Source organism: Pseudomonas sp. (assembly GCF_048265905.1).
Taxonomy (GTDB): domain Bacteria; phylum Pseudomonadota; class Gammaproteobacteria; order Pseudomonadales; family Pseudomonadaceae; genus Aquipseudomonas.
On sequence record NZ_JBLXAP010000005.1, the window covers coordinates 115,344 to 173,014 of the forward strand.

The following is a 57,671-nucleotide window of genomic DNA, read 5'->3' on the forward strand; positions in this document are numbered from 1 at the left end:
GCTGACCATCACGGCAATGACCGGCAAAATCGCAAGCATCACCAGCGTGAGGTGCCAATTCATCCATAACAAATAGGTGAACAGGAAAACCACTGTCAGGCCTTCGCGAATAACAACCTTGATTGCATCCGTAGCAGCCCCCGTCACCATGGTTACGTTAAAGGTGATGCGAGAAATCAGATGGCCTGAGTTATGACTGTCGAAATAGCGATTAGGCAAACCCAATAGGCTGTTAAACAGTGCGGTACGCAAATCATGGACCAAACTCAACGAGACTTTGGCCAGATAGAAATTACCCAGAAACGAGCCCAGGCCCTGCCAGGCTGCAATCAGCACAATCAGTAGTGGAACAGCCTGCAATAGCTGCAGGTCTTGCAGATAAGGCACGTCGGGAAACAGCACTGCTTGCGGATTCGACAAACCATCCACGAAATACTTGAGAATTCCAGCAAGCATCGGTTGGGTTGAAGCAAAAATCACGTAGCCAAGGATGCTCAAGCTAAAGTAGCCAATGTAAGGTTTTACATAGCTCAGTAGGCGAAAATATATTTTCAGGCTGGTTGGGGCAGGAGTTTTAACGCTCATAGGGCTCGACGCACCGGTAGGATAAAAAAGTATATCACAGGCCCTCTACGACTCGAGATGCGCCTGTACTGCAGGCATAAAACTGATCACAAATCAGCGCTTAAAAACCGACAAAATCTCCATATTTTGGGCAGATGAATTATGCTACGCGCCTTTCTAACAACCCCGTCCTGACAATGCAATCTACCTCGACAGCAAAAATGGGTGCAGGTACAAGGCTACACGCGCTAATTGAACAGTACTGGTTACCACTAGGCTACGTTGTGCTACTGACTGGGCTCATTTGGGTCCGCGACACAAGCCTTTATACCAAGCTGTACTATGGTCTTTTTGCGTTCCCAGCACTGCTGGGGCTGATATTAAAGCCCCACTATATAAAGCAGTTGCTAAGCGAGCCTATAGTTGTATGTTTTCTCTTGTTTTCGATCTGGTTACTTATCAGCCTGACCTGGAGTCTCTCGGACTCAAGCCCATCAAGCGTAGCAAAACGCCCCGTGTATGTACTGATGCTGTTTGTTGGGTGCGCAATGATGGCGTGCAAAAGTGAACAGCTACTATTCAAGGCATTATGGTTCAGTGCGGTCGTCATGGCGATCGGAGCTGTGGTTAACCTTATTCAATTCTTGCCAAATGCTAGCAGCAGCGCACGCCTGATTGGCACCGGCGCCATGCGCAACCCATTGCTGTCCTCCCATGTATTTGGCTTTTTCTGCACCTATTGGCTAGCTTACTGGACAACGCAACAAGGCCGACTCAACAGCTTTAGTATTCTCCTGGCGCTCCCATTGCTAGTTGTTCTGATTGAAACTGGGTCTAGAACGCCATTGATGGCGCTTTTTGCAGTGACCATCTGGCTGATGCTGATATCAGGTAAGAAAGGGGTCTATCTGTTTGCCGCTGCCTGCCTCGCTGGCACCGCACTCTATTTCTTCCTGCCCAGTGCGCTGATGGCCCGAGGCTTCTCCTATCGCCCGGAGATCTGGCAGCAAGCCCTCGCTATTGCGCAAGAAAAGCTCTGGCTGGGTCATGGTTATCAGAGTGAGTTTATTTTCAACGCAGCCGGACGCAAGCTCGAAGACCCGCACAATGTCGAACTGGCGGTGTTGCTGGATACAGGCCTGATTGGGCTGGCGCTTTGGTTTTCGATGTACGCAGCCCTATTACGCAAAACCGTGGAGTTGCGGCACAACAAGACCATTCAACTGACGTCTGCCCTGGCCTGTTACGGGGTGTTCGCCGGGCTCACCGAGGGCAGCGCCTTTCTTTCAAGACCGAATGAGAACTGGTTTCTAACCTGGATCCCGGTCGCGCTTTTTGCCGCACTGTCTCTCCGCCAACGCATGCAGGCCTCAGCATGACCACACTGACGCAAGCACAACTCAAAGCAAAACTGCTGGGCTCGAAGACCATTGAGGAAGATGGCCACGGCCTGAAGGTCGCAGAACTCGCCGACGGTAGCTTCCTCAAACTATTTCGGCGCAAGCGCTTATTCTCCTCGGCATTGTGGTCTCCGCCGTCAGTACGCTTCGCACGCAATGCCGAACGCTTGATCGAACTTGGCATTCCAGCCCCCGTAACCATAGAGCTCATTGTAGTGCCGGAACTGGGCCTGAACGGCCTGCAATACGAACCCGTTGCCGGTGACACCCTGCGCAATTATTGGCGTGAGTTAAACCAAGACCAGTTAGCTGAGCAACTGTTTAAGTTTGGTGTTTTCCTCGGATGCGTACATAAATCCGGTGTTTACTTTCGCTCGTTACATCTAGGTAACGTCTTGAGTATGCCCGACGGGCAATATGCACTGATCGACGTGTCAGATATGAAGATATTCTCGCGACCGCTCTCGGCATGGCAACGCGCTCGAAATGTTCAACATCTGATGCGTTACCAGGAAGATGCCACCTGGCTCGCCAATGAGCATCTAGTTACGCTGCTGCGCGGCTATGCTCAAGCCACTGGAGAGTCGGCGGCCAAGCAATTGGCTCAAGCCTTTGCCAAACATAAACAGCGTGCCGAGTGACCCACGCTGTTGATGCATCATTCAGGCAGGGATTAGATAACGACCAAATGCACGCAGCGTCTTGGTGTTCCAGGCGCTGACTGGCAAACGCTTGAAAAGCTCGCGGGCGAGTTTTTTATCTGTACGGGCGCACCTGACTAGCATCGAGTTAATGAAGCGATTACACACATCAGGATAACGTGGGTGATCGCTAAAGCATGCGTAAGTGGCGAGTACATTATCGATCATGAACCGCAGGTTTTTATAGGTATTGGTGTCATGCATCCGGTATTGGGCCAAGACCTCTTGCAACACATCGATGTAGTAGCCCGCCTGGGTTATTCTCAGTTCGATATAAAGGTCTTCGAGGCGAATTTTCGGGTCGAAGCCGCCGACCTTTTCCAGTGCTTCACGGCGAAATAGCAAGGTGGGTGCTGGCGCAATAGGTTCGGTCTTGAGAAATACAGCGTCGAAATCCATGCGCCTTGCAGCACGAATGCGTTGCCTTTCCCTCACCCGCCCCTGGCTGTCAATTCTTTCAATATTGCCTGCACAAATGCCCGCTTCGGGCGCCGTTGCCATGTGTGCAACTTGAAGCGCTATGCGCTCAGGGAACATGATGTCATCAGAGCCGAAAGGCGCGATAAGGCTGCCCTTGGCTAAGGCAATAGCCTGATTCAAGGTACTTGAGAGCCCTTGGTTCTGCTGCGCCTTGAAATAGAAACCATGCTGTTTTTGCAATGCAGTTATGCGCTCAACGCTGTCATCGCTTGAACCGTCATCAATGACCATCAACTCAATATTGGGGTAAGTCTGAGCCAATACGCTGTTTATACTCTCTTCAATGTACTGCGCATGGTTATACGAGGCGATAATCACCGTAACCAAAGGAGATTCAAGCGACTTATCCATGGGGTAATGCCTCAGCAATGCTTATCTGTTCGATCAAGTCCCGGTAGTTTTGCTGGAAGTCAGCGATCGAGTGAGACCGACACACGTAGGCATAGGCGCTACTTCCTTTGGCCTGTAACTCTTCTGCAGACAGGGACAACACCTTCTGCATCTGTTCAGCCAACGCAGGGACATCCTTGACCGGGAACACATAGCCTTGGCTATCCTCAAGAATAGACTTGAGGCTGTCGATATCAGAGCCGATCACCGCCAGATGCCCAGCCATCGCCTCAAGCATCGCCAGAGGCAAGCCTTCGGACAGCGATGGCATCATAAATACATCAAAAGCCTTTACGTACTGCTGTGCATCATTGCGATCGCCCAATAGATGCACACGCCCTTGCAACTCCAGCCGCACGATGTCTTGTTCCAGCTCAGCCCGAGAACGGCCTTCACCAATAATCGCCAGTTGCACATTAGGATGGCGATCCTTGATCAAGGCAAAGGCTTCAAGCAGGTAGATATGCCCCTTCACCGGAACCAAGCGACCGATAGCACCAAAGATAAAAGGCTCTGGCGCAAGCGCTAACGCTTCACGCGCCTGCTGACGCGACAACTGCAAGCTTTCAGCACGTTGAATATCAATCGCATTATCAATTCTCAGGGTATTGGCAGGTGTAAAGCCCCCACCGCAATTGAGCAGGTACTCATAAACGGCGCGAGACACCCCGACGATCCGCCAATTACCGGTCAATAGCCTGCGCGTTTCCCAGCGACGGTATGCACGATCAAAATCGCCGACACCATGCTGAACACCTATACACAGCGGAATATTCAACCAACGGTTGAGTAGCATCAAAAGACTGATTGGTTTAAACCGATGAGCAATAACCACATCGAATGATTCGGCACGGCAGAACGCATACAAACGGAACAAGGCCTTAAGACGCAACCCTTTAAGCTGCGACTGACTTAAGCCAAAGTAGACTGAGCGAGATGCAACGCTTTGCGGTTCCCCCTCGCTTGGCGCACTCGACAAGAAAGCGTTGACCACTTCCACCCGCTCTGCGGGAAGACCTTGAATGATCTGCTCGGCCAAGCCAGAGATACCTATGTTGTAGCTGCCCTGCAATTGTAAAACCTTGAGTCTGCGCGACATTAACGCCCTCTCAGCAAGAGCTTCAGCGCCTTGCGGGTATAAGACCAATTTGTTATTAGACGCCAATCTGCCTGTAGCGCTTTACGATAAAAGCCGAGGCTGGCTTGCCGCTCACCCGCACTGTAGAAAGTACGGAACAACGAGGCGCAGCGCTGGGCGGTGAAACTACGCTTCAAGTCCTGTAACTCAGCTGGCATACGAATCGGGTCAAATACTTCGTCAACCAGAGCCAGCCCGGTTTCATAAGCAAACTTCAAGTTATGCCTCAAGCTGGTCGGATGTTTATAAATCAGCGCCAGAGGCTGATCTAATGCCGTGCAAGGAAAGCGCGCCAGCACCTGAGCAAATACCGGGATATCCTCAGCACTACGAAATGACTCAGGATAGTTACCAGGCGCAAAGACCTCACGGTGCATTGCACAAGCACCATTACTGACTGCAATGGTTTTCTTTATCAGGTAGCCAGACACGCGTTCACGTGCAGTACGCGGAATCACTGGGGCCTGACGCAGTCGATGCTTGCCATCAACAGTCACAGACCAGAATCCACCAATAACCATGCGCGTCGCAGGATTGCTTTGAATATGCTCGGTTAAGGCAGCCAATGCGCCAGACGCCATTTCATCATCAGCGTCCAGAAAAACCAGGTATCGGCCTTTGGCTTCCTTGATCCCAAGGTTACGCACCGTAGCCAAGCCACCATTGGCCTTGCTAATAATCCGGAAGCATCCTTGGTGTTGAGCCTGTAACCGTTCGAGCACCTGCAAGGTCTGATCAGTAGAACCATCATCTATCACCAACAAGTCGGCGGCAGCTTCGCCAAGCTGAGCCACCACTGACTCAACTGCCCGCGATATCTTTTCCGCGTAGTTATAGGCGGGGATGATCACACTGATCAGGGGTTCAGACATCGTCGAACCAATCCACGCCATCTTTGACCACCAAGATATCCTCCATGATCAGGTACTGCAGATCTGAGCCATAGAACATATTGAGCGCATCCGTTGGCGAGCAAATCATCGCTTCACCGCGGCGGTTTAACGAGGTGTTCAACGAAACGCCATTGCCGGTGAGGTTTTCAAGCTCTTTCATCATGTCGTAATAACGCGGGTTGTACTCACGTTTAAGCACTTGCGCACGCGAAGTGCCGTCTTCGTGAACCACTTCGGAAACCCGGGTTTTCCACTCTTCATTGACTTCAAAGGTGAAGGTCATGAATGGTGACGGATGATCGACCTTGAGCATTTGCGAGCCCACGGTATCAAGCATTGACGGGCAGAATGGGCGCCAGCGCTCACGAAACTTGATCTGCTCGTTAATCCGGTTAGCCACGCCCGGAATACTTGGGCAACCAACAATGGAACGACCGCCCAAGGCGCGCGGACCGAACTCCATACGGCCTTGGAACCAGGCAACCGGATTGCCATCGACCATGATTTTGGCGATGCGCTGAGGCATGTTGTCGATTTGCTTGAACACCGGTTTGCTCGGGTGACGCGCACATGCCGCAATCACATCTTCGTTAGAGAATGATGGGCCGAGGTAAACGTGCTCCATCTTCTCGACCGGCACACCGCGCTGGGTCGACACATATGCCGCAGCTCCCACCGCAGTGCCTGCGTCTCCGGCTGCTGGTTGAACGAACAGCTCTTTGACTTCTGGACGGGCGATGATTTTCTGGTTGAGCTTTACATTCAAGGCGCTGCCGCCCGCATAGGCGATCTTGCCAGTTTCCTTGATGATATCGCCCAGATAGTAATCCATCATTTGCAGCGCCAGCTTCTCAAACAGTGCTTGAATGCTGGCGGCGTAGTGGATGTACGGATCATCGGCGATATCGCCTTCACGCTTTGGACCGAGCCAGTCGATCAGCTTTTGCGAAAAGTAGAAGCCTTTGCCGTTTTCTTTATAGCGACGCAAACCGATAACGTTGGCGTACTCAGTATTGATCACCAACTCGCCGTTCTCGAATGAGGCCAGGCGCGACAGATCATACTTGGACGCATCGCCATAAGGTGCCATGCCCATGACCTTGAACTCGCCGTCGAGCATTTCAAACCCGAGAAACTCGGTCATCGCCCCGTAAAGGCCGCCAAGCGAGTCTGGATCATAGAACTCTTTGATCTTGTGGATCTTGCCGTTCTCACCGTAGCCAAAGAAGGTTGTGGCGTATTCGCCTTTACCATCGATGCCGAGAATCGCGGTTTTTTCCTTGAAACCAGAGCAATGATAGGCGCTGGAGGCATGGGCCAAATGGTGCTCAACGGCTTCAATCTTGACCTTCTTCAAGTCAAACCCAAGCTGCTCCAGACACCATTTGATTTTGGTGCGGTAGCGCTTGTAGCGACGGTTACCGGTCAGGATTGCATCCAAGGCACGATCAGGCGCATACCAGTAACGCTTGGCATAGTGCCAACGGGCCTTGTCAAAAATGCTGATCGGCGCAAATGGAATCGCCACAACATCGACATCAGACGGCTTGATCCCTGCCTGTTCAAGGCAGAATTTTGCCGATTCATAGGGCATGCGATTTTTTGCATGCTTGTCTCGCACAAAGCGCTCTTCCTCAGCCGCTGCGATCAACTTACCGTCGATATACAGTGCAGCAGATGGGTCATGGCTCAGTGCGCCAGATAATCCAAGAATCGTCAGTGCCACAGGGTAAACCTCTTGAAATCTGCCGCACGATTAAACGTGCAGCACTTATTTATTTACATAGCCTAACTGGCTACTTACACCCAGCGGGCCTCAGCTTTTAGCCTTCGGCAGACTCACCGGCTTTAGGTAAACGTTGATCAAGTAGCTGGTACAAACCACTACTTGCGGGCCAATTACGCAAAAAACGCGCCCGGTCTCGTGCAAATGCCGGTGCAAAACTACGCTCAGAGGCATGCTGCTGCATGGCATCAAGATCAATCAATGCCCAGCGATTACCTTGCCACAGCAGGTTATTACCCTTGAGATCACCATGACTGATGCGCTCACGCTTGAGCGCAGCAAACAACTCATCCAACGCTTCCAGTTCAGCGTCTGCAGGCATGCCAGCAGACTCAACATAGGGCTTAAAGCGGCAGATTATATCCTCACCGGCAACATGTTCGGTAATCAGATATGCCCGGCGTCGTAACCAAAAGCTGCGCACTTCCAGCATGGCAAGTGGTTTGGGGGTTGCGATGCCTAAAAAGTCCAGGCGATTGCCCTCATACCAACTGTGCCAAGCGCGACTCGGCCGCCAAAACCGCTTTAGCCAATGCATAAAGCTTTTGATGTTATAGCGTTTAACCACCAATTTGCGCTCGCCGAGTTGCACTTCGGCTACCGTTGATGAGCCGCCAAGCTTTAGCGCTTTGCCAGCCTCAATAGCCACATCCGCGCTGGCCAACAGCGGCTCAAGCTGAGTCTGCTCATCACGCCTGAAGATACGTAAGGCTGACGCGCTACGCTGCACACTGAACAGGCTGCAGTCGCGGCCTACCTTTTTCAAATAATCACTCAAGCGCCAGCGACGAACCTTGTTGATCTGCTTTTGCAGCGCCTCAAGTGGCAAAGCATGCTCGGCATTAACCAGCAGATAGTTCACCAACAGCTCTTCAAGATAAGCATCGACACTCGCCGGTAACTGGGCAAAGAACACACCAAGATTAGCCAGCACCTGCTCACGACTGAGCGGTTTCCCTGACGACTCAACACAGACGCCGCCCCCATCAACCAAATACAACTGGCCCGTATGGCGCATCAGGTTATCGAGGTGTAAGTCTTCTTGCCACAGGCCTTGGCTGTGCATCTGAGCAATCACAGCCAGCGCTTCGCCAAGCAGGCTCCGCTGAGCATCATTGAGCGAGGCTTGTGACTCACTTTCGCGCCATGCATCACTGAGACTTTGCGAGCCCTCAAGGTATTCAAACAGCAACCAACCGCCTTGCCCTGGGCGACTGTCATGCTGCAAAAGTTTAGGCGTCAACAAACCATGAGTTGCCAGTAACTGAGCGCCCTCGACTTCGCGTTTAAAGTGTCGTTCTGCGTTGTTACCGACCAATATTTTTGCAAGAACAGCGCGACCATTCCACAGTGCCTTGCCAACATAACGTTGACCCGGCAGCACCCGCAGTAAAGTTTGTAACTGCAGCGGCGCCTGGCCGATATCCTCAAGCACTATGGGCAGATCCGGAGTGCGCCCTGCCCGCTGAAGCTGAGCCAGCATCATGCGCTCACCGCCTTGGTTTTGCGGCGCTTGGTTAGCCGTTCCAACCAGTGTTGCAAGTTTGCACTGGAACCCAAATAAGCGCTCAGAAACCGTTGGATCTCGGCGTCATGCCAAACGTGAGCACGGCGCAAGAGTGGCTCGAGGTCTTTGACCCGGTCACGCTCGCCCAGCAGTGCGGGACGGGTTTTCTCCAGATCAATCAGTTTCGCCACAAATGCTTCACCGCGCGCCTGCAAAAAAACATGCTTCGGGTAAAAGCAACCATGCACCTGACCGCTTGCGTGTACTTGTCGGGCCAGCAGGGCACAAGCATCGATAATCGCATTGCGTTGCTGCGCCAGCATCACATGCCAGCCTTGCAGCACCTGTTCGAGGTCTTGCCAATCATCCAGTGCCCGCGTCAACAACAGCGCACGCTGCTCACCGCCTACTTTGCGTTGAGCATAGAAAACTGCCTGCAATGCAGGAATGCCCAAATTGGCGTAACGCTGAATATTGCGAAACTCACGAGAAAAGGTCGGCTCGCCCAACGGGCAGGTTAAGGTATGAGTCAGGTAGTTGCTTTGGCGCTTGAGATAAAAGCCTTTACCGTCAAGATCCAGTCGAAACACCGTGCTCCAACCACCTCGCTCGGTATTGGGCTCATCCACAGCCTCAAGCTTGAGCGCCCACAGCGCATCAAAGCTATCCAGGCCATGCCTTGCGAGGAGTTGCCGCTCCTCGCTGGCGATAAAATCTTTCACTCTCGCCCCTCGAAGAATTTAAGGATTTGACGAATATTTTTCTTGTCGCGCTTATCCAACTGCTGATGCCCGGCATACTGCATATAAAAGCGTAACCGCTGGGTGCGCGACAGTGTGTATTTGGCGACTTTATCAAGACACGCCAAATCTTTAATAATCCGGTATTGAAGAAACACGCCAAACCAGAAACTACCGGTTGGACAGTCGATGAAATACACCTGCCCCTCGACGTCGACCAGCAGGTTTCGCCACTTTAAATCGTTGTGGGTGAAATTATTGTCGTGCAAACGGCGGGTGGCCTGCGCAATTTGCGCACTCACATTACGCACCCAGTCGGGCTGAGAAAGACGCGCATCAGACTGATTAGCCAGTGCCGCCAAGTCCTGCGTACGAGGCAATTCCTCGGTTATCAAGGCACCACGAACAAATGCACCGTTCTTACGCTCAAGGCCAGCGGCGACAATATTCGATGTCGGCACGCCCCACTTAACGAAGCGTTTCAGGTTACGGTACTCGGTGCGCAGCCGAGTCCGGCCGATGTAGCGGCGAAACCCCTTACCGGCACTGCGATAACGCTTGATGTAATAACCGGTTCCTGCACGCTCGACACGAATCACCTCAGATATCGGATCTTTAGTGATTGTTTCGCCCTGCAGACTAAACACAGCATCCAGACTGCCAAAGTCATCAATCCTTGCGGTGTAAGGGTCTTCGAGTTTCCAGTCGAGCATTACAGAGCGCCCCCGTAACGCACTTTCCGCGAATAGAGTTTTGCCACCTGACGCTCTAGCTGCGCCAATAACGGCTGTTCTTCAGCAAGAATCTGCCGCAATGGCCTTGGCTGGCCCGCTGCCTCGAAGTAGGCACACAGAAAACGGTATTTATCGCGCTGGGTAAGGCCGATTTCCAGTGCGGAATAGTACAGCGCACTGAGGTCTTTATCGCGCCAGCGCCGGGGCACCGCCGGGCGAATTTGCGCACGGTGCAGGTCAATCACTGAGAGCTTGAAGTCATCAGCTGTAACCGGTTTATCGGTATGCAGCAAAAAGTGGCAAATATAGCAATCGCGGTGGTTAACTCCGGCGTGATGCATCTGCCCAACCATTCGCGCAACACGCTCGACCAAGGCGCGCTTGAGTAGTGGCTCTGGCGGCTGCGTTGGCCAATCGACAGCGTAATCTTCAAGACTGATGGTCGGCGCCAGCTCATCGGTGATGATGAACGAATGCTGCTGCGCCGGGTTGCTGCCGCGCTCGCCAAAGGCCACGCAGGTCATTGTGTCAATTCCCACCGCTTGCAAACGCTCGATAGCATCATGTTCCTGCCGGGCGCCAAGCACAGGCAGCTTGGCTACCAGTAGATTTTTAATGATTTCACCCCAGCCAATGCCACGATGAATTTTCACAAAATATCCACGCCCCGCCACGACTGTGCGCAAGGTGCGGCGGCCATCTAATTCGCGATAGACCTCCCCTTGCAGCTGCTCGACCTCAACAAAGGGGTCTTTGCCAGCCCACAGGGTTTTAAACGGTTCGCTCAACATTACTCGCATGGGCGCTCCGCCAATATCACATCGGCCGCATGTTGCGGCATGCTGTATAAATCTGCCTGATCGGCATATGCCAACCCGTTTCGTTGCCAGTCAGCACGTTGCTGATCATCGGCCAACATCTCAGCCAGCATTGCATTCAATCGTTCTTGCTCAAACGGGCTAGGCACAACCTTTCCCGCATCTGCATCACTAATGTAGTGAGCGTAACCACAAACATCGGTCACCAGCACTGGCAACCCGGCCACGAGCGCCTCGAGCAATACCGTGCCGGTGTTTTCGTTATAGGCCGGATGAATCAATAAATCAGCGCCCAGTAAAAAGCGCGGAATATCGCTGCGCCCTTTAAGAATTTGTACCTGATCAGACAAGCCCAAGCTCTTGACCTGCGACAGGAAAGTTGACGGATCATCCTGGCCAATGGCGATCAAACGCGTGCGCTTCTTCAACTCACGCGGCAGGGCGGCCAGTGCTTTCAAGCTGCGATCCAAGCCTTTGGTCTTGAAGCCTGAACCGATTTGCACCAGTAACAAATCATCATCGGCCAGCTTGAACTCGCGGCGAAACTCGGCACGCACCTCAGCGGCATTAGCCGGTGCCCGGCGATCCAGAGAGATACCCGGCGGCAACAAGTGAAAACGCTCAAGCGGTGTCTGGTAATGCTTGATGAACAGCGGTTGCTGAACTTCAGAAATCATCAGCACTTGAGTTTTTGATTCCGGCGCAAACACCGCGCGCTCGTAATCAGCGAAATGCTTGTAGCGCCCCCATTTGCGGTAGATCGAGTTGCGCAGATTTTGCGCCTTGTCTTCAAAGCAACCGTCAGCGGCGTAGTAAACATCGAGCCCCGGCATTTTGTTGAAGCCAACAACGCGGTCAACCGGGCGTTTTTTCAGATCCGCCTTGATCCAGGCCGTAAGCTTCTCGTTGCGCCGATGATTGAACAACGCCTTGACCGGCACCACGATTACATCAAAGCCTTCAGGCACATCACCTTCCCAGATCGGGGTGTATACGCGAATGCTGTGCCCGCGTTGCTGGCATTCGAGGGCGATGCGCATAAAGTCACGCTGCAGGCCGCCAAATGGGAAGTATTTGTAGAGGATAAAAGCCAAACGCATTACACCGCCTCCTGAGTCGAAAGTAAGGTGTTGAGCTCAGCAGCAACCTGACTTGCTGGTAAGCTCTCAAAGCATGACTTGTGTCGATCGCCCAGCCCCGCATTCGGGCCTGCCGCGCACAGATGCACTTGCGAGCGACCGTAAGCGCCCACCCGCCCCGGTAACGTCGGTCCATATAAAGAAATGCTCGGTACATCCAAAGCTGCAGCCAAATGGCCAAGGCCGGTATCAACTGCAACACAGGCTTGAGCACCTGCGATAACTTTAGCTACCGCCACCAGATTTAACTTTGGTAAAACCTGCGCGTTGGGCAAACCGCTGACGATTCGTTCGGCACGGGCTTTCTCATCCGCATTGCCCCACGGCAAACGCACTGCCCAACCTTGCTCGCTCATCAACTGCGCCAGCTCGCGCCAATTGGCTTCCGGCCAGTGCTTGCTTGGCCAAGTAGTGCCATGCAAAAACAACAAGTAGGGCGTGCCCTGCTCGCCAGCCATAGCGACACGATCAAGTCCGTAATCAGCAATCTCACCCGGCAACGGATAACCCAAGGCTTGAGCGAACAGTTGCCGCACGCGCTCCAAGGCGTGTTGATCACGCGGTACGCTATAGCGTCGGTCATAAAAACGGCTGGCAATAGGCTCGCGCGCCGAATCACGGTCAAGGCCGGCAACTGGCGCATCGACATAACGCGTCAGCAAGGCACTTTTGAGCAGGCCTTGCGCATCAATAACCAGGTCATAAGTGGTTTCTCGCAGGCGCGCCTTGAAACGGCTCCACTCGCCATTTTTCAAGGTTTGCAGCAGGTTTTTCCTCCAGCGCCGAATCGCCACTGGAATCACTCGGGCCACAGCGGGATGCCATGTCGGAATCTCGGCAAAACCTTCCTCAACCACCCAGTCGAACTGGATGCCGGGAATCGCCCGTGCAGCATCAGTCAGCGCAGGCAATGTATGAATTACATCGCCCAGCGATGAGGTTTTGATTAGCAGAACCCGCACTATTCGACCTCGACCGGATCAGCCACCAAGCGATCCAACGCTTCAATGACAGGGCGTGGCTTGAGTTGGCGCAGGCAATTGTAGTGACCAAACCTACAGGTGCGATCAAAACACGGGCTGCATTCAATCCCCAGGCGAACAATTTCAACCTGTTCAGCCAGCGGTGGAGTGAATTGCGGCGAGGTTGAGCCATACACCGACACCAGCGGGCGATCCAGCGCCGCGGCGACGTGCATCAAGCCAGAATCGTTGGAAACCACGGCACTGGCACAGGAAAGTAGATCAATCGCCTGAGCTAGGCTGGTATCGCCCGACAGGTTACTGACTTCTTCACGCAAGCCGGGAATCAAGCGGTCGCGAATATCTTCACCCACCGCGTGATCGTTCTTCGAGCCAAACAACCAGACTTGCCAGCCCGCACGAATCTTCAGCTCCGCGACTTTGGCGTAATGCTCGCTCGGCCAACGCTTGGCTTCGCCAAATTCAGCACCTGGACACAACGCCAGCACCGGACGATCCAGACTCAGGCCGAACGCTGCCAACGCCGCATCACGACTGACCGGATCAATCTCCAGCAAGGGTTTCGGATAAGGTTTTGGCAGCTCGACACCAGGCTCGAATGCCAGCGCCATAAAGCGCTCAATCATCAACGGATAGCGCTCTTTGTCCAGCGTGCGCACATCATTTAGCAGACCGTAACGCATCTCGCCTTTCCAGCCCGTGCGCTTAGGGATACCTGCAAAAAACGGCACCAACGCTGACTTAAGCGAGTTGGGCAATAATATCGCCTGATCGTATTGGCCTTTGAGCGACTTGCCGATTTTACGCCGCGTAGCCAGCTGCAACACACCGTGCCCCAACGGGAAACTTAGCGCGTTACGCACTTCAGGCATGCGTTCAAGAATCGGCCGGCTCCAATCGGGCGCCAGCACGTCAATTTCGCAGTCGGGATGAAGCACTTTCAGACACTGAAACAGCGTCTGCGCCATCACCATGTCACCCACCCAACTAGGGCCTACGATCAGTATTTTCATGCTCATTCCAGAAACGACCAAGGAGGCAAACCGGCCGGAAAGCGTTGCGAACAACGCTCAACCGGCCTGAGTGCCTCCTTGTTTCAGGTTATACCCAGGCCTTACTTAACCAGTGTGCGCCACTGCGCGTGTGCACTCGTTTGGCCGGTAACCAAGTCAAAATAAGCCTTCTGCAACACTTCGGTTACAGGGCCGCGACGGCCTTCACCAATTTGACGGCCGTCGACCTCACGAATTGGTGTGACTTCAGCAGCCGTGCCGGTGAAGAACGCTTCGTCAGCGATATACACTTCATCGCGGGTGATGCGCTTCTCGACTACCTTGATACCGTGCTCTTCAGCCAAGGTCAGGATGGTGTCGCGAGTAATGCCGTTGAGGCAAGAGGTGACTTCCGGCGTATAAACCACGCCATTTTTGACCAAGAAGATGTTCTCGCCCGAACCTTCAGCAACATAACCTTCCGGATCAAGCAGCATCGCCTCATCAGCGCCGCCAGAGATCGCTTCTTGCAGCGCCAGCATCGAGTTGATGTAGTTACCGTTGGCTTTAGCGCGAGTCATCGAGATATTAACGTGATGACGGGTAAAGGAGCTGGTACGCACCTTGATACCGACTTGCAGGGCTTCATCACCCATGTAGGCACCCCAGTTCCAGGCTGCAACTATCACTTGGGTTTTCAGGCCGTGAGCACGCAGGCCCATGGCTTCTGATCCGTAAAACACCATCGGCCGGATGTACGCGCTTTCAAGGTTGTTTTCACGCACCGCAGCACGCGTGGCTTCGTTGATCTGTTCTTTGCTGAACGGAATCGTCATGCCCATGATGTGAGCCGAATCAAACAGGCGGTCGGTGTGCGCTTCCAAACGGAAGATCGCCGTGCCTTCGGGGGTGTTGTAAGCACGAACACCCTCAAAAACACCCATACCGTAATGCAGCGTGTGGGTCAGCACATGCGTGGTCGCATTGCGCCACGGAACCAGTTCGCCGTCATACCAAATCACGCCATCACGGTCGGCCATCGACATAATTACCAGTCCTCAAGTTCGATTCAAACACACCAGCCAGAGCGCTTCGCGCCACACAGCCGAGCTAAATTCAGGTTAAACCCAGTACTTGCCAGATTCGCAAGACACTACGTCTTTGTTCATGAAACTGATCACCACTGACTACGCCCGGCTGCTTCTGTAGCGCCTGGCGATGAGCGGCTGAACGGTAAGCTTTGTAGACATCCTGCAAGAGCAGAACATCATCTCCAGCCAGGACACCAACCTGTTCCAGTCCCTCTAATATGCGGATATTGTCGGTAAATTCAAGGAGTTCAGGGTGCTCATGCGACCAAGCAAGAGCCGCGTATTGCACCATAAATTCAATATCGACGATACCTCCAGCATCTTGCTTGAGGTCAAACACTGAATCCGCACTGAAGGCATTTTCAGCCGTTCCAGCTGCAGTTTTACGAGTTCCAAGGTTATCGCGCATCTTCGCTCGCATCTCGCTGACTTCCGCACGCAGCTTGTCGAGATCACGCTTACGCCCCAAAACAGACGCCCTAACCCGCTCAAACTCAGAGGTCACCAACTTGCAACCAACCAGCGTGCGGGCTCGCACCAAGGCTTGATGCTCCCAGGTCCAGGCTTCATTCTCTTGATAGCGCTCAAAGGCGCCAAGTGAGCTGACCAACAAGCCAGATGCGCCAGATGGACGCAGGCGCATATCCACCTCGTAAAGCTGGCCGGAGTTAGTCTGCGTGGTCAACAGATGAATGATGCGCTGACCCAGACGCGTGAAAAATTGCGCGGTATCGATTGGTTTTGGCCCATCAGTTTCCGCCTGCGGATCACCGTCGTGGATGAACACCAGATCCAAATCCGATGCATGCCCCATCTCAATCCCGCCGACCTTGCCATAACCAACAATAATGAAACCTGGGTCGCAGTCACCACCACCCACACGCTTCGGCGTGCCGTATTTGGCACAGGTGTGGCGCCAAGCCAAGGCCAACACCTGATCAAGAATCGCCTCAGCCAACCAGGTCAGATAGTCGCTGACCTTCATCAGCGGCAAGGTTCCGGTAATTTCGGAGGCAGCAACCCGTAAGCGATGCGCCAACTTGAAGTGACGCAAGGCTTCCATTTGCTGTTCAAGGTCTTCTTCTGGAATCCGCGCCAGTCGTTCACGCAACTCAGCCGCGAGCTCCGGCGCCAATGGAGGGTTAAACAAACGTCCCTCATTTAGCAACTCATCGAGCAGCAGCGGGAAGCGCGTAATTTGCTCGGCAATCCAAGGGCTGCCCGCGCACAAGTTCAACAACCGCTCAAGCGCACCCGGGTTTTCAGTGAGCAGCACTAAATAGGCAGAGCGGCGCGCGACGGCTTCAATCAGCGGCAATACCCGTTCCATGACCAAGTCAGGGTTTTCGTGCTCGACTGCTTGCGCCAATAACCGTGGAATAAACGCATCCAGCCGTTCACGGCCCAGGCGCTGCATGGCACGAACTCTATTACCGGTGCGCAAATCAACTAAACGGCGCCACGCGGCTTGCGCATCACTGAAGCCCGCTTCAGCCAATTGCCGACACGCCGATTCTTCGTCCTGCACGTCATCCCACAGTGGCATCCACTCACAACCGACCACTTCATCAGAGTCCGCTGTGCTTTCATCTTCATCAGGATCAGCAATTACCTGACGGAAATGCCAGTCGACCCGACCACGCCAATACATCAACTGCTGGTGAAATGCCTCCCAGTCGTCAAAACCGAGCATCAGCGCCACCCGCTGCTTGTCCAGCGGGTTATCCGGCAGCATTTGCGTTTGCCGGTCATCAATCGCCTGCAACGCATGCTCGGTGTAGCGCAAAAACTCGTAACCTTGGCGCAGCTCATCCGTTACCGTCGCAGGCAGATAACCTTGCCCTTCGAGCGTAGAAAGCACTTTCAACAGCGACCGCTGCTGCAGGCTCAAATCCCGTCCGCCGTGAATAAGCTGAAACGCCTGGGCGATAAACTCGACTTCGCGGATACCGCCAGAGCCCAACTTGATGTTCGCCGCCATGCTCTTGCGGCGCACTTCCTGCTGGATTAACTGCTTCATATTGCGCAGCGCTTCGATTGCCGAGAAATCCAGGTAACGCCGATAGACAAACGGACGCAGCATTTCCAACAACTCAGCGCCCTTGGCCTGATCGCCGCCAACCACCCGCGCCTTGATCATTGCGTAGCGTTCCCAGTCGCGACCCTGATCCTGGTAATACTGCTCCAGCGCATTGAAGCTGAACACCAGCGAACCCGAAGAACCATACGGACGCAGACGCATATCAGTGCGAAACACAAAACCATCGACCGTGATCACATCCAGCGCCTTGATCAAGCGCTGACCCAAGCGGATGAAGAACTCCTGATTATCCAGCGGCCGCTTTACACCTTCGGTCTCGCCGCCTTCGGGATAACCAAAGATCAGATCAATGTCTGAAGACAGGTTGAGCTCATGGGCACCGAGCTTGCCCATTCCCAGAATGACCATATGCTGCGCTTCACCCGTGCGCCGGCCGATGGGCGTACCGAACTGTTCGCAGTGACGCGGATACAACCAGTGATAGGCCAGATCGATACTCGAATCCGCCAATTCGGAAAGGTCGGCGCAGGTTTCACGCAAATCCGCCAAACGGTTGATATCGCGCCAAATGATGCGTACCTGCTGGCGATTACGAAACCGTCGCAGAGCGCTCGCCATGCCATCTTCGTCATCGCACTGAGCCAGCTCAGCAGCTAACTGCCCGCGCATTTCCCCAGCCGCCAGCGCTCGTTCCAACTCACCACTTGCGGCCAGATCAAGCAACATTTGCGGATCACGCAAGGCTTGCTGCGTCACAAAGTCACTGCACGCACAGACACGAAGCAAGGCTTCATGGCGCTCGCTTGACCATCCATCGAACTGGCTACGAGCAGCTACAGACTGATCGCTCATGGCAACACACAGTGATTGCTTTGCACTGCCAGCCAAGGCTTGCAAGTTGGCGGGTAAAGCGACGAGCATGGGCAGGCTCATGGTCTATCCTTTTGGAGGGCTGCAATTGTGTAAAAACGACCAACCCCTTGATTTAGAGGGGTTTACACAGGCTGCAACTAAATAAAGTGTAGTTTTGCTACTAAAGATTGTATCCAAAGTGCTGAAATCGACGTCCAAATGTAGTAAAACTACACGGCGCCGGTCCTACCTCCGGTACATCCAAGAATTTTAAATGGCCAGTTTACAAAACCGGCTGTGAATCCTGGCCTCCGATTCTGGAAGCCTTTCCGCCCTGGAGCAAGCCATGCAAGACCTCGATCCCGTCGAAACCCAGGAATGGCTGGACGCACTTGAGTCTGTACTCGACAAAGAAGGCGAAGACCGCGCTCACTACCTGATGACTCGCTTAGGCGAACTGGCCACCCGCAGTGGTGCCCAACTGCCGTACGCCATCACCACACCATACCGCAATACCATCCCAGTAACCCACGAAGCACGCATGCCTGGCGACCTGTTCATGGAACGCCGCATTCGCTCGTTGGTGCGCTGGAACGCAATGGCGATGGTGATGCGCACCAACCTGACCGACCCTGACTTGGGCGGCCACATTTCCAGCTTCGCTTCCAGCGCGACGCTGTATGACATCGGCTTCAACTACTTCTTCCAAGCCCCGACCGAAGAACACGGCGGCGACCTGATTTACTTCCAAGGCCATGTTGCTCCCGGCATTTATGCCCGCGCATTCATGGAAGGTCGAATCAGCGAAGAGCAAATGATCAATTTCCGTCAGGAAGTTGATGGCAAAGGCCTGTCGTCTTACCCGCACCCTTGGTTGATGCCCGACTTCTGGCAGTTCCCGACTGTATCGATGGGCCTCGGTCCGATCCAGGCGATCTACCAAGCACGCTTCATGAAATACCTCGAAGATCGTGGCTTTATCCCAGCAGGTAAGCAAAAAGTTTGGTGTTTCCTGGGTGACGGCGAATGTGACGAGCCAGAATCGCTCGGCGCCATTTCCCTGGCTGGCCGCGAAAAACTCGACAACCTGATCTTTGTCATCAACTGCAACCTGCAGCGCCTCGATGGCCCGGTTCGCGGCAATGGCAAAATCATTCAGGAACTCGAAGGCGTTTTCCGTGGCGCCCAATGGAATGTGAACAAAGTCGTTTGGGGCCGTTTCTGGGACCCACTGCTGGCCAAGGATACCGACGGTATCCTGCAACGCCGCATGGATGAAGTGATCGACGGTGAATACCAGAACTACAAGGCCAAAGATGGCGCCTTCGTTCGCGAGCACTTCTTCAACTCTCCTGAACTCAAGGCGATGGTCGCAGACCTCTCCGACGACGAGATCTGGAAACTCAACCGTGGCGGCCACGACCCATACAAGGTGTATGCGGCGTACCACGATGCAGTCAACCACAAAGGTCAACCGACCGTGGTTCTGGCCAAGACCATCAAAGGTTACGGCACCGGTGCAGGCGAAGCGAAAAACACAGCGCACAACACCAAGAAAGTTGATGTTGATAGCCTGAAGAAATTCCGCGATCGCTTTGACATCCCAGTCAATGACGACCAGCTTGAGAACCTGCCGTTCTTCAAGCCAGAAGATGGCAGCGCAGAAGCCAAGTACCTGCACAAGCGCCGTGAAGCGCTGGGCGGTTTTGTGCCGCAGCGTCGCGCCAACAGCTTCAATATCCCAACGCCACCGCTGGATACGCTCAAAGCGATCCTTGATGGCTCGGGCGACCGTGAAATCTCGACCACCATGGCTTTCGTGCGGATTCTCGCGCAACTGGTCAAGGACAAGGAACTCGGCCAGCGCATCGTTCCGATCATCCCGGACGAAGCCCGTACCTTCGGTATGGAAGGCATGTTCCGTCAGCTTGGTATCTACTCATCTGTAGGCCAGCTGTACGAGCCGGTCGATAAAGACCAGGTGATGTTCTATCGCGAAGACAAGAAAGGCCAGATTCTCGAGGAAGGCATCAACGAAGCGGGCGCGATGTCCTCGTTCATCGCCGCGGGCACCAGCTACAGCTGCCACAACCAGCCAATGCTGCCGTTCTATATCTTCTACTCGATGTTTGGCTTCCAGCGTATTGGCGACCTGGCCTGGGCCGCGGGCGACAGCCGCACCCGTGGCTTCCTGATCGGCGGTACAGCGGGACGTACCACACTGAACGGCGAAGGCCTGCAGCACGAAGACGGTCACAGCCACATCATGGCGGCGACCATCCCGAACTGCCGCACCTTCGACCCAACCTACGGCTACGAGCTGGCGGTGATCATTCGCGAAGGCACGCGCCTGATGATGGAAGAGCAGCAGAACATCTTCTATTACATCACCGTGATGAACGAAGCCTACCAGCAGCCAGCCATGCCAGAAGGTGCTGAAGAAGGCATCATCAAAGGCATGTACCTGCTCGAGGAAGACACCAAGGAAGCAGCCCACCACGTGCAGCTTCTCGGTTCCGGCACCATCTTGCGTGAAGTGCGTGAGGCAGCGAAGATCCTGCGTGAAGAGTTCAACGTCGCCTCTGACGTGTGGAGCGTTACCAGCTTCAACGAACTGCGCCGCGACGGCCTGGCTGTTGAGCGCCGTAATCGCCTGCACCCAGAACAGAAACCAGAGCAGACTTACGTCGAGCAGTGCCTGACTGGCCGTAAAGGTCCGGTTATTGCCAGCACCGACTACATGAAGTTGTTTGCTGACCAGATTCGTCAGTGGGTTCCAAGCAAAGAGTACAAAGTCCTGGGCACTGACGGTTTTGGCCGCAGTGACAGCCGCAAGAAGCTGCGTCACTTCTTCGAAGTTGACCGCCACTTCGTAGTGCTGGCCGCACTTGAAGCTCTGGCTGATCGCGGTGATATCGAACCTAAAGTGGTGGCTGAAGCCATCGCCAAGTTCGGCATCAACCCAGAAAAACTCAACCCACTGGACTGCTAAGGAGCGAAACGATGAGTGAATTGATTCGCGTACCCGACATCGGCAGTGGTGAGGGTGAAGTAATTGAGTTGTTCGTTAAGGTCGGCGACACCATTGAAGCCGAACAAAGCCTGCTGACCCTTGAGTCTGACAAAGCCAGCATGGAGATCCCGGCGCCTAAAGCCGGGGTCGTCAAAAGCATCAAGGTCAAGCTGGGCGACACCTTGAAAGAAGGTGACGAGCTGTTAGAACTCGAAGTTGAAGGCGAAAGCGCAGCCGCCGAGCCTGAGAAAAAGACTGAGCCAGCTGCAGCCAAAACAGAGGCACCGAAGGCTGAAGCTGCTGCAGCTCCTGCCGAGAAAGGCGCTTCAAGCATCGAAGAAGTACGCGTCCCGGACACGGGCTCGGATACTAAAGGCAAGATCATTGAGATCTTCGTCAAGGTCGGCGACACCGTTGAAGTTGATCAATCCTTGATCACCCTCGAATCGGATAAAGCCAGCTTTGAAGTGCCTTCGTCAGCGGCAGGTGTGGTTGAAAGCCTTGAGGTCAAACTCGACGATGAAGCTGGCACCGGCGACCTGATCCTCAAGCTAAAAGTTGAGGGAGCTGCTCCTGCGGCTAAACAGGAATCTGCTTCCGCCCCAGCCAAAGAAGCACCTGCCGCGGCCGCAGCACCTGCTCCGGCCAAGGGTTCTTCGATTGAAGAAGTGCGCATTCCGGACACCGGCTCTGACGCCAAGGGCAAAGTTATTGAGCTGTTCGTCAAGGCAGGCGACACCATCGAAGTTGATCAGTCCCTGCTCACGCTTGAGTCAGACAAAGCCAGCTTTGAAGTGCCTTCGCCATCTGCTGGCGTGGTTGAAAGCGTTGAAATCAAACTGGATGACGAAGCCGGTACCGGCGACCTGATTCTCAAGCTCAAAGTTGCTGGCAACGCACCTGCAGAAGCGGCGCCTTCCGCGGCCCCTGCCCCGGCGAAAGCAGAAGCTGCCAAAGCACCTGAAAAAGCTGCAGCTCCGGCCGCCGCGACCAGCCCAGCCCCTGCCACCAGCGGCAAGGTTCACGCAGGCCCGGCTGTTCGTCAGCTAGCACGCGAGTTTGGTGTTGATCTGGCTGATGTGCCTGGCAGCGGTCCGAAAGGCCGAATCCTCAAGGAAGACGTGCAGGTTTACGTCAAATCCATAATGAACAAAGCCAAGCAAGCACCGGCAGCAGCTGGCGCGACGGGCGGCGCAGGTATTCCTCCGGTTCCGGCAATCGATTTCAGCAAGTTTGGTGAAATCGAAGAAGTGGCGATGACTCGCCTGATGCAGATTGGCGCCGCCAACTTGCACCGCAGCTGGTTGAACGTGCCGCACGTGACCCAGTTCGACTCGGCCGACATCACCGAACTTGAAGCCTTCCGCGTTGCGCAAAAAGCTGTAGCCGAGAAAGCTGGAGTTAAATTGACCGTGCTGCCACTGCTGCTTAAAGCGTGCGCATTCATGCTCAAGGAAATGCCCGATTTCTGCAGCTCGCTCGCACCAAGCGGCAAAGCCTTCATCCGCAAGAAATACGTGCACATTGGCTTCGCCGTGGACACCCCGGACGGCTTGCTCGTTCCGGTTATCCGCGACGTCGACAAGAAGAGCTTGCTGCAATTAGCGGCGGAAGCGGCTGAACTGGCGGATAAAGCGCGCAACAAAAAGCTTTCTCCGGACGCCATGCAAGGCGCCTGCTTCACCATCTCCAGCCTTGGCCACATTGGCGGCACCGGCTTCACGCCGATCGTCAACGCGCCTGAAGTTGCGATCCTTGGTGTCAGCAAGGCGACCATCCAGCCGGTTTGGGATGGCAAGGCCTTCCAGCCAAAACTGATGCTACCGCTGTCGCTGTCCTACGATCACCGTGTGATCAACGGCGCTGCAGCTGCTCGCTTCACCAAGCGTTTAGGCGATGTACTGGGCGATATCCGCACCATGCTCCTGTAACGACTTAGCAATACGTTTCGAGCACGCCACGCTCGCATCCTCAACCCCGCCATTGGCGGGGTTTTTTTATCTTGCGGTCTAACCTTTCTGCACGTTACGGATCAAGTAACTCATGGCCTTGGCCAACTCAGCAGCACCCTTGTTATCTCGCACAATGGTGATCATTTTGTTGCTCGTTACAGGATTATTCAGGCTGCAGCTTATCCCGCTCGTCGGACAGTCATAGCGAATAAAAGGGTCAACACCGAAGACGTCGATACGTTGGTTGCGTACGGCGATATCGCTACTGTTCTCGCCACGAGTCTCTTCACGCAACAACAACTCGCCCTGCGCGCCTAGAGCCACGCTGTATATAAGGTCATTACGGTCTGCTTGACCGACCTGATACCCCGCGCGCAAGGCATAGGTCAGGAGCAGTTTATTGACATGCGCAAGCAGCGCTTTGCGCTCATCTTGAGTGTTGTATAGACGTTTAAGCTCATGCAGGTAATTTGCTTGCTCGGCACTGCTCAAGCCTGCGGCAGGTTCGGCCGATACAGTGGTTACAGGAACCAAGCCGCTGCCAATCAAAAAGGCAAAAATTAGTTTTCTTGTCAGTCGCATTTGCATAATGCACCCTTACTTGACGCTATAGTGAATTGGGCGGATTACCTCGCCCAACGCAGCATACTGGAAGCAAAGCACTTAATGAGAAGCCATCCCACCGTCGCCAGCCAACTGGCGGCCGAGGTTGTGACGCAGTTGCCAGTACCATCACGGTTGGGCATGCTGCGTTTCGAGCGGATGAATGAGGCCAGTTGGGCCTTACTGTTTCTTGACCCTTCTTGCGAGCGTCAACTAGGTATTGCTGCGAGCGATTTATGCGCACTGGTTGAGTCCCCCTACGCCAGTCTGATGGAGCCAGAAGCGCGCCATTCACTGCATGATCAAATCCAGCAGCAACTGAGCCTGCAATCACATTACCTAGTGCATTACACCCTGCACACGCCTTTAGGCGCGCTCAACCTGATGGAAATGGGTGAGCCGTTCAAGCAGCGTGGACATCATCTATTACGCGGCTATTTGTTGGTCACCGACACGCCTCAATCGGAGCTGGCGCCGGGTGCGCAACACAACCCGCAAGAACAACTGCTGCCGCTGATTGAAGATCCGCTACAGCAGAAAAAACGTACTCTTGCCCAGCAAAAGTTAATCCTGCGGTTGGCCAGCCATGTCTATCAAGGTGACGCATTACAGGATGCAGCCAAACTGATTACTCAAACGGCATGCGAAACCTATTTGGCTGGGCGGGCGAGCATCTGGCTGACCAATGGCGAATTGCTTGAATCGGTGACGGTGTACCAGGCTGACAATCAACAACACCATAAAGAAGAGCAAAGCCTCAAGCTCAACTCAAACTACATGAACATCATGCGCGCTGGGCGCTCGCTGCATATCGAAGATGCCTTGAACGATCCACGCGCGATTGAATTGCAGCACTATTTAAAGTCACTGAATATTGGCGCCATGCTCGATGCCGGGATTCGCGTGGACGGTGAGGTCATCGGCATCCTGTGTATTGAGCATGTTGGCGGGCCACGTCAGTGGAAGACCGACGAAATAGCTTTTTGCGGCGAACTGGCTGATCAATATGCGCAAGTGCTGTCAAACCAAGAACGGCGCACCGCAACACAAGCGTTGTACCTGTTTAAACGCGCGGTGGAGCAAAGTGCCAGTGCATTCATATTGCTCAACCGTGATGGCTTGGTTGAGTACGTAAACCCCAGCTTCACCGCGATAACCTTGTACAGCTCTGAAGAGGTGCAAGGGCGACGCATTTCTGAACTGCCCGCGCTGGAGAACCTCAGCGATCTGCTATTTAACAGTCAGTCGGGCCTATCGGGTCACAATAGCTGGCAAGGCGAATTCAAAAGCAGACGCAAGAACCTTGAGCCGTACTGGAGCCAGTTGTCGATTTCCAAGGTACATGCCGATGACGGGACGCTGACCCATTACATCGGCATCTACGAAGACATCACCGAAAGCAAAAGCGCATTACAACGCATTGAGCGCCTCGCCTTTCGCGATAACCTGACCGGTCTTGGCAATCGCTATTCGTTTATCCGGGCGCTGGAAAAACGCTTTGCGGTGCCTGACAACACCGGCATCAGCCTGCTACTGGTAGACATCGATAACTTCAAGCGGATCAATGACAGCCTCGGCCACCAAACCGGTGACAAGCTGCTTTCCAGCTTGGCTAAACGCCTGCGCAATACCTTGGCGCCGACAGCAATTATGGCGCGCTTTGCCAGCAATGAATTTGCCATCATGCTCGATCATCACGATCTTGATGCTGGCCAAGTGATTGCTGCGCAAGTCCTGAAAACCTTGGACAAACCGCTGTTCGTCGATAATCAACTGATCAGTATTACGGGCTCGATTGGCCTGGCCTGCGCACCTGCTCATGGCACCGATCCACAAATACTCACTAAGCACGCCGGTCTTGCGCTGCATAAGGCCAAAGCCAACGGTAAGCATCAGGTCTGTGTATTCACCGAGGCGCTGAATGCCGAGGCCGACCACAAACTATTTGTCGAAAATAACTTACGCCGCGCCCTGACCCAGAATGAGCTTGAGGTGTTCTATCAACCCAAGCTGTGCCTGAAAACCGGCGCATTGGTCGGCATTGAGGCGCTATTGCGCTGGCATCATCCGCAAAAAGGCATGATCAGCCCCGACCAATTCATTGGTGTTGCCGAAGAGACTGGACTGATCATCCCGATTGGAAAATGGGTGTTTCGCCAAGCCTGTCGCATGAGTGTGCAACTTGCCGCCGTGGGCATGGGCGCCATACAAGTGGCGATCAATGTCTCGCCCAAACAGTTCACTGACCCGGACCTGGTCGGCGCGATTCGCGCAATCATCGAAGAAGAACAGCTACCGCCCGAACGGGTAGAGCTTGAACTAACCGAAAGCCTGCTGCTGGAGGCGACCGACGACACCCGCAGCCAACTTATAAGCTTAAAAAAACTCGGCCTGAGTTTGGCTATGGACGACTTCGGCACGGGTTACTCGTCGCTTAGTTATTTGAAGAAATTCCCGATTGATGTGATCAAAATTGATCGCAGTTTCATCAAAGACATCCCCCAGAATCAAGATGATATGGAGATCACCTCGGCGGTGATCGCCATGGCGCATAATCTTAAGATTAAAGTTGTTGCAGAAGGCATTGAAACCAGCGCTCAGTTGAAGTTCTTAAGGCGCCAGCGATGCGATATCGGCCAGGGTTTTCTGTTCGACAAAGCGATAGCCGGGCGCAACCTGATTGACAGCTTGAAGCGGTATATTCGCAACTAGAGCTTAGGTCTTAGCTGCTTTGCCTAAGTTCAGGCTGGCCGATTTTGTAACGTCGTCGCACAATGACGGTCTATCAAGCACATGAAAACGATGTTGAGGAAATGGCTCATGGCTCTGCGTTCGCAAATTCTTGTAAACAAACTAGAACTCCCAACAGCCGAGCAGGCATTGCCGGGCCGGGACGTAGCAATGACTGTACCCGACGCTCACTTCGTCAATGGCAACGCTCTCCAGGGGCCGTTCCCGCATGGACTGGAAACCGCAGTGTTTGGCCTTGGCTGCTTTTGGGGTGCTGAGCGGCGCTTCTGGCAACAGCCCGGCGTGTGGAGCACGGCGGTGGGCTACGCTGGCGGGATCACCCCCAACCCAACCTACGAAGAAACCTGTTCAGGCTTGACCGGGCATGCTGAAGTCGTACTGGTGGTGTTTGACCCTAAAATCACCAGCTTTGAGGCGCTGTTAAAAGTCTTCTGGGAGGCTCACAACCCAACGCAAGGCATGCGTCAGGGTAACGATCAGGGCAGCCAATATCGTTCAGCGATCTATTGCAACAGCGAAGATCAGTTGGCTAAAGCGCTGCAAAGCCAGGCAATGTTCCAGGCAGAGTTGGATAAAGCAGGCTTAGGCAGCATCACCACTGAAATCGCGGAAGCTGGCGAGTTCTATTACGCCGAGGCCTATCACCAGCAATACCTGGCAAAAAACCCAAGCGGTTACTGTGGCTTGGGCGGCACCGGTGTTTGCCTGCCCGCATAATTAAACGCATACAAACAGGCGACCTCGCTTCTGCCAGGTCGCCTTTTTTATGGGTGCGCTTAACTCGAGGTTTTTTCTTCGATCAACCAGTCCATACGCCAGCCACCCTGAGTCAACCCAAGACGCTCGGCCAACCAAGGCAGCAACTGCTTGAGTTCGTCTTCCAGGCCCCACGGCGGATTGCTGATGACCAGCCCGGAACCATTCAAGCGCAGCGACTCATCGGCAGGATGAACATACAACTCGACACGCAGCAGTTTAGGCGCCGAACTCTTTTCAAGATCGCGGTAAAACTTGCGTAGCTGCCGCAGATCCTTGATTGGATACCAGATCGCAACTATTGCTTGGCGCATACGACCAATCGCATCGTTTAATGACTCGACGCAGCGGTCCAGCTCATCATCTTGCTCAAACGGTGGATCAATTAGCATCAACACGCGTTTTTCCTGAGTCGGCAACAACGCACGCGGCACATGCCAGCCTTCACCAAGATGCACAGCCACGCGCCGATCACCCTTCATGTTTTCTTTGAGTAAACGTCCATCTTCCGGGTGTTTCTCATTGAGCTGCAAACGATCCTGTTCACGAGTAAGCATTCGCGCCAGCTCTGGCGAGCCTGGGTAATGACGCAGCTCACCACCCGGATTCATTGTACGGATCACCTGCAGATAGTCGGCAAATTGCTCAGGCACGTCATCGGCCAGCCAAAGCTTGGCAATCCCTTCAAGCCACTCACCTGTGCGCGTAGCCTGGTCGCCGCGCAAGTCATACAAGCCCACACCCGCATGGCTGTCGAGGTAGGCAAATGGCGCTTCCTTACGTGACAACAGGGCAATCATCCGGCATAAGATCAGGTGTTTTAAGACATCGGCGTGATTGCCGGCGTGATAGGCGTGGCGGTAGTTCATGGTATTGGGCTCCTCGAAGCCCTACAGTTTAACCGCTTCGCTCGACTTCGCAGCTTGAATTCACGCAGCATTTAACCGGCAGGCGCTATGATTGCCGTTGATGGCAATCTTCTGCTGGCAGTACCCGCTAGTTTTTTGTTCTCACTTTATTAAGTCCTCGAATGAATACTCTCCCCCAGCGTCACGTGATCCTTGCCTTGCTCGCCGGAGCAAGCGCGTTGGTTGTGGTTCATGGGCTAGGCCGCTTCGCCTATACGCCGCTACTGCCTTATTTGATCAGTGATGGTTTCCTAACGCTCGAACAAGGCGCAAGAGTCGCGACCTGGAACTACATCGGCTATCTGATCGGTGCATTGCTCGCATTGGCCCTGCATGCCCCAGCACGCATGCGCATCGCTCTGCCCTTGGCGCTCTTGTTCAATGCTCTGCTGACATTGGCGCAAGTCTATGCAACCTCGGTTGAAAGCCTGACATGGCTGCGCCTGGCTAATGGCATCACCAATGGCGTGGTGTTTGTTCAAGCTCCGGCGTTGGTCCTTGAGTGGCTGGCCCAACACCAGCGCACGCGCCTGAGCGGCTTGATTTACCTAGGGCTGGGCGGTGGCTTGTTGCTTTCAAGCGCAACCGCTACTTGGCCAGCAAATTGGTTAGACGGCGCAGACCGTTGGTGGCCAATGGCGATATTGGGCCTGCCGCTGGCTTTGCTCAGTATTGGATTGCTCAGCCGACTTAAACTGCATGCGCCTGCGGCTCAGGTACAGCGCTCACACTCTCGCTTGTTTGACCGCGCCAGCACGCCGCTATTTCTTGCCTACACCGGCGCCGGGCTGGGTTACATCTTGCCGATGACATTTTTACCCTCACTGGCAAAAGCGCAACTCGACCCGAGCGACCCGCTCGTCAGTGGCGCCTGGTTATGGACGGCCACTGCCAGCCTGATCTCAATTGCACTGTGGAACAGCCTCGGCGCGCGAATTGGCGATCGTCGGGCATTGCTGTGCAATTACGCCGCGCAAGGGCTTGGCGCTGCGGCACCCATGTTGTGGCCCGGTTCGGTGGGCATTTTGCTCTGCGCAATCTTGGTCGGCGGCAGTTTTATCGGCACAGTGTTTTTGACCCAACGCCTTGCCCGGCAACTCCACCCGCATCAAGGTCCACGCCTGTCTGCTGCACTTATCGCCTTGTATGGCGCCAGCCAGTTACTCGGCCCGTGGCTTGCAGAACAAGCCCTGCAAATGGGCGCCACGCTAACCCAATGCTTTGCGATTGGCGCGGGAGCGCTGTTCTGGGGGCTTTGCTGGACATTTGTGATTCCACGCAACACGGTCCAGCCCCGTTAAGCAGGTGTATACAGCTGGCGGCATGCGGTCTGATGTAGAGCTTTATCACGCCGATGGATAATACTGGGCAGTGCCGCGGCGCCTGCCTAGACTCGGCGCGACTAACAGGAGGCCAATCATGTCCGAGACTTTGCTTAACGCCCGTAATCTTGCGTTCGAACTTTACGAAGTGCTCGACGCCCAGGCATTGACCCAGCGCGAACGCTTTGCTGAGCACAGCCGCGAGACGTTCGATGCGGCAATCGATACCGCGCGGAGCATCGCTGAAAACCTGTTCGCACCGCACAACCGCAAGAATGATGAAAACGAGCCCGAATACGTTGATGGTGCTGCCAAACTGATTCCGGAAATCAAACCAGCAGTCGACGCCTTCCTTGAAGCTGGATTTCTCAACGCCACACGCGAATTCGACGTTGGCGGCATGCAGTTGCCTAATTTGTTATCACAAGCCTGCTTCGCCCACTTTCAGTCGGCAAACATAGCCACATCTTCCTACGCAATGCTGACAATGGGTGCTGCCAACCTGATTGAAGCATTCGGCGATGAAACGCAAAAAAAACGGTTTCTAGAGCCGATGATTGACGGGCGCTTCTTCGGCACCATGGCCCTTACCGAGCCGCATGCGGGCTCCTCGCTTTCGGACATTCGTACCCGTGCCGAACCCGCGGCGGATGGCACTTACCGGCTCAAGGGCAACAAGATCTTTATTTCTGGCGGCGACCATCCATTGTCAGAAAATATCGTGCACATGGTTCTGGCCAAACTGCCCGATGCGCCACCCGGCGTTAAGGGTATTTCGCTGTTTATCGTGCCCAAGTTTCTGGTTAACGACGACGGCTCGCTGGGCAAGCGTAATGATGTATTGCTGGCTGGCTTGTTTCACAAGATGGGCTGGCGCGGCACCACCTCAACAGCGCTTAACTTCGGCGATAACGGTGAATGTGTCGGCTATCTGGTAGGCAAGCCACATCACGGGCTGGCGTATATGTTCCAGATGATGAACGAAGCGCGGATTGGTGTCGGCATGGGCGCCGTAATGCTCGGTTACGCAGGTTATCTGTATTCATTGGACTATGCCCGGCAACGCCCGCAAGGTCGGTTGCCCGATGGTAAAGACCCAAGCGCATCACAGGTGGCAATTATTGAGCATGCGGATGTGCGCCGGATGCTGCTGACACAAAAAGCCTATGTCGAAGGTGCGTTTGATCTGGGTTTGTACGCCGCACGCCTGTTCGATGACACCCAGACGCTGGAAACCGAAGAGCAACGCCGCACCGCGCTGGAGTTGCTCGACTTGCTGACGCCGATTGTTAAATCATGGCCCTCGGAGTATTGCCTCAAGGCCAATGAACTGGCTATCCAGATTCTTGGCGGCCACGGCTACACCCGTGAATACCCGGTTGAACAGTATTACCGCGACAATCGCCTGAATCCGATTCACGAAGGCACACATGGTATTCAGTCTCTCGACCTGCTGGGCCGTAAAGTGTCGATGAATAATGGCGCTGCGCTCAAACAGTTGGTCAAGCTGATCCAGCAATGCTGCGAGCGAGCCAGCGCTTTCGAATCACTGAACAATCTGCGCGCGCCCCTTGAGCAACTGCTGGCGAGACTTTCCAGCGTTACCCTGACATTGCTCGGTGACTTGATGAGCGGCAAAGTTAATCAGAGCCTGGCCAACTCAGCTTTATACCTGAAAGTGTTTGGCCATGCGGTGATTGGCTGGCGCTGGCTTGAGCAGGCAATCCATGCGGAACAAGGGTTGGCAAAGGGTAATTCGGCTGATCAGGATTTCTATCAAGGCAAACTGCAAGCGGCGCGCTATTTTCTGACATGGGAAGTGCCGAGCTGTCATCACGAACTGACAATCCTCGAAAGCCGCGACGACACCTGCCTGAATATGCAGGACAACTGGTTCTAGGCATAAAAATGCCACCTTGTGCATGCAACGTGCACAAGGTGAACGCCAACACACACCGCCTCCCAGCGCCCAGCCTTCCTTACAATATTGCGGCTTGCAACCCAGTCATACCGCGCCTCAAGCTTTTGCACATATAACGCTATGTGTTTTTTTAACCACGCGACAACCTCACAGGTTATTATATGTGGCACGTGCCATGCATAGGCGCATTGCCAGTCGATAAAGGAGTATGCCGCTTTGGATGCCAGTACCATCAACAGTCTCTTCTTGATCGGTGCATTGCTGGTAGCCATGAGCATTCTGGTCAGCGCATTTGGCTCGCGTTTCGGCATCCCGATTTTGGTCATATTCCTCGGCGTGGGCATGCTTGCAGGCGTCGACGGCCCTGGCGGCATAAGCTTTTCTAATTACCCGCTGGCCTATTTGGTCGGCAACCTTGCGCTTGCCATCATTTTGCTTGATGGCGGCATGCGTACCCGCGTCTCAAGTTTCCGTGTAGCCCTTTGGCCATCCCTTTCGATGGCCACGGTTGGGGTCATGATTACCGCCGGGTTAACCGGCGTTGCAGCCGCTTGGCTGTTTAACCTGAGCTGGATGGAAGGCCTGCTGATTGGCGCGATTGTCGGCTCAACCGATGCTGCGGCCGTATTTAGCTTACTCGGAGGGCGCGGTCTTAACGAGCGGGTGAGTTCAACGCTGGAAATCGAGTCCGGCAGTAACGACCCGATGGCCGTGTTCCTGACCGTGACGCTAATTGCCATGCTGCAAGCAGGGCAAACCGGTTTCAGCTGGAGTTTACTGGGCAGCCTTGGATTACAGTTTGGCTTGGGCGCATTTCTCGGTTTAGTCGGCGGCTGGTTGCTGCTAAACCTGATAAATCGCATTACCTTGGCCAATGGCTTGTATCCCTTACTGGTAGTCAGTGGCGGCCTGATAATTTTTGCAATCACCAATGCCTTGGGCGGCAGTGGCATACTCGCGGTTTACCTGTGTGGCCTATTGCTTGGTAATAAAGCCATTCGCTCGCGCCACGGCATTCTGCATATGCTTGACGGCCTGACATGGCTCGCGCAGATCGGCATGTTCTTGGTCCTCGGCTTGCTGGTAACACCGCACGAATTACTGAAAGTCGCTCTGCCTGCACTTGGCTTGGCATTGTGGATGATTTTAATCGCGCGGCCACTCGCGGTGTACCTCGGGTTATTACCCTTCCATGCCTTCCATGACCGTGAGCGTGTATTTATTGCCTGGGTTGGCCTGCGCGGCGCAGTGCCGATTATTCTCGCAGTATTCCCGCTGATGGCAGGCCTGGAGAATGCTCAGCTATTCTTCAACGTGGCGTTCTTTATTGTCATCGTCTCGTTACTACTCCAAGGCACCAGCTTGCCACTCGCGGCCAAGTTTTTACGGGTAACGGTTCCACCCGAGCCGGCGCCATTTTCACGCTCAGGCCTAGAAATTCACCCGACCAGCCAGTGGGAGCTATTCGTTTACCGTCTAGGTGTCGAAAAATGGTGTATTGGCTCACCGCTGCGTGACCTGAAAATGCCAGAAGGTACGCGGATTGCAGCACTGTTCCGTGGCAATGAATTGCTCCACCCGTCGGGCAGCACCAAGCTCGACGCTGGCGATTTGCTCTGCGTAATAGGCCATGCGCACGACTTGGAAGCACTCGGCAAACTGTTCAGCCAGGCGCCAAAACGCGGCCAGGACCTACGCTTCTTCGGCGACTTTGTACTTGAAGGCGATGCGGAGGTGGGCGCCGTTGCCGCGCTCTACGGCCTAAAACTGAACGAAAGCGAAGGCAATATGCTTCTCGGTCGTTTCATTGCCCATAAAATCGGCGGTGAACCAGTTATTGGTGATCAGGTCGAATGGCAAGGTTTGACCTGGACGGTCGCCGCGATGGAAGGCAACAAGATCCGCAAGGTGGGTGTTAAATTTCCAGAGGGCAGTCGCCCCGGGCCCGGCCTATTCCTCTAAACTCTGTTAACTTCGAGCCGCCCGAACGCAACCATGCCCTCTATCCGTGAATACATTGCTTTCGTTCTCATCAGTCTGCTGCTACTGAGCAGCCCTCTGGCATTTGCAGATGAGCCGCCATCATCCAGTGATGTACAAAACCAGCTAGCGGCACTGGCTGACAGCAAGCTGCCTGAAGCCGAGCTTGCAAAGCTGACGCAGACACTTGAGAAGACTCTCAGTCTGCTGCGCCTCAAAGAACAGAGTGAGAAAGACCTCGAAGATCTCAATCAGCAGCTAAGCGCAGCCCCACGTTTAATTGGTGAGGCGCAGCGTGAGCTAACGCGCCTCAAAGCCAGCCAGCCGACACCGGTTGCCGAGCGCTATGGCAGCAGCAAAGTCTCCGATCTCGAGCAAATGCTCAGTGATCGCAACAATCAGCTTAGCGAATGGCAAAAACAGATCATTGATGCCAACAGCCTGATCATTACCTCGCAAACTCGCCCTGAGCGGGCGCAAGCGGAGATCAGTAGCAACCAAGCGCGCGCCCGCGAAATAGGCGAGGCACTGAAGGACGGCAAACTCGCTGGAACGCCACTGACCAACGAAACCCGTGATCAGCTGAATGCTGAGCTGGCCCAGTTAAATGCGCAAACCCAACTGCGCCGCCAAGAACTGAGTGGCAACAGCCTGCTACAAGACTTGGGTGCGAGCCAACGAGCCTTATTAGACGAACGTATCAAACGCCTCGAGCAGGAGCTGACCAACCTTCAGGAGCTGGTCAACAAGAAACGTCGCGAAATGTCCGAGATGACCTTTGCAGAGCAATCGCAAAGCGCAGAAAAACTGGGCGGCGACGGTTTGCTGAGCCGCGAAAGCGCACTCAATGTCAAATACTCTGACTATCTGCTCAAAGCCACCAATCGCCTCAACCAAATTACCCAGAAAAACCTGCAGACCAAGCAACAGCTCGACACACTCAATCAGAGCGACCAGGCACTGGATCAACAAATCAGCGTGCTGCAGGGCAGTATTTTACTGTCGAAGATCCTCTACCAGCAAAAGCAAGCCTTGCCGACGCTGGATATCGATAAGAACCTGTCGAATGACATCGCCGACATCCGTCTCTATCAATTTGAGATTAATCAGCAGCGTGAGCTCATTAGCAACCCAGCCACCTATATCGATACCTTGATACAAAAACAGCCAGATGAAGACATTAGCCCAGCGCTACGAAACTCTCTGCAGAGCATCATCGAGAAGCGTCGGGAACTGCTCGATCTGGTAAGCAATGAGCTGGGTGCACTCCTCAATGAGTCCATCACCCTGCAACTCACGCAAAAGCAGCTCCAAACCACCGCTACCGCACTGAGCGAAACGCTTGAAGAGCAGATGTTCTGGATCCCGAGCAACAAACCGCTCAATCTCGATTGGTTTATGAGCTCACCGGCCAAGCTCAAGCGCCAGCTCGCTGAGTTGCCGTGGTTCTCAACGAGCCGGGAGTTCGGAGCGGGCTTGGTCGGCAAACCCCTTCTGTTCCTGCCTTTGTTACTGGTTATTGGCCTGCTGTTGTGGCGACGCCACGCAATTACCAACAAGCTTATCGACATCCACAAGGATATCGGACACTACAAAAACGATAACCAGCTGCATACGCCAATGGCGATTTTGCTGAATATCCTGCTGGCTCTGCCGGGGGGGCTGTTCCTGACGCTATGCGGCTTTGCCCTGCAAATAGATGCGCGCGGACAAAACGCCAGTCTCGCTTCAGCCTTTTTCAGCATGGCGCAAGCCTGGATGGTGCTGTACACCGTCTACCGTATTCTGTCGCCAAGCGGAGTCGCTGAACTGCACTTCCGTTGGACTCGACCGCACGTTACCTTCTTGCGGCGCTATGTTCGCTATCTAGGCTTGATTGTTCTGGCCCTTGTAGCGGTGGTGACCATTGCCGGGCATCGACCAGCAGAACTGGCAGATGACGTGCTCGGCATCGCAATCTGCATCACCTGTTACGCGCTGATGACCTGGCTACTCAGCCGGGTTCTGTTAACCGGGCCCGCCCGCGAAAACAGCTCGATGTTCCGCACCCTCATTGCTGGGATTGTCTGCCTATTGCCCTTGGCCCTGATCGTTGTAGTCGGCATGGGCTATTTCTACACCGCAATCAGACTCACCGACCGCTTGCTCGATACTCTTGGCCTGATGATGCTTGGCCTGATCGTCGAAGCAACCTTTGTCCGCGGTCTTGCGGTGGCTGCCCGTCGCCTGGCTTATCAGCGTGCAATCGCCAAACGCCAAGCTGCGCAAGCCGCAGAAGAATCAGAGACTGGCGAGGTGATGACCGAAGAGCCGACACTGGATATCGAGCAAGTTAACCAGCAGTCACTAAGACTTGTGCGGCTGGCCTTGCTGGGTGTGTTTATCAGCTTGCTCTGGCTGATCTGGGCTGACCTGATTTCAGTGTTCTCATACCTCGACAACGTTACCCTGTACGAGTACATCAGCGGCACCGGGGCGATGGCAAGCATGGTCCCAATCAGCCTCAGCGACGTCCTTGGCGCATTGGTGATCATCGGTATTACCATCGCGCTCGGGCGCAACTTACCCGGCTTACTTGAAGTGTTGGTGCTCTCGCGCATGAAGCTCGCCCAAGGCAGCTCATACGCAACCACCACCCTGCTGTCCTACGCCATCGTAGCCATCGGTACGGTCACAACCCTATCGACTCTGGGCGTGAGTTGGGACAAGTTACAGTGGCTGGTCGCAGCGCTATCGGTAGGTCTTGGATTTGGCTTGCAAGAAATTTTCGCCAACTTTATTTCCGGTCTGATCATTCTGTTTGAACGCCCGGTGCGTATTGGTGACGTTGTGACCATTGGCAATCTGTCCGGCACGGTGAGCAAAATTCGCATTCGGGCAACGACAATTACCGACTTTGACCGCAAAGAAATCATTGTGCCGAACAAAACCTTTGTTACTGACCAACTGATCAACTGGTCGCTGAACGATACCGTCACCCGTATCACCGTAATGATCGGCCTGGCGTATGAGTCCGATCTCGAACTGGCCCGCAAGCTGATGATGCAAGCCGCGATGGAAAACCCGCGTGTGCTGCGTGATCCAGAGCCACTGCTGTTCTTCCTCTCAATTGGCGCCAGCACCTTCAACTATGAATTACGGGTTCATGTTCGAGAGCTTGGCGATCGCAACGCTGCGACCGACGAGTTACTGACGCGCATTGCCATGAGCTTTCGCGAGCACAAAATCGAGATGGCATTCAATCAGTTGGATGTTGTGGTCAAGAATCTCAATGGTGCTGAGTTGAACCTGAAAACCGTTAGTCCGGTCATGGTACAAAGCAGTCAGGCCCCGCAGCCACAGGCTGAAGAAGAACCGACTCAAGTGTCACTGACCAAACCAACACCGCCTGCGGTCGACCCGAACTGAGCATCGCGTTATTGTGAGGCGCTGTATCTGCATTACCGGAGTAGCGCCTTGAAAAAACTCAGCGAGCTGATATTTGATAATCGCTTTGCACGCTTGGGCGATGCATTTTCAACCCATGTACTACCAGAGCCGATTGCCGAGCCACGTTTAGTGGTTGCCAGCCAGTCAGCCTCAGCGCTGCTTGACCTCGACCCGAGCGAGGTAGAAACCGAGGTTTTCGCACAGATATTCGCCGGCCATAAACTTTGGAGCGATGCCGAACCACGGGCCATGGTTTACTCGGGCCATCAATTTGGCGGCTACACCCCAAGACTCGGTGATGGACGCGGCCTATTGCTCGGCGAAGTCATTAACGAGGCTGGCGAGCATTGGGATCTGCACCTCAAAGGCACCGGACAAACGCCTTACTCGCGCATGGGCGATGGCCGCGCCGTGCTGCGCAGCTCGATCCGCGAGTTTCTTGCCAGCGAACACCTTCACGCGCTGGGCATTCCCAGTTCGCGGGCGCTCTGCGTGACCGGCTCAAGCACACCTGTTTGGCGTGAAAAACAAGAAACTGCCGCCATGGTCTTACGCCTTGCGCCAAGCCATATTCGCTTTGGCCACTTTGAGTATTTCTATTACACCCAGCAACACACGCAGCTAAAACAGCTGGCCGAGCACGTTTTGCACAACCACTTCGAAACCTGTGTGGAACAGCAAGATCCGTATTTGATGATGTTTCGCCAGATTGTTGAGCGCACCGCCGAAATGATTGCCTACTGGCAAGCGTACGGTTTTTGCCACGGCGTGATGAACACCGACAACATGTCGATTATGGGTATCACCTTCGACTATGGCCCTTACGCCTTTCTTGATGATTTTGATGCCAAGCACATCTGTAATCACTCCGATGACACCGGCCGCTACAGCTTCAGCAATCAAGTGCCCATTGCACAGTGGAACCTTGCTGCGCTCGGTCAGGCGCTAACGCCGCTGATCAGTGTCGATGAATTACGCGCCAGCCTTGAGCTATTTCTACCGCTGTACCAAAGCCATTATCTGGATTTAATGCGTCGACGCTTAGGCTTTACCAGCGCCAAGGACGACGACGAAGCATTGGTCCAGGACCTTCTGCAGTTGATGCATAACAGCGCGATTGACTACAGCCTGTTCTTCCGCGAGCTGGGTGAAAGCGAACCGCAGAACGCCTTGGCACGCCTGCGCGATGACTTTACTGACTTAGCAGGCTTCGACGCCTGGAGTGAGCGATATATGGCTCGCGACCCGTTACAGGGTCAGTCACAACAGCAGCGTCGTGAGCGTATGCATGCGGTAAATCCAAAGTTCATCCTGCGCAATTATCTAGCCCAGGAAGCAATCGAGGCTGCAGAAAAAGGCGACTACAGCGTCGTGCGCGAGCTGCACCAAGTGCTTAGCCAACCCTTTGCCGAGCAGCCGGGCAAAGAACGCTTCGCCCAACGCCCGCCAGATTGGGGCAAGCATTTGGAAATCAGCTGTTCGTCATAAGCCTAAACGTCCGCCAGTATCCAATTGAGCCCCATCTCAACATGCAACTCGGTGCTGTCGAGCATTGTCAGCGCTGCTTCAGTGCCGTCCAACAGCAAGCCAATCTCGGTGCAACCGAGTATCGCGACTTCAGCGTCTCGCTCGCGTAATTGCGCCAAACACTGCAGATAGTATTCACGAGAGCTGGACTCAAAACGCCCTTGGCACAACTCGGCAAAGATTATCCGGTCGACCTCCTCAACCTGCTCGCTGGGCGGGATCAATACTTCAATGGCAAAGCGCTCAGCCAAGCGTTGCCGATAAAAATCTTCGAGCATAGTGAACCGCGTTCCCAACAATGCGGCGCGCTTGACTCCTCGTTGCTGCAGCGCCTGGCCAACAGCATCACCTATATGCAGCAAGGGGATGTCTATAGCCGCCTCAATCGCTGGCGCGACTTTGTGCATGGTGTTGGTGGCAAGCAACAAGGCGCTGGCACCGGCGCCTTGTAAACGCTGGGCAATATCGGCAAGAACCTGCCCTGCCGCCTCCCAGTCGCCTTGTTTTTGCAGCGCCGCGATCTGCGCAAAATCAACCGAGTGAAGCAGCAACGGAGCCGAATGCAGGCCACCCATACGCTGGCGCACTCCTTGATTCAACAACCGGTAATAGCTGCTGGTCGACTCCCAGCTCATCCCGCCCAAAATACCAAGCTGATGCATTGTCTGCTCCTTGCCTGTCTCAGTTTTTTAGAGTCTGAACCTATCGCGCATAACCTGCGGAGCACAGTAACAGTGGCGATATGTCATACGGGTACAGCTTATCCATTAAACCGAAAAAGCATATAAACCTTCTCAAACATTCTTAGACTATCTAAGCAAACCCCACTATCTTGGCGACCAAGTGCAATTGGCAATAGTGCAATTGGCAATATTGCGCTTGATACCTCATACGAGATTCAACGTTAAAGGACGCCCATGTTCGGGGACTCACTACCACTGCTGTTTGTTGGCGCTCTGATTATATGGGTCCTGGTTGCCTTCATCAGAGAAACGTGGAGCCCGGATATCGTTGCCGCCATTGCGGTCGCCGCACTGTTGGTCACGCAACTGCTGACCCCGTCTGAAGTGCTCAGCGTTCTATCCAACTCAGCCCCGGTGACAATTGCGTGCATGTTCGTGCTCTCCGCAGCGCTTGAACGTACCGGGTGCATCGATGCGCTGGGAAATTGGCTAGGAAACCTAGTCGGCACCAACCCCGTCCGCGTCCTGACCGGTTTAACCTTAACGGCGCTGATAGCCTCCGCCTGCCTGAATAACACACCCGTTGTAGCGATTTTGACGCCGGTCGCCATATCACTGGCGCGTCGTGCGGGAAGCATGCCCTCGAAGCTGTTGATCCCACTGTCGTACGCCACGATTCTCGGTGGCACTCTGACCATGATTGGCACCTCGACTAATATTCTGGTCGACGGTGTTGCCCGTAAAGCCGGGATGGCCCCGTTTGGGATCTTCGAGATCACCGGCGCAGGCCTGATTCTGGCGACTGCCGGCATGGCTTACTTACTCTTGGTCGGTCGCCACCTGCTGCCAAACCGCGACACCTTATCGCGACAGTTACGCCCAGACCTCGACCGCACCTTTATGACCGAGCTGCTGGTTCCCCATGACTCGCCAGTTATCGGCAAAACCCTTAGCGAAGCCAATCTCAATGGCGGTAGCGGGCTGCAAGTACTCAAGCTGTTTCGCGCCGATCAGGAATTCACTGAGCCAGCGCACGATACCCTGCTCGCCAATGGCGACCGCCTGGTACTCCATGGCCAAGTCAAAAATGTGGTCGAACTGCGCGAAAGTGGTCATTTGTCGTTCAATCGCAGTGATGCCTTTGAAACCATTAGCAGCCACGATGTAATTCTCGCCGAAGCCATCGTCGGCCGAAATTCACGTTACAGCCACCGACCGATGCGCGATCTCGACCTGACCGCGCGTTACGGCATTGCCGTGCTTGCAGTGCATCGCCAGGACGAAAATGTGCAGGGCAACCTCGATGACTTCGAACTGCAGTTTGGTGATGTGATGCTGGTCGAAGGCACCCCGGCGCAGATCAAACGTTTCGCTGACAACGGCGAGTTGATCAGCCTTAACGCCGTACAAGAACGCGCATTCCGCCGCGACAAAGCCCCGATCGCAATCATTGCAACATTTGCGGTGATGATTCTGGCTGCCTTTGGCGTGATGCCGATTGAGGGCCTGGCGATCATCGGTGCGGTCACAGTGCTGGCGACGCGCTGCCTGGACGTTGAGGACGCGTACAAAGCGGTCGACTGGAAAATTCTCAGCCTGATTTTCGGCATGCTCGCCATCAGCATCGCCATGGACAAAGTCGGGTTGGTAAAAATATTGGTCGAGAACATGATGGGCTGGCTGCCGTGGGCCGGTCCATTGATGATGCTTTCAATGCTTTATCTGTTCACCTCGGTGCTCACCGAGGTGCTCTCAAACAACGCCGTTGCGGTATTGGTAACCCCTATCGCAATTGGTTTGGCGCAGCACCTCGGCATCGACCCTCGCGCCTTTGTGGTCGCCGTGATGTTTGCCGCCAGCGCCAGCTTTGCGACGCCAATTGGCTATCAGACCAACACCTTTGTGTATAACGCCGGCGGTTATCGTTTTACCGACTTCATGAAAATCGGTATTCCGCTCAATCTATTATTGTGGGTAGTGGCGACTCTGGTCATTCCGCTGTTCTGGCCATTGGTTCCAGTCTGAGCCACAGGGTCCTTCAGCTCCTTGAAAAGCTCCAGTTGCGACCGCAAATATAGGCAATACATCTGGAGTGCATCATGTCCAAACCACTGCTTATACCCTGCCCCAACTGTAATGCCATGAACCGCATTCCCAGCGAACGCATCAGCGACAAGCCGAGCTGTGGCCGCTGCAAAGAAATGCTGCTAACCAGCGCACCAATTGAACTCACCCAAGCCAATTTTGCCAGCCAGACTAAAGGTGACCTGCCATTATTGGTCGATGTGTGGGCCAGTTGGTGTGGTCCATGCCAAGCATTTGCGCCAACGTTCAACCAGGCCGCCATCCAGTTACAGGGACAATACCGCTTGGGCAAACTCGACAGCGAGGCCAATCAGCAGTTAGCCGGACAACTGGGTATCCGCTCAATCCCGAGCTTGATTCTGTTTCGCCAAGGTAAAGAAGTGGCTCGCCAGAGCGGAGCGTTGCCGTTGCCCCAGTTGCTGGCATGGCTTAAAAACAACTAGCCCCACAACCACTGCGCACTCCTCAGCTCCAGGTTAGTTGAGCGCTGCGGTCAAGCCCAACGACAGATACGGTCAATTGCAAGCTGACATTCAAGGTTTAGGCTAAACGGCATATCTAGCATGAGGCTAAACCATGTCATTGCCGTTCGAGATAGCCCGCCAACTGACGGAAGAACAAATTGCTTTTGTAAAACGCAGCGGCCTCAAGGCTGAAGCCCTTGAGCCTGGCTTTGTCAGGCTATGTATGCCTATGGCTGGCAATGAAAATCACATTGGCAGCATGTACGCGGGCGCGCTGTTTACCCTTGCAGAAATTCCCGGAGGCGCGCTATTTCTCACGAGCTTCGACGTCAAGCGCTTCTACCCGATCGTTAAAGAGATGAACCTGCGCTTTCGGCGCCCGGCCAAAGGTGACATCACTGTTGAAGCACGCTTAAGCGCAACTGAAATACAAAACTTGCAAGATGAAGCCCAACGTCTGGGAAAAGCCGAGTACATGCTGGAACTTCAGCTAAAGGATTCAAGTGGGGAAGTGGTCGCTGAAAGTTGTGGTCATTACCAGTTACGAACCCACTGACACATGACCTTGCTAAAGCTCAAAAGACCAGCTAATTGATGGGTAATAATAAAGGAGCCTCTGAAAAACTACTGCGCTCGATATTACTTCGTTAAAAAACTACTCAAAATGCTCATTTACAGTACGTAAACTCCGCTTTTTCGAAGTTTTTTGCCTTGTTCTATCTTCGCTCGCTACCTTTTTCAGAGGATCCTAAAGCGTGTCGACCGGAGAGTTCTTTAATGACTGCACATATTCTTATTGCCCACGACTTAAGGGAAACTGCCGATCTCGCTTTGAGCAGAGCCGCTCAACTCGCCACCCAACATAATGCCAAGCTGACCGTCCTGCACGTCCTTGATCCCGCGCAGAACAAGCAACAACACGAAGCAGCCAAGCTCGCTTTAGATCACAGCCTGAGTAAACTCGCGCCCAAAACGACGGCATTGCGCATTCTCAGTGGCAAGCCCTCAGAGATTGTCTTGCAGCAGATCAACGAACTTGGCTGCGACTTACTGGTTCTCGGCGCACACCACTCGCGCCATGATTATTTTTCCGGCACCAGCCTCGACCGAATCGCCCGGCGCAGCAACGTGCCAATGCTGATTGTCGCGCGCAATGATGTGAAGCCCTACAAGCGCTCGCTGGCAGCGATCGACTTCTCGGTTTGCGCTTGCTGTGCCCTGAGCAAAGCCTATGACCTGCTGCCCAACTCAGCTGAACTGCACGCCTTGCATGTGTTCGAGCCCAATAAAGGCAACGCTAAGCAGATAGAACTGCAGCTACAGACCCAGAGCGCATTGATCGACCAATTAATGGAAGATGAAGCGCTCAAGCTACCGCCAAACGGCCCCAAACTAAGCCACTCGGTGCAACAAGGCAGTATTCTGAGAGCGTTGCAGGAACAGCTTAATAACCGCCGGGCTGAATTAATGGTGCTCGGCAGCCATGGTCGAAGTGCGTTGTCACAAGCGCTGCTTGGTAGCCTTGCCCAGCACTTTCTGCACAAAGCCCCCTGCGATATTTTTGTTGTGCGCTAGTATTTTTCCAGTCACAAAAAAAGCGCCTGATGGGCGCTTTTTGTTTACTTGGCATGCCTAATCAGCGCTATTGAGCAAGTCGTGCAGCTCAACAAACTGTTGAGTCAACTTGTGCCGAGGCTCCAGGTAGATCAGCGGCATGCAGGCTTGATGCGACTCACGCATCTTCACCGAACTCATCAGGTTAATCGGCAATACGGGTAATCCTTCGGCAACCAACTCATCAAGCAGCTGCTGCGGCAAGGTAGCGCGCGGCTGGAACTGATTGACCACAATGCCTTCGACTTCAAGGCCCTCGTTATGATCTTCCTTCAGCTCTTCAATTTCTTGCAGCAAGCCATACAGAGCATTACGCGAAAAACTGTCGCAATCGAACGGAATAAGTACTCGATCAGCGGCGATAAGCGCTGAAACCGTATAAAAATTCAAGGCCGGCGGCGTATCGAGGTAAATCCGCTCATAATCTTCAGACAAGTCTTCAAGCAGCTTTCGCAGCTTATTAATCTTATGCTTGGCCTCAAGCTTAGGCTGCAAGTCTGCAAGCTCAGCCGTTGCAGTAATCACATGCAGATTATCGAATGGGGTTTCGTAAATATCGACCTTGGCCTTTTTGGCAAAAGCCCCACCGGACAGGGTCTGATTGAAGAATTCGGAAATACCCAACGGAATTTCACTGCCCGTCAATCCCGTGAGGTAATGGGTCGAGTTGGCTTGCGCATCAAGGTCAATCAACAACGTCCGATAACCTTGGTAGGCACTCACCGCCGCTAAATTGCACGCGATACTGGATTTACCAACACCGCCCTTCTGGTTAAACACCACACGCCGCATTTTAATTGCTCCCAATCCCTGAATAGCCATGAATTTTAGCGAAAGTACATGACAAGGCTGATGTAACCTAGCGTCTCAGTGTAATCGTTGGAAAATAATTGACGTCAAGGTTTGCGCAAGCTTCATGCCACCTAGATAATGCCATCACTTTGCCTGATCGGCTTCGACAAGCCTAATCCAGTTGCTCCTGACAATCATTGGTTTTTGTCCGCACATTTTGTCCAGATAATGGACAGCTATAACGGACAAGGATGTCCCAAAAGCCAGGTATTTCCTTCCGTGATGCATTTCAACATAGAACAGTGGCGTGCCTGGGCACCAACACTGCAAAGCACACAACAGTGGCGTGACTGGTGCCAGTCACCTGTACCTGTGTCTGATGAACAGCAACAGCCCGATGTCAGCTTTATTGCACCGATGCAGCGCAGGCGCCTGAGCCGACTGGCACGAATGGTCTTTAATGTCGCGTGGCCATTGGCCGAATCATATCCAGCCTTACCGCTGATTTTTGCCTCACGCCACGGCGAAACCCCACGTACATTGGCCCTGCTTAACGACCTTGCGCACAATGAGCCGCTGTCGCCCACACAATTTAGTTTATCGGTACATAACGCGATTATCGGTCAATGGTCGATATTACGTGGCGACACCAGCGAAATGACCGCCCTCGCCGCGTCCAGAGACAGCCTTGAACACGCCGTACAGGAGGCGTGCTTATTACTCAACGAGGGCGCCCCGGCGGTATTGCTGGTGATTGCCGAAGAATCCCCTCCGGCCATCTATACACCGTTTATCGACGACGTCCCCTTTGCCTACGCCGTTGGGCTTTTACTCACACCCGGCGACGACTGGCAGTTACAACTGCACGCGGGAGGTGGCCCAATTAGCCAATGGCCACACGCCTTAAGTTTGCTCAGAGCACTTTGCAGTGGCCGAGACTTCACCCACTACTGGAATAGACGGCAATGGACGTGGTCACGCAAGCCAAACTAAGCCCGCACAGCCCGCCGTATGCCTGGCGCCTTGTGGCCACAGCCTTGTGCTTTATCCTGTTTGGAATCGGCGGGGTATTACTGCGCGTCCTGGTCTTCCCTCTTTTGGCGCTCTTGCCCGGCGATGCCGAGGCGCACCGGGCAAGGGCGCGCAAAACCATCAGCCTGAGCTTCCACTGGTTTGTTCAACTGATGTTCCGCAGCGGCGTGCTTACTTACAGCATTGAAGGTGCAGATCGTCTGGGTAAACCTGGGCAAATGGTTATCGCCAACCATCCGTCACTGATTGATGTGGTGGTGTTGATCTCGTTAATTCGCGACGCCAACTGTGTGGTCAAACAAAGCCTGTGGAAAAACCCGTGCATGCGTGGTCCCATCCGAGCGGCGGAGTACATCAGCAACAGCGGCAGTATGGAAATGCTTGATGAAGCGGCTGCCGCATTGCAAAGCGGGCAGTGCTTGATCGTATTTCCCGAAGGCACCCGCACCACACCCGGGCAACCACCCAGCTTTCATCGCGGTGCAGCAGCCATCGCCATCCGCGGCGCAGAGCGAATCACCCCGGTAACAATCAGTGTCTCGCCAACCACACTGACCAAAGCTGAGCCCTGGTACAGCATTCCCGCCCGGCGATTCCACTTTCAGCTGCAGGTTGGCCCGGATATCGACCCAAAACAATTCAAGGCATCTGCCCCAGCGCCGATAGCTTCACGCAAGCTCAATGACTACCTACACCAATACTTTATTAAGGAGCTCGCAACAGATGAGCGAACTGCAACTCGAAATTAAGAATTTGATCATAGATTCACTGGGGCTTGAAGACATGTCCGCAGAGGACATCGATACCGATCAACCGCTATTCGGTGATGGCCTTGGGCTCGACTCGGTAGATGCACTTGAATTGGGACTGGCCATTCAAAAGCGCTTCGGTATCAAAATCGATGCGGAAGACAAGGACACCCGTCAACACTTCGCCAACGTTGCTAACCTGGCGGCTTTTGTATCTACACGTCAGGCTGTTTGAGAGCGTTATTAGCATGCAAAATCGTGATGAAATATTTAATACCCTGCGCGATGCACTGGTCGAACTGTTCGAGCTCGACGCAGCGGATATCAATCTCAACGCCAATCTTTACCAAGACTTGGAAATCGACAGCATAGATGCGGTCGATCTGATTGATCACATCAAACGCAAGACCGGCAAGAAAATCGCCGCCGATGAATTCAAATCGGTACGCACTGTTGGTGATGTGGTCGAGGCCGTGTTCAAGCTGGTCAACCCAGAGCTCGCATGAGTCGCCTGCTAGGCCTGATCTTGCTCCTGGCCGGACTGGCATACCCATTTGCGGTGTATTACGGCATCGAGCATTTATCACCGCGCGTGTTTGCCGCGTTACTCGGTGGCTTGTGGCTCGCCCGACTCCTGCTTGGCGAGCAACGCCCGGGCGGCCGCTGGATGGCGCTGGCTGCGCTGCTCTTTTGCGCACTACTTGGCGTCGCGGGTGCGCCTGCATTGCTGCGCTGGTATCCAGTGCTGTTAAGCGCCATGTTACTGAGCCTGTTCGTGCTGAGCCTTAAATTCGGGCCGCCAATTGTTGAACGCCTCGCGCGTTTACGCGAGCCTGACTTGCCCGCTGTAGCCGTGCGTTATACCCGCCAAGTGACTCAGGTATGGGCCTTGTTTTTCTTCTGCAACGGCTTGATCGCCACCGCGTTGACGTTATGGGCACCGCTGTCATGGTGGACGCTGTACAACGGCTTGATTTCCTATTTATTGATGGGGCTGCTATTCGCTGCGGAATGGTTAGTTCGCCAACGTGTAAGGAAATTCGCATGAAATGGATTTCCCTTGAAGCATTGTTACTTGAGCCACTCGCTCAACGTAATGTCAGTCTCGACCCAGCACTGAATCATCAACAGTTTTGTCAGCGAGCGTTGTTGCTGGCGAGCTACTTCAAGGCTCAGCAGATTCAGCGAGTCGCCATTCATCTCGACGATGCCGCCGACTTGGCGATTGCTCTGTTTGCCGCCTGGCAGGCTGGGGTGACCATATTGCTGCCCGCTGACGCACAACAGCAAACCCGTTTAAAGCTGGGCACACAGATTGATCTCTGGCTCGACGCCTTACCCGACACGCGCGACTACACGCCAGCTATTGCTACACATTTAGACAGAGATACTTGCCGCCTGACATTGTGCACATCCGGCTCCAGTGGCGAATCCAAGCTGATCGAAAAGAGCATTGCCCAACTGGCCAACGAAGTCGCGGCGCTGGAACAGTTATGGGGCAACGCGCTAGGCAATGCGGTCGTGGTCGCCAGTGTCTCTGCGCAGCACATCTACGGCCTGCTTTTCCGGGTTCTGTGGCCACTGTGTGCAGGGCGGACTTTTCTACGTCACGCCCAGCCTTTTAGCGAAGACATGCAGCGCGCCAGCCTCACGCATCCACACTTTGTCTGGGTCGCCAGCCCCGCCTTGCTTAAACGCATGAGCGACAACCTCGATTGGCCAGCCTTGAGCCGAGTAAGCATGCTGTTCTCATCTGGCGGGGTATTACCCAATGAAGCGGCGCAGAGCCTGCAAGCACGCTTAAAACAGTTACCCACCGAAATTTACGGCAGCACTGAGACCGGTGGCATCGCTTGGCGACAAGGTGGCGAATATTGGCAACCGTTCAAGGGCGTGGAAGTAAGCCTCAACCCGCTGGGCGCACTGAGCCTTACTTCGCCGTATCTGCCTGCCGGGCAGCGTGAGGAAACCGCCGATGCCGTGGAGATTGAAGCCGATGGCAGGTTTCTGCTGCGTGCCCGACTCGACCGCATTATCAAGCTGGAAGAGAAACGCGTATCTCTGCCCATGCTTGAAAACACACTCAACAGCCACGCTTGGGTCAGCGAATCTCGAATCGGCGCGCTGCACAAAGGCCGGGCATTCCTCGGTGCCTTGATTGCACTCAGCCCAGCGGGCCTGCATGCGCTACGCAACCGCGGCAGACGCGCCGTCACCCAAACCCTGCGCAATCATCTCAGCGAGCATGTCGAGCCCATTGCCCTGCCTCGCCGCTGGCGGTTAACCACCGAGTTACCCTACAACAGCCAAGGCAAGCTCGCGCAGGTGCAGGTTGAACAACTTCTGGACACACCAAGAACCACCCAAATAACACCTCAAAGCATCGCTGAAAACGATGGCGAGTTTTTGCTGACACTGCGCGTACCGATTGATCTTGCCCACTTCAGTGGTCACTTCACATCAGCCCCGGTGGTGCCAGGAGTGGTGCAGATTGATTGGGCACTGCGTCTGGCCCGGCAACTGATCAAAGATCTACCTGCGCGCTTTGGCGGAATGGAAGTTCTCAAGTTTCAGCAACTCATGCGCCCCGGCGACGCTATTCAGCTTTCGCTGCGTTTTGATACCAGCCGCGGCAAGTTGTATTTCGCTTTCAGACATAACAATGCAGCGTGCTCGTCCGGACGCATCTTGCTGGCTGATCATGTATAACGCCTGCGTAGTTGTTCCGGTATTCAACCATGAACAGGCTTTAGTGCATGTCGTAGCCGCATTAGGCAAGGCCAAACTGCCGTGCATTCTGGTGAACGATGGATCCAGCCCGGCCTGTACCGCCGTGATCGAAAAACTTGCCGAACAGGCTGATTGCTATGCCGTGCACTTGCTGCAAAATCAGGGCAAAGGCGGTGCAGTGATGGCCGGGCTGCGTGAAGCGCAGATGCTCGGTTTCACCCATGCCCTGCAAGTAGACGCCGACGGCCAACACAACCTCGGTGACATTGGATCGTTTCTCGCCGCCTCGAAGTTGCATCCGCAAGCCGTTATCTGCGGTTTTCCGGTTTATGACGCAAGCGTACCCAAGAGCCGTCTATATGCGCGCTATCTGACGCATATTTGGGTGTGGATAAACAGTTTGTCGCTGCAGATACGCGACTCCATGTGCGGTTTCAGGGTTTACCCACTGGCCAGCACCGTTGCGCTAATCAATCGGGTCAATATAGGCAGACGCATGGATTTCGACTCCGAAATTCTGGTGCGTATGGCCTGGCAGAACCAATCGATGCAGTGGTTGCCGATTCGCGTGCATTATCCGTTGGGCGGTATCTCGCACTTTCGTCTGATACACGACAACCTGCTGATCTCTAAAATGCACGCCAAATTATTCTTTGGCATGCTGCTGCGGGCGCCGCTGATTGCCTGGCGCAGGTGGCGCCAATGAATCAGGCAAACAAGCACCAACACTGGGCGGCTCAGCAAGAACGCGGCAGCCTGCTGCTGATGAAGTTCACCGTATCCGCAGCGCGCCTTCTCGGCCGTAAACTGATCGGCCCGCTGCTCTATTTAATCGTCCTGTACTTCTTTGTATTCGGCGCCAAGGCGCGGCGCAGTATTGCCGAGTATCAGCAGAATTTGATGTTCTGGAGCGGCAAAACCGCCGCTCCCACGCAGCGCTCGGTGTTTGCGCAGTTCATGGCATTTGCTGACGCCTTGCTCGACAAACTGGACATCTGGCGCGGTCAATTGAATGCCAGCGACATCGAGCTGGTCGACCCTCAACAGCTACGCCAGCAAATGCGCGGCCAGCGCGGACAAATGCTGGTTGGCGCGCACTTGGGCAACCTTGAAGTGTGCCGCGCGCTGGCCGAGCTGGGTGACAAGGTCAAGATGAATGTGTTGGTGCATACCAAACATGCAGAGCAATTCAACCAGCTACTCGGTGAGGCCGGCGCCAGCAATATGCGCCTGATCCAAGTCAGCGAGCTAAACCCAGCAGTTATGCTGCAGTTATCTGAACGCCTTGAACAAGGCGAGTGGTTGGCCATCGCAGGCGACCGCATCGCGCTACACGGCGGACGTCGTGTCAGCGTCGACTTTCTCGGTAAACCGGCAGCATTTCCGCAAGGGCCGTGGTTGTTGGCCGGGCTACTCAAATGTCCGGTTAATTTTATGAGCTGCGTCAAAATAGCGGGCCGGTATCAGATCTTGCTTGAGCCTTTCGCCGCCAGTGTGCAATGGAAGCGCGACACCCGTGACAGCGTAATCCGCGAGTGGACTCAACGCTTTGCCGACCGTCTGGGTCAGCGCTGCCTGGATGCACCCGATCAGTGGTTCAACTTTTATCCGTTTTGGAATACAGATGACGACACATCAGCCTGAGCCGGTCATTTTCGGCGAAACTCACCTGACGATCGAGAATGTTGTCGCGCTATCACAACAACGCGCCAAGGCGCACTTGCAACATGATGCCGACTACCGGGAAAAAATCGCCAAAGGGGCGCGCTTCCTCGATACCCTGCTGGATAAAGAAGGTGTGATTTACGGAGTCACAACCGGCTACGGTGACTCCTGCGTGGTTGCAGTGCCATTGCATCAAGTCGAAGCCTTGCCCCGTCATCTGTATACATTTCATGGCTGTGGCCTTGGCAAATTGCTTGAGCCCGACGCAACACGCGCGGTGCTGGCTGCGCGTCTGCAATCGCTGTGCTTTGGTGTCTCCGGCGTGCGCGTGGAGTTGCTGGAGCGTTTGCAGGAGTTTCTTGAACACGACATTCTGCCGTTAATTCCAGAGGAAGGCTCGGTCGGGGCCAGTGGCGATCTAACGCCTTTGTCTTACGTCGCAGCGACCCTCAGCGGTGAGCGCGAAGTGCTCTACCAAGGTCAGCGCCGCAGTGCGCACGAGGTGCATGAACAACTTGGCTGGACACCGCTGACCCTGCGTCCGAAAGAAGCGCTGGCGTTGATGAATGGTACGGCGGTCATGACCGCACTGGCGTGCCTGGCCTATTCCCGCGCCGACTATTTGCTGAAACTGGCCACCCGTATCACCGCGCTCAACGTGATCGCGCTGGAAGGCAACCCGGAACACTTCGACCAGCGCCTGTTTGCCGCCAAGCCGCACCCGGGGCAAATGCAGGTCGCCGCCTGGCTGCGTGAGGATCTGGCGATTACCGGGCCCACAGCAGCGCTACACCGTCTGCAGGATCGCTACTCGCTGCGCTGCGCCCCGCATGTACTTGGGGTCATGGCCGACAGTTTGGGCCTGTTGCGGCAATTTATCGAAACAGAGCTCAACAGTGCCAATGACAACCCGCTGATCGATGCAGAGACCGAGCGCGTCATGCACGGCGGGCATTTCTACGGCGGACACATTGCCTTTGCCATGGACAGCCTGAAAAACCTGGTGGGCAACGTTGCCGACCTACTCGACCGACAGCTCGCCTTGCTGGTCGATGTACGTTACAACCATGGCCTGCCGAGCAACCTGTCCGGTGCTCCTGCCAGCAGTTCAATGATTAACCATGGCTTTAAAGCCGTGCAGATCGGCGCCAGCGCCTGGACTGCAGAAGCCCTGAAAAACACCATGCCCGCCAGTGTTTTTTCACGCTCGACCGAGTGCCACAACCAAGACAAAGTCAGCATGGGCACTATTGCCGCGCGCGACGCCTTGCGCAGCCTTGAACTGACTGAACAGGTTGCCGCTGCCACGTTGCTCGCGGCTAACCAAGGCGTCTGGCTACGCCTGCAAACCAGCCCCCGGCAACTGCCAGAGCCGCTGCTGAACATGCGCGCACAACTGGCGCAGGACTTCCCACCGGTTATAGAAGATCGAGCATTGGAAGGCGAGCTAAGGCTGTGTCTACAACGTATTCGTAATCAGCACTGGAGGCTCTATGCGCAGTAGCGGTGTATTACAGGTTGAGAGCGAAATTGTCGTGCCGTTCTTCGATGTCGACATGATGGAAGTGGTCTGGCATGGCCATTACGTCAAGTACCTCGAAATTGCGCGCTGCGCCCTGCTCGACAAAATCGGCCACAACTACTCGCACATGCGTGATGCAGGTTTTGCCTGGCCGATTATTGATCTACAACTGCGCTACATCCGTGGCGCCACATTTGGCCAGACACTCATCGTTCGCGCCGACCTTGTCGAGTGGGAAAATCGCTTGAAAATCCATTACCTGATCAGCGATGCCGCAACCGGTGAACGCCTTACCCGCGCGAGCAGTGTGCAAGTAGCCGTTGAAATTGCCAGCCGAGAAATGCAGCTCGCATCGCCGCGCGTATTCGTTGACGCCGTTGAGCGCGCGCTGACATGAGCCATTCAATCCGGCGCATAGCACTCAGTCTCTGCTGCCTGTTGATGACACCCATTGCCTGCGCGTTTGACTTGACCGCGCTCAGCAATCAGCTCGCTGATAACGCCGTGGTGCGCGGCCCGTTTATTCAGGAAAAACACCTGCGAGCGATGGCCCAGCCCTTAACCAGCCGCGGCCAGTTTGTCCTCGCGACTGACAAGGGTTTGCTGTGGCAGCTACAGAGCCCAATCAGCCAGACGTATCGGATCAACAGTGAAGGCATCGCCAGACGTACAAACGCTGGCTGGCAGATGCAACCCGGCAATAACGCTGCCGCCCAGCAAAGCCGCTTGTTTCTGGCTTTGTTACGTGGCGACAGTTCCGGTTTAAAGGCTGACTTTGAGCTGCAATTGCAAGGAACAAAAGATGACTGGGCGCTGACATTGGAGCCCCGTGCACTGTTGCTCAAGCAAATATTCAGTCGCATCGAAATCAAGGGCGGTGAACTGGTGCAGCGCATCGAGCTGTTTGAAACCCAAGGTGACCGGACGCTCCTGCAACTGCCCAACAGCCAAGCTGCAGCTGCACTGAGCCAAACCGAGCGAGACAATTTTGCAGACTGAACGCAGCCTGCCGCGCCTGTTCGGCGTGTTGCTGGTGGCGCTAATCTGCCTGGTCGCCTGGCAATGGCGCAACGGCCCACCCGTGGTTGCCAGCTTACTTGCCCTGCTGCCGCAGAGTCAGGTTGACGCTGAAGTTCAAGCTGCAGAGAAACGTATGCAGGAACCGCTCAACCGCGAACTCCTGTTATTAGTCGGCCACAGCAAACGCAGCACGGCCATCCAATTAGCCTCCGAGATTGGTCTGCAACTGCGCGCGAACAAACACTTCGCTAAGGTGCAGTGGCGCTTGCAGAGCGATGTGCCGAGCCTACGTCGGCAACTCTTGGATGGGCGCTTGTCACTGCTCCCAGCGGCCGACAAACACCTGCTGATAAATCAGCCGCAAGCATTCATTGAACGCCGCGTAAGCGAGCTGTTCGATACCTTCGCAAGCACAACCCTTGTGCCAATCAAGCAGGACTGGCTAGGCCTGACAACCCGCGCGCAAACCACCTTGAATCCGCACAGCAAGGTACAGATCGATCTCGGCAGCGGCGCGTTATTGATCACCGACAGAGACATGACCTGGGTGCTGCTACGCGCGCAAAGTCATGGCAACGCATTTGATCTGCAAGCTCCGCCGTTGGTGGCGGCAGAGGTGGCCAGCGCTCGCCGCACCACCATGGCCGCCGGAGGGCAGTTACTGGCAAGTGGCGGCGTGCTGTATGCCAATGCCGGGCAAACCCAAGCCAGCAGTGAAATCAGCCTGCTGGGCAGCAGCGCAATCATTGCATTGATAGCGCTGTTGTATTTGGCCTATCGCCGGGCACGGGTGCTGCTGAGTCTGTTGCCGGTGGCGGTTGCGCTGTTGGCGGGCAGTGCCGCGTGCGTCATGTTTTTCGGCCAGATCAATGCCATAACCTTGATTCTCGGCGCTAGCCTGATCGGCGTGGCCATTGATTACCCGCAACATTACCTGAGCAAGTGCTGGGCACAGCAAGACTGGCAAAGCTGGGCGGCGATGCGGGCAACCCTACCGGGTTTAAGCTTGAGTCTGGCCACCAACCTATTGGGTTACATCGCGCTGGCGTTCACCCCTTTTCAAGCCCTGACGCAAATTGCAGTGTTCTCGGCTGCAGGGCTGATCGGCGCTTATTTAGCTGCGATTTGCCTGCTGCCAGCCTGGTTTAAAGGCATGCGTCTGCAACCCGCCCCCACTCTGCTGAATATCGCTTACCAATTACTGGCCTGGCGCACGCGTCTACTTAAAACCGCCCGCTGGCCACTTCTGATCGGCTTGGCGCTGTTTTGTCTGGGCGGCATATTGCAGTTGCACACCCAGAACGATCTACGCCAGTGGCTGGCGAAAGCACCCGATTTGGTTAGCCAGGCGCAACGCATCGCCGAGCTGACCGGGCAACAGCCCACCAGCCAGTTTTATCTGGTTAAAGCGGCGAATGAGCAACAGTTATTGCAACGCCAAGCGGCACTCAGCAAACGCCTCGACAGCCTTGTCGCCAGCAAAGAACTACGCGGTTACCGGTCACTCAATCAACTGATTCTGCCCGACGCACAGCTTAGTCAATTGCGCCACTCACTTAAAACGCTCAATCAGTATTGGCAGCCTCTGCTCGATGCAGGCATCTCGCAGGCAGCACTGACGGCTGAGGTGGATGCGTTACTGCAGCAACCGGCTCAAACACTGGAGGCGGTGCTCGCAGAACCGTTGTCAGAGCCGTGGCGCCCCTTATGGATGGGCGCCAATGCACAGGGAGTAAGTGGCTTGGTTAGCCTCGAAGGCCAGGCCAGCACGGCGCTCTTGCAAGACGCTGCTGAAGGTCTTGAAGGCGTCGAATGGGTTGATCGCCTGGGCGAGGTGAACAAGCTGTTCAGCCAAACCCAAATCAGCGCGGCAAGCCTTAAATTGATTTCCTGCACGGCGATTGTTGTCTTGCTGTGCATACCTTTTGGTCTCAGCGGCGCATTGCGAGTCGTCAGCTTGCCGCTACTGGCAGCGCTGACAACACTGGCCTGTCTTGGCTGGCTCGGACAACCCCTCACGTTGTTTAGTGTATTTGGCTTGCTGCTCATCACCGCCATTGGTATCGATTACGCAATTCTCATGCGTGAATCGATTGGCGGCCCGGCAGTGAGCCTGATTGGCACCTTGCTTTCAGCACTCACCAGTTGGCTGTCATTCGGCCTGCTGATGTTCAGTAGCACCCCAGCCATCGCCAACTTTGGCCTGACCGTCAGCCTGGGCTTGTTATTGAGTTTTATCTACTCGCCATGGGCAAGTTCCGAGCCATCACCAGACAATCTAAAACCACAAAAAACCAATCACACAGAGACGCCCAGTGAAGCCTGTTGAAAGCGAAAATCGAACGATCGTAGTGATCGGCGCTGGCCCGGCAGGCGCAATTGCCAGCGCCCTGCTCAAGCGCAATGGTCACGATGTTTTAGTGCTCGAACGCCAGTGTTTTCCGCGCTTCTCGATTGGCGAAAGCTTGCTCTCGCACTGCCTCGATTTTATCGAAGAAGCCGGCATGCTCGAGGCAATTCAGAACGCAGGCTTCCAAATCAAGCATGGTGCCGCGTTTGCTTGGGGAGAACGTTATACAGACATCGATTTTCGCGACGGCTTCACTGTCGGCAAGGGCTCGACCTTTCAAGTCGAGCGTGCCAAGTTCGACAAGATTCTCGCAGATGAAGCCGAGCGCCAAGGCGTCGAGATTCGCTATGAAGAACAAGTGGTGGCCGGCGACTTTGAGGCAAGCCATCCGCAGTTGCGAGTCAAACGCTTGAAGGATGGTGAAGAGTATTTAATCAACTGCCACTTCGTACTCGATGCCAGCGGTTATGGGCGAGTGCTCCCGCGTTTGCTCGACCTCGAGTTGCCATCAACCTTCCCTGTGCGCAAAGCATTGTTCAGCCATATCGAAGACCGTATCGACAGCCCCGCCTTCAACCGTGAACGCATCCTCATCACCACGCACCCGCAGCTACGGGATATCTGGTACTGGACCATTCCCTTCAGCAACGGCCGCAGCTCGGTTGGGGTGGTCGCTGACGCCAAGCGCTTCGAGGGCCTGAGTGATGACCCAAATATCTGCCTGCGTGAGCTAATAAAACAAGCGCCCTCGCTGGACACTGTTCTGGCAAATGCCGTCTGGGATACTCCGGCAAGCCCGCTCGCCGGGTACTCGGCCAACGTCAAGCGCCTGCATGGCCCCGGCTACGCGTTGTTGGGTAATGCGGCAGAGTTTCTTGACCCAGTGTTTTCCTCAGGTGTGACCATTGCCATGCGCTCTGCGAGCATGGCTGCCGACATACTGCATCGCCAGCTGAGCGGTGAGCAGGTTGATTGGCAGAGCCAGTTTGCCGAGCCTTTGAAACGTGGGGTAGACACTTTCCGGGCCTATGTCGAAGGCTGGTATGACGGCACTTTTCAAGATGTCATCTACTTCGAAAATGCGGCTCCACATATCCGCCGCATGATCAGTTCGATCCTAGCTGGCTATGCCTGGGATCAAACCAACCCCTATGTTGCCGAGCCAAAACGCCGCTTGAGCGTACTCGCCCAATTATGCTCGCCAACCTGACAAGGACCATGATGAATCCTGCCGCTGACACTTATGTCGAGGAAACCAAGTTTGGTTTCTGGTTTCTCCAAAGCTATGTTTGGCAGCATCACGTTTTGCGTGTCGCTATCAATGATCTCAAGTCTCTGGCTGGCTCGGCTCTACCGACAGCGCCAGTGCTGCTGGATGCAGGTTGTGGCCAAGGCAAGTCATTCAAACTCTTGCAGCAAGCCTTTGCTCCGAGCAAATTAATTGGACTGGACGCCGATCGCCGTAGTTTGCAGTGTTCGCAAGCACAAGCCAGCGATGCCGGTATCGAGGTGCAATTGCTCAGCAGCGACTGCGCGGCGATACAACTGGCGGATGCCAGCGTCGATATTGTGTTTTGTCATCAGACGTTCCACCACTTGGTTGAGCAAGATCAGGCCTTGGCGGAGTTCTACCGAGTACTCAAACCGGGCGGTCTGTTACTGTTTGCCGAATCGACTCGTTTTTATATCGACACCTGGGTAATCCGCTGGCTGTTTCGTCACCCCATGCACGTGCAAAAAACTGCGGAGCAATACCTGCACATGCTGCATAAGCAAGGTTTCGAATTTTCTCCAGAGCAGATTTCATACCCCTATTTATGGTGGAGTCGGGCGAAAGATTTCGGCCTTTTGGAACGCTTGCGCCTGCGTAAACCCAAGCCCGCTGGCGAACGCGACGAAACGTTAGTCAACGTCGTGGCGCGCAAGCCTGTACAGGTACATTTTTGATGAGCCGCAGCTTGATAGTACGCAGTCTGATACTCGGCCTGTGCCTGCTACTGGGGGCTTGCGCAGCGCATACGCCAGTGCCGCCGACAACGCCACAACTGCACAGCCAATTGCCGCTAACCCTACAGGTACAGCGCCAAGCTGAAGCTGGCGGGGAGACTTGGCTGCTGGTCATTCAGGCGCAGGGCTCAACATTACGCTGGTCATTGTTTGACCCAATGGGCACGCCGCTGGCGCGCCAGCAACTGGTCGCGGGCACTTGGCAAAACGAAGGTTTATTACCGCCTAACCCTGCCGCCCGCGAACTGTTCTCCGCTTTGTTATTTGCGCTTAGTACGCCCTCCAGCATTGCTGACAACTATCCTGCGAACAGTTGGCAAATCATCAGCGACACGCAGCGAACGCTGAGCCCCGACTGGCGGATCAGCTACAGTGAACCGCTTGATTTCACCCTTGAGGCAGGCGACCTGACGCGTTATCACGTCACTCAGATTGTCTCGCGTGAGAACCAATGATGCCCAGTTACTTGAACCATTTAGGGGTGATTTGCGCACTCGGCGCCGATACCCAGACAGTCGCCAAAGCCCTGTTCAGTGGCGATACCTCG

49 protein-coding genes (2 of these 49 cut by a window edge) are annotated in these 57,671 nt (G+C 54.6%); 31 read left to right on the forward strand and 18 right to left on the reverse strand.

The window, feature by feature from the left end:
- A protein-coding gene (gene msbA / locus ACN0UH_RS09190; RefSeq protein WP_417661778.1) for a lipid A export permease/ATP-binding protein MsbA crosses the window boundary here: on the reverse strand, positions 1–585 show its 5' portion. Its footprint begins 1,215 nt before the window's first position; 585 of the gene's 1,800 nt are visible here — the first part of the coding sequence; the start codon lies at positions 583–585; the stop codon falls past the left edge of the window.
- Between the two features lie 134 nt (positions 586–719).
- On the opposite strand from msbA, the gene ACN0UH_RS09195 reads away from it, so the two are divergent.
- Positions 720–1,943 carry an O-antigen ligase family protein gene (locus ACN0UH_RS09195; protein WP_417661779.1) on the forward strand — a complete coding sequence of 408 codons (1,224 nt, stop codon included), beginning with the start codon at positions 720–722 and terminating at the stop codon, positions 1,941–1,943.
- Complete coding sequence (locus ACN0UH_RS09200; RefSeq protein ID WP_417661780.1) at positions 1,940–2,605, forward strand: polymerase; 666 nt, start codon at positions 1,940–1,942, stop codon at positions 2,603–2,605. The genes ACN0UH_RS09195 and ACN0UH_RS09200 overlap by 4 nt, the downstream gene beginning before the upstream one ends.
- Before the next feature lie 21 nt (positions 2,606–2,626).
- Here ACN0UH_RS09200 and ACN0UH_RS09205 read toward each other — a convergent pair whose 3' ends face one another.
- The 13 genes from ACN0UH_RS09205 to glnE all read right to left on the reverse strand — a co-directional run bounded on the left by ACN0UH_RS09205 (position 2,627) and on the right by glnE (position 18,330).
- On the reverse strand, positions 2,627–3,496 hold the full coding sequence (locus ACN0UH_RS09205; RefSeq protein ID WP_417661781.1) for a glycosyltransferase: 870 nt from the start codon (positions 3,494–3,496) through the stop codon (positions 2,627–2,629).
- Positions 3,489–4,634, reverse strand: coding sequence for a glycosyltransferase family 4 protein (locus tag ACN0UH_RS09210; protein WP_417661782.1), 1,146 nt, complete (start codon positions 4,632–4,634; stop codon positions 3,489–3,491). The genes ACN0UH_RS09205 and ACN0UH_RS09210 overlap by 8 nt, the downstream gene beginning before the upstream one ends.
- Positions 4,634–5,545: a glycosyltransferase family 2 protein gene (locus ACN0UH_RS09215; protein WP_417661783.1), complete on the reverse strand. Its 912-nt coding sequence runs from the start codon at positions 5,543–5,545 to the stop codon at positions 4,634–4,636. The genes ACN0UH_RS09210 and ACN0UH_RS09215 overlap by 1 nt, the downstream gene beginning before the upstream one ends.
- The gene (locus ACN0UH_RS09220) at positions 5,538–7,292 is read right to left on the reverse strand and encodes a carbamoyltransferase (RefSeq protein ID WP_417661784.1); all 1,755 of its coding nucleotides are present in this window, start codon (positions 7,290–7,292) and stop codon (positions 5,538–5,540) included. The genes ACN0UH_RS09215 and ACN0UH_RS09220 overlap by 8 nt, the downstream gene beginning before the upstream one ends.
- Before the next feature lie 97 nt (positions 7,293–7,389).
- Positions 7,390–8,838 (reverse strand): lipopolysaccharide kinase InaA family protein, encoded by a 1,449-nt coding sequence (locus ACN0UH_RS09225; protein ID WP_417661785.1) that lies wholly within the window; start codon positions 8,836–8,838, stop codon positions 7,390–7,392.
- The gene (locus ACN0UH_RS09230) at positions 8,835–9,581 is read right to left on the reverse strand and encodes a lipopolysaccharide kinase InaA family protein (RefSeq protein ID WP_417661786.1); all 747 of its coding nucleotides are present in this window, start codon (positions 9,579–9,581) and stop codon (positions 8,835–8,837) included. The genes ACN0UH_RS09225 and ACN0UH_RS09230 overlap by 4 nt, the downstream gene beginning before the upstream one ends.
- Complete coding sequence (locus ACN0UH_RS09235) at positions 9,578–10,312, reverse strand: lipopolysaccharide kinase InaA family protein (protein WP_417661787.1); 735 nt, start codon at positions 10,310–10,312, stop codon at positions 9,578–9,580. Before ACN0UH_RS09235 ends, ACN0UH_RS09230 begins: the two co-directional genes overlap by 4 nt.
- Positions 10,312–11,133, reverse strand: coding sequence for a lipopolysaccharide core heptose(I) kinase RfaP (gene rfaP, locus ACN0UH_RS09240; RefSeq protein ID WP_417661788.1), 822 nt, complete (start codon positions 11,131–11,133; stop codon positions 10,312–10,314). Before rfaP ends, ACN0UH_RS09235 begins: the two co-directional genes overlap by 1 nt.
- Positions 11,124–12,251: a glycosyltransferase family 4 protein gene (locus ACN0UH_RS09245; RefSeq protein WP_417661789.1), complete on the reverse strand. Its 1,128-nt coding sequence runs from the start codon at positions 12,249–12,251 to the stop codon at positions 11,124–11,126. Before ACN0UH_RS09245 ends, rfaP begins: the two co-directional genes overlap by 10 nt.
- Positions 12,251–13,252 (reverse strand): lipopolysaccharide heptosyltransferase I, encoded by a 1,002-nt coding sequence (gene waaC / locus ACN0UH_RS09250; RefSeq protein WP_417661790.1) that lies wholly within the window; start codon positions 13,250–13,252, stop codon positions 12,251–12,253. Before waaC ends, ACN0UH_RS09245 begins: the two co-directional genes overlap by 1 nt.
- On the reverse strand, positions 13,252–14,286 hold the full coding sequence (waaF, locus tag ACN0UH_RS09255; protein ID WP_417661791.1) for a lipopolysaccharide heptosyltransferase II: 1,035 nt from the start codon (positions 14,284–14,286) through the stop codon (positions 13,252–13,254). Before waaF ends, waaC begins: the two co-directional genes overlap by 1 nt.
- Positions 14,287–14,387: 101 nt before the next feature.
- Positions 14,388–15,311 (reverse strand): branched-chain-amino-acid transaminase, encoded by a 924-nt coding sequence (gene ilvE, locus ACN0UH_RS09260; RefSeq protein WP_417661792.1) that lies wholly within the window; start codon positions 15,309–15,311, stop codon positions 14,388–14,390.
- Between the two features lie 70 nt (positions 15,312–15,381).
- On the reverse strand, positions 15,382–18,330 hold the full coding sequence (glnE, locus tag ACN0UH_RS09265; RefSeq protein ID WP_417661793.1) for a bifunctional [glutamate--ammonia ligase]-adenylyl-L-tyrosine phosphorylase/[glutamate--ammonia-ligase] adenylyltransferase: 2,949 nt from the start codon (positions 18,328–18,330) through the stop codon (positions 15,382–15,384).
- A gap of 265 nt (positions 18,331–18,595) precedes the next feature.
- Between glnE and aceE the strand changes: the two genes are divergently transcribed.
- Together aceE and aceF are read left to right on the forward strand one after the other, a co-directional pair.
- On the forward strand, positions 18,596–21,241 hold the full coding sequence (gene aceE / locus ACN0UH_RS09270; RefSeq protein ID WP_417661794.1) for a pyruvate dehydrogenase (acetyl-transferring), homodimeric type: 2,646 nt from the start codon (positions 18,596–18,598) through the stop codon (positions 21,239–21,241).
- A gap of 11 nt (positions 21,242–21,252) precedes the next feature.
- Positions 21,253–23,193, forward strand: a complete 1,941-nt coding sequence (gene aceF, locus ACN0UH_RS09275; protein WP_417661795.1) for a dihydrolipoyllysine-residue acetyltransferase — start codon at positions 21,253–21,255, stop codon at positions 23,191–23,193.
- Between the two features lie 78 nt (positions 23,194–23,271).
- Here aceF and ACN0UH_RS09280 read toward each other — a convergent pair whose 3' ends face one another.
- Positions 23,272–23,802 carry a hypothetical protein gene (locus tag ACN0UH_RS09280; RefSeq protein ID WP_417661796.1) on the reverse strand — a complete coding sequence of 177 codons (531 nt, stop codon included), beginning with the start codon at positions 23,800–23,802 and terminating at the stop codon, positions 23,272–23,274.
- A 78-nt stretch (positions 23,803–23,880) separates the two neighbouring features.
- Here ACN0UH_RS09280 and ACN0UH_RS09285 point away from each other — a divergent pair, with 78 nt between their 5' ends.
- Both ACN0UH_RS09285 and msrA read left to right on the forward strand, forming a co-directional pair.
- A complete protein-coding gene (locus ACN0UH_RS09285; protein WP_417661797.1) occupies positions 23,881–26,529 on the forward strand; it encodes a putative bifunctional diguanylate cyclase/phosphodiesterase in 2,649 nt (882 codons plus the stop codon).
- A gap of 108 nt (positions 26,530–26,637) precedes the next feature.
- Positions 26,638–27,285, forward strand: a complete 648-nt coding sequence (msrA, locus tag ACN0UH_RS09290; protein WP_417661798.1) for a peptide-methionine (S)-S-oxide reductase MsrA — start codon at positions 26,638–26,640, stop codon at positions 27,283–27,285.
- Positions 27,286–27,344: 59 nt separating this feature from the next.
- Here the strand turns inward: msrA and ACN0UH_RS09295 are convergent, their stop codons facing one another.
- Complete coding sequence (locus ACN0UH_RS09295; protein ID WP_417661799.1) at positions 27,345–28,193, reverse strand: 23S rRNA (adenine(2030)-N(6))-methyltransferase RlmJ; 849 nt, start codon at positions 28,191–28,193, stop codon at positions 27,345–27,347.
- 161 nt (positions 28,194–28,354) lie between these two features.
- On the opposite strand from ACN0UH_RS09295, the gene ACN0UH_RS09300 reads away from it, so the two are divergent.
- From ACN0UH_RS09300 to selO, 5 genes are all read left to right on the forward strand, one after another.
- The gene (locus ACN0UH_RS09300; RefSeq protein ID WP_417661800.1) at positions 28,355–29,533 is read left to right on the forward strand and encodes a YbfB/YjiJ family MFS transporter; all 1,179 of its coding nucleotides are present in this window, start codon (positions 28,355–28,357) and stop codon (positions 29,531–29,533) included.
- Between the two features lie 118 nt (positions 29,534–29,651).
- Positions 29,652–31,454 (forward strand): acyl-CoA dehydrogenase, encoded by a 1,803-nt coding sequence (locus ACN0UH_RS09305; protein ID WP_417661801.1) that lies wholly within the window; start codon positions 29,652–29,654, stop codon positions 31,452–31,454.
- 237 nt (positions 31,455–31,691) lie between these two features.
- Positions 31,692–33,437, forward strand: coding sequence for a potassium/proton antiporter (locus ACN0UH_RS09310; RefSeq protein ID WP_417661802.1), 1,746 nt, complete (start codon positions 31,692–31,694; stop codon positions 33,435–33,437).
- A 33-nt stretch (positions 33,438–33,470) separates the two neighbouring features.
- Positions 33,471–36,863 carry a mechanosensitive channel MscK gene (gene mscK, locus ACN0UH_RS09315; RefSeq protein WP_417661803.1) on the forward strand — a complete coding sequence of 1,131 codons (3,393 nt, stop codon included), beginning with the start codon at positions 33,471–33,473 and terminating at the stop codon, positions 36,861–36,863.
- Positions 36,864–36,911: 48 nt separating this feature from the next.
- Positions 36,912–38,372, forward strand: coding sequence for a protein adenylyltransferase SelO (gene selO, locus ACN0UH_RS09320; RefSeq protein WP_417661804.1), 1,461 nt, complete (start codon positions 36,912–36,914; stop codon positions 38,370–38,372).
- Positions 38,373–38,374: 2 nt separating this feature from the next.
- On the opposite strand, the gene ACN0UH_RS09325 is transcribed toward selO, so the two are convergent.
- Complete coding sequence (locus ACN0UH_RS09325; RefSeq protein WP_417661805.1) at positions 38,375–39,073, reverse strand: aspartate/glutamate racemase family protein; 699 nt, start codon at positions 39,071–39,073, stop codon at positions 38,375–38,377.
- 255 nt (positions 39,074–39,328) lie between these two features.
- Between ACN0UH_RS09325 and ACN0UH_RS09330 the strand changes: the two genes are divergently transcribed.
- From ACN0UH_RS09330 to ACN0UH_RS09345, 4 genes are all read left to right on the forward strand, one after another.
- Positions 39,329–41,119, forward strand: coding sequence for an SLC13 family permease (locus tag ACN0UH_RS09330; protein WP_417661806.1), 1,791 nt, complete (start codon positions 39,329–39,331; stop codon positions 41,117–41,119).
- A gap of 74 nt (positions 41,120–41,193) precedes the next feature.
- The gene (gene trxC / locus ACN0UH_RS09335; RefSeq protein ID WP_417661807.1) at positions 41,194–41,622 is read left to right on the forward strand and encodes a thioredoxin TrxC; all 429 of its coding nucleotides are present in this window, start codon (positions 41,194–41,196) and stop codon (positions 41,620–41,622) included.
- Positions 41,623–41,755: 133 nt separating this feature from the next.
- Entirely contained in the window at positions 41,756–42,199 is a 444-nt protein-coding gene (locus tag ACN0UH_RS09340) for a YiiD C-terminal domain-containing protein (RefSeq protein ID WP_417661808.1), read from the forward strand.
- Between the two features lie 221 nt (positions 42,200–42,420).
- The gene (locus ACN0UH_RS09345; protein WP_417661809.1) at positions 42,421–43,218 is read left to right on the forward strand and encodes a universal stress protein; all 798 of its coding nucleotides are present in this window, start codon (positions 42,421–42,423) and stop codon (positions 43,216–43,218) included.
- A gap of 57 nt (positions 43,219–43,275) precedes the next feature.
- On the opposite strand, the gene ACN0UH_RS09350 is transcribed toward ACN0UH_RS09345, so the two are convergent.
- The gene (locus ACN0UH_RS09350; RefSeq protein ID WP_417661810.1) at positions 43,276–44,049 is read right to left on the reverse strand and encodes a ParA family protein; all 774 of its coding nucleotides are present in this window, start codon (positions 44,047–44,049) and stop codon (positions 43,276–43,278) included.
- Positions 44,050–44,331: 282 nt separating this feature from the next.
- Between ACN0UH_RS09350 and ACN0UH_RS09355 the strand changes: the two genes are divergently transcribed.
- The 16 genes in view from ACN0UH_RS09355 to ACN0UH_RS09430 are tightly spaced (at most 14 nt apart) and all read left to right on the forward strand, a layout consistent with a single transcriptional unit that may run on beyond the window.
- Entirely contained in the window at positions 44,332–45,042 is a 711-nt protein-coding gene (locus tag ACN0UH_RS09355; RefSeq protein WP_417661920.1) for a beta-ketoacyl synthase chain length factor, read from the forward strand.
- Positions 45,015–45,830 (forward strand): lysophospholipid acyltransferase family protein, encoded by an 816-nt coding sequence (locus tag ACN0UH_RS09360; protein WP_417661811.1) that lies wholly within the window; start codon positions 45,015–45,017, stop codon positions 45,828–45,830. Before ACN0UH_RS09355 ends, ACN0UH_RS09360 begins: the two co-directional genes overlap by 28 nt.
- A complete protein-coding gene (locus ACN0UH_RS09365; protein ID WP_417661812.1) occupies positions 45,805–46,065 on the forward strand; it encodes a phosphopantetheine-binding protein in 261 nt (86 codons plus the stop codon). The genes ACN0UH_RS09360 and ACN0UH_RS09365 overlap by 26 nt, the downstream gene beginning before the upstream one ends.
- Positions 46,066–46,078: 13 nt before the next feature.
- Positions 46,079–46,336 carry an acyl carrier protein gene (locus ACN0UH_RS09370; RefSeq protein ID WP_417661813.1) on the forward strand — a complete coding sequence of 86 codons (258 nt, stop codon included), beginning with the start codon at positions 46,079–46,081 and terminating at the stop codon, positions 46,334–46,336.
- The gene (locus ACN0UH_RS09375; protein ID WP_417661814.1) at positions 46,333–46,878 is read left to right on the forward strand and encodes a hypothetical protein; all 546 of its coding nucleotides are present in this window, start codon (positions 46,333–46,335) and stop codon (positions 46,876–46,878) included. Before ACN0UH_RS09370 ends, ACN0UH_RS09375 begins: the two co-directional genes overlap by 4 nt.
- Positions 46,875–48,539: an AMP-binding protein gene (locus tag ACN0UH_RS09380; RefSeq protein WP_417661815.1), complete on the forward strand. Its 1,665-nt coding sequence runs from the start codon at positions 46,875–46,877 to the stop codon at positions 48,537–48,539. The genes ACN0UH_RS09375 and ACN0UH_RS09380 overlap by 4 nt, the downstream gene beginning before the upstream one ends.
- Entirely contained in the window at positions 48,532–49,266 is a 735-nt protein-coding gene (locus tag ACN0UH_RS09385; RefSeq protein WP_417661921.1) for a glycosyltransferase family 2 protein, read from the forward strand. Before ACN0UH_RS09380 ends, ACN0UH_RS09385 begins: the two co-directional genes overlap by 8 nt.
- On the forward strand, positions 49,263–50,204 hold the full coding sequence (locus tag ACN0UH_RS09390) for a glycosyl transferase (RefSeq protein WP_417661816.1): 942 nt from the start codon (positions 49,263–49,265) through the stop codon (positions 50,202–50,204). Before ACN0UH_RS09385 ends, ACN0UH_RS09390 begins: the two co-directional genes overlap by 4 nt.
- A complete protein-coding gene (locus ACN0UH_RS09395) occupies positions 50,185–51,729 on the forward strand; it encodes an HAL/PAL/TAL family ammonia-lyase (protein ID WP_417661817.1) in 1,545 nt (514 codons plus the stop codon). Before ACN0UH_RS09390 ends, ACN0UH_RS09395 begins: the two co-directional genes overlap by 20 nt.
- Positions 51,719–52,144 (forward strand): acyl-CoA thioesterase, encoded by a 426-nt coding sequence (locus tag ACN0UH_RS09400; protein WP_417661818.1) that lies wholly within the window; start codon positions 51,719–51,721, stop codon positions 52,142–52,144. Before ACN0UH_RS09395 ends, ACN0UH_RS09400 begins: the two co-directional genes overlap by 11 nt.
- Positions 52,141–52,746 (forward strand): outer membrane lipoprotein carrier protein LolA, encoded by a 606-nt coding sequence (locus ACN0UH_RS09405; protein ID WP_417661819.1) that lies wholly within the window; start codon positions 52,141–52,143, stop codon positions 52,744–52,746. The genes ACN0UH_RS09400 and ACN0UH_RS09405 overlap by 4 nt, the downstream gene beginning before the upstream one ends.
- On the forward strand, positions 52,736–55,096 hold the full coding sequence (locus ACN0UH_RS09410; RefSeq protein ID WP_417661820.1) for an MMPL family transporter: 2,361 nt from the start codon (positions 52,736–52,738) through the stop codon (positions 55,094–55,096). The genes ACN0UH_RS09405 and ACN0UH_RS09410 overlap by 11 nt, the downstream gene beginning before the upstream one ends.
- Positions 55,083–56,327 carry an NAD(P)/FAD-dependent oxidoreductase gene (locus ACN0UH_RS09415; RefSeq protein WP_417661821.1) on the forward strand — a complete coding sequence of 415 codons (1,245 nt, stop codon included), beginning with the start codon at positions 55,083–55,085 and terminating at the stop codon, positions 56,325–56,327. Before ACN0UH_RS09410 ends, ACN0UH_RS09415 begins: the two co-directional genes overlap by 14 nt.
- 11 nt (positions 56,328–56,338) lie before the next feature.
- A complete protein-coding gene (locus ACN0UH_RS09420; RefSeq protein WP_417661822.1) occupies positions 56,339–57,064 on the forward strand; it encodes a class I SAM-dependent methyltransferase in 726 nt (241 codons plus the stop codon).
- Positions 57,065–57,078: 14 nt separating this feature from the next.
- Positions 57,079–57,579 carry a hypothetical protein gene (locus ACN0UH_RS09425; protein WP_417661922.1) on the forward strand — a complete coding sequence of 167 codons (501 nt, stop codon included), beginning with the start codon at positions 57,079–57,081 and terminating at the stop codon, positions 57,577–57,579.
- Positions 57,579–57,671, forward strand: partial view of a beta-ketoacyl-[acyl-carrier-protein] synthase family protein gene (locus ACN0UH_RS09430; RefSeq protein ID WP_417661823.1) — the 5' end (the start) only. It continues 1,107 nt past the right edge of the window; only the first 93 of its 1,200 coding nucleotides appear in the window; it begins with the start codon at positions 57,579–57,581; the stop codon falls past the right edge of the window. Before ACN0UH_RS09425 ends, ACN0UH_RS09430 begins: the two co-directional genes overlap by 1 nt.

Bases quoted from the DNA above. Each gene is read 5' to 3' on its own strand.
- ACN0UH_RS09195 (WP_417661779.1), top strand. From the start codon at position 720: ATGAATTATGCTACGCGCCTTTCTAACAACCCCGTCCTGACAATGCAA.
- ACN0UH_RS09200 (WP_417661780.1), top strand. From the start codon at position 1,940: ATGACCACACTGACGCAAGCACAACTCAAAGCAAAACTGCTGGGCTCG.
- ACN0UH_RS09205 (WP_417661781.1), bottom strand. From the start codon at position 3,496: ATGGATAAGTCGCTTGAATCTCCTTTGGTTACGGTGATTATCGCCTCG.
- ACN0UH_RS09210 (WP_417661782.1), bottom strand. From the start codon at position 4,634: ATGTCGCGCAGACTCAAGGTTTTACAATTGCAGGGCAGCTACAACATA.
- ACN0UH_RS09215 (WP_417661783.1), bottom strand. From the start codon at position 5,545: ATGTCTGAACCCCTGATCAGTGTGATCATCCCCGCCTATAACTACGCG.
- ACN0UH_RS09225 (WP_417661785.1), bottom strand. From the start codon at position 8,838: ATGATGCTGGCTCAGCTTCAGCGGGCAGGGCGCACTCCGGATCTGCCC.
- ACN0UH_RS09235 (WP_417661787.1), bottom strand. From the start codon at position 10,312: ATGCTCGACTGGAAACTCGAAGACCCTTACACCGCAAGGATTGATGAC.
- rfaP (WP_417661788.1), bottom strand. From the start codon at position 11,133: ATGCGAGTAATGTTGAGCGAACCGTTTAAAACCCTGTGGGCTGGCAAA.
- ACN0UH_RS09245 (WP_417661789.1), bottom strand. From the start codon at position 12,251: ATGCGTTTGGCTTTTATCCTCTACAAATACTTCCCATTTGGCGGCCTG.
- waaF (WP_417661791.1), bottom strand. From the start codon at position 14,286: ATGAAAATACTGATCGTAGGCCCTAGTTGGGTGGGTGACATGGTGATG.
- ilvE (WP_417661792.1), bottom strand. From the start codon at position 15,311: ATGTCGATGGCCGACCGTGATGGCGTGATTTGGTATGACGGCGAACTG.
- glnE (WP_417661793.1), bottom strand. From the start codon at position 18,330: ATGAGCCTGCCCATGCTCGTCGCTTTACCCGCCAACTTGCAAGCCTTG.
- aceE (WP_417661794.1), top strand. From the start codon at position 18,596: ATGCAAGACCTCGATCCCGTCGAAACCCAGGAATGGCTGGACGCACTT.
- aceF (WP_417661795.1), top strand. From the start codon at position 21,253: ATGAGTGAATTGATTCGCGTACCCGACATCGGCAGTGGTGAGGGTGAA.
- ACN0UH_RS09280 (WP_417661796.1), bottom strand. From the start codon at position 23,802: ATGCAAATGCGACTGACAAGAAAACTAATTTTTGCCTTTTTGATTGGC.
- ACN0UH_RS09285 (WP_417661797.1), top strand. From the start codon at position 23,881: ATGAGAAGCCATCCCACCGTCGCCAGCCAACTGGCGGCCGAGGTTGTG.
- msrA (WP_417661798.1), top strand. From the start codon at position 26,638: ATGGCTCTGCGTTCGCAAATTCTTGTAAACAAACTAGAACTCCCAACA.
- ACN0UH_RS09295 (WP_417661799.1), bottom strand. From the start codon at position 28,193: ATGAACTACCGCCACGCCTATCACGCCGGCAATCACGCCGATGTCTTA.
- ACN0UH_RS09300 (WP_417661800.1), top strand. From the start codon at position 28,355: ATGAATACTCTCCCCCAGCGTCACGTGATCCTTGCCTTGCTCGCCGGA.
- ACN0UH_RS09305 (WP_417661801.1), top strand. From the start codon at position 29,652: ATGTCCGAGACTTTGCTTAACGCCCGTAATCTTGCGTTCGAACTTTAC.
- mscK (WP_417661803.1), top strand. From the start codon at position 33,471: ATGCCCTCTATCCGTGAATACATTGCTTTCGTTCTCATCAGTCTGCTG.
- ACN0UH_RS09325 (WP_417661805.1), bottom strand. From the start codon at position 39,073: ATGCATCAGCTTGGTATTTTGGGCGGGATGAGCTGGGAGTCGACCAGC.
- ACN0UH_RS09330 (WP_417661806.1), top strand. From the start codon at position 39,329: ATGTTCGGGGACTCACTACCACTGCTGTTTGTTGGCGCTCTGATTATA.
- trxC (WP_417661807.1), top strand. From the start codon at position 41,194: ATGTCCAAACCACTGCTTATACCCTGCCCCAACTGTAATGCCATGAAC.
- ACN0UH_RS09340 (WP_417661808.1), top strand. From the start codon at position 41,756: ATGTCATTGCCGTTCGAGATAGCCCGCCAACTGACGGAAGAACAAATT.
- ACN0UH_RS09345 (WP_417661809.1), top strand. From the start codon at position 42,421: ATGACTGCACATATTCTTATTGCCCACGACTTAAGGGAAACTGCCGAT.
- ACN0UH_RS09350 (WP_417661810.1), bottom strand. From the start codon at position 44,049: ATGCGGCGTGTGGTGTTTAACCAGAAGGGCGGTGTTGGTAAATCCAGT.
- ACN0UH_RS09355 (WP_417661920.1), top strand. From the start codon at position 44,332: ATGCATTTCAACATAGAACAGTGGCGTGCCTGGGCACCAACACTGCAA.
- ACN0UH_RS09360 (WP_417661811.1), top strand. From the start codon at position 45,015: ATGGACGTGGTCACGCAAGCCAAACTAAGCCCGCACAGCCCGCCGTAT.
- ACN0UH_RS09365 (WP_417661812.1), top strand. From the start codon at position 45,805: ATGAGCGAACTGCAACTCGAAATTAAGAATTTGATCATAGATTCACTG.
- ACN0UH_RS09370 (WP_417661813.1), top strand. From the start codon at position 46,079: ATGCAAAATCGTGATGAAATATTTAATACCCTGCGCGATGCACTGGTC.
- ACN0UH_RS09375 (WP_417661814.1), top strand. From the start codon at position 46,333: ATGAGTCGCCTGCTAGGCCTGATCTTGCTCCTGGCCGGACTGGCATAC.
- ACN0UH_RS09380 (WP_417661815.1), top strand. From the start codon at position 46,875: ATGAAATGGATTTCCCTTGAAGCATTGTTACTTGAGCCACTCGCTCAA.
- ACN0UH_RS09385 (WP_417661921.1), top strand. From the start codon at position 48,532: ATGTATAACGCCTGCGTAGTTGTTCCGGTATTCAACCATGAACAGGCT.
- ACN0UH_RS09390 (WP_417661816.1), top strand. From the start codon at position 49,263: ATGAATCAGGCAAACAAGCACCAACACTGGGCGGCTCAGCAAGAACGC.
- ACN0UH_RS09395 (WP_417661817.1), top strand. From the start codon at position 50,185: ATGACGACACATCAGCCTGAGCCGGTCATTTTCGGCGAAACTCACCTG.
- ACN0UH_RS09400 (WP_417661818.1), top strand. From the start codon at position 51,719: ATGCGCAGTAGCGGTGTATTACAGGTTGAGAGCGAAATTGTCGTGCCG.
- ACN0UH_RS09405 (WP_417661819.1), top strand. From the start codon at position 52,141: ATGAGCCATTCAATCCGGCGCATAGCACTCAGTCTCTGCTGCCTGTTG.
- ACN0UH_RS09420 (WP_417661822.1), top strand. From the start codon at position 56,339: ATGAATCCTGCCGCTGACACTTATGTCGAGGAAACCAAGTTTGGTTTC.